51 protein-coding genes (1 of these 51 only partly in view) are annotated in these 57,671 nt (G+C 71.4%); 47 read left to right on the top strand and 4 right to left on the bottom strand.

The window, feature by feature from the left end; genetic code table 11:
• Nucleotides 1-35: 35 nt before the first annotated feature.
• From secD to NR111_RS00770, 4 genes are all read left to right on the top strand, one after another.
• Nucleotides 36-1,736, top strand: coding sequence for a protein translocase subunit SecD (gene secD, locus NR111_RS00785; protein ID WP_256819422.1), 1,701 nt, complete (start codon nucleotides 36-38; stop codon nucleotides 1,734-1,736).
• The gene (secF, locus tag NR111_RS00780) at nucleotides 1,733-2,794 is read left to right on the top strand and encodes a protein translocase subunit SecF (protein ID WP_256819421.1); all 1,062 of its coding nucleotides are present in this window, start codon (nucleotides 1,733-1,735) and stop codon (nucleotides 2,792-2,794) included. The genes secD and secF overlap by 4 nt, the downstream gene beginning before the upstream one ends.
• The gene (locus NR111_RS00775; protein WP_163375819.1) at nucleotides 2,791-3,348 is read left to right on the top strand and encodes an adenine phosphoribosyltransferase; all 558 of its coding nucleotides are present in this window, start codon (nucleotides 2,791-2,793) and stop codon (nucleotides 3,346-3,348) included. The genes secF and NR111_RS00775 overlap by 4 nt, the downstream gene beginning before the upstream one ends.
• Before the next feature lie 103 nt (nucleotides 3,349-3,451).
• Nucleotides 3,452-5,803 (top strand): bifunctional (p)ppGpp synthetase/guanosine-3',5'-bis(diphosphate) 3'-pyrophosphohydrolase, encoded by a 2,352-nt coding sequence (locus NR111_RS00770; protein ID WP_256819578.1) that lies wholly within the window; start codon nucleotides 3,452-3,454, stop codon nucleotides 5,801-5,803.
• A 128-nt stretch (nucleotides 5,804-5,931) separates the two neighbouring features.
• On the opposite strand, the gene NR111_RS00765 is transcribed toward NR111_RS00770, so the two are convergent.
• Nucleotides 5,932-6,855, bottom strand: a complete 924-nt coding sequence (locus tag NR111_RS00765; RefSeq protein WP_120283356.1) for a peptidylprolyl isomerase — start codon at nucleotides 6,853-6,855, stop codon at nucleotides 5,932-5,934.
• 210 nt (nucleotides 6,856-7,065) lie between these two features.
• On the opposite strand from NR111_RS00765, the gene NR111_RS00760 reads away from it, so the two are divergent.
• Both NR111_RS00760 and hisS read left to right on the top strand, forming a co-directional pair.
• Nucleotides 7,066-7,731 carry an MBL fold metallo-hydrolase gene (locus NR111_RS00760; RefSeq protein WP_256819415.1) on the top strand — a complete coding sequence of 222 codons (666 nt, stop codon included), beginning with the start codon at nucleotides 7,066-7,068 and terminating at the stop codon, nucleotides 7,729-7,731.
• A 45-nt stretch (nucleotides 7,732-7,776) separates the two neighbouring features.
• Nucleotides 7,777-9,057, top strand: coding sequence for a histidine--tRNA ligase (gene hisS, locus NR111_RS00755; RefSeq protein WP_132061302.1), 1,281 nt, complete (start codon nucleotides 7,777-7,779; stop codon nucleotides 9,055-9,057).
• A 76-nt stretch (nucleotides 9,058-9,133) separates the two neighbouring features.
• Here the strand turns inward: hisS and NR111_RS00750 are convergent, their stop codons facing one another.
• Complete coding sequence (locus NR111_RS00750) at nucleotides 9,134-10,057, bottom strand: neutral zinc metallopeptidase (RefSeq protein WP_132061304.1); 924 nt, start codon at nucleotides 10,055-10,057, stop codon at nucleotides 9,134-9,136.
• Nucleotides 10,058-10,293: 236 nt separating this feature from the next.
• Here NR111_RS00750 and aspS point away from each other — a divergent pair, with 236 nt between their 5' ends.
• The gene (aspS, locus tag NR111_RS00745; protein WP_132061307.1) at nucleotides 10,294-12,093 is read left to right on the top strand and encodes an aspartate--tRNA ligase; all 1,800 of its coding nucleotides are present in this window, start codon (nucleotides 10,294-10,296) and stop codon (nucleotides 12,091-12,093) included.
• A 27-nt stretch (nucleotides 12,094-12,120) separates the two neighbouring features.
• Here aspS and NR111_RS00740 read toward each other — a convergent pair whose 3' ends face one another.
• Entirely contained in the window at nucleotides 12,121-13,425 is a 1,305-nt protein-coding gene (locus NR111_RS00740) for an alkaline phosphatase family protein (protein WP_132061310.1), read from the bottom strand.
• Nucleotides 13,426-13,554: 129 nt separating this feature from the next.
• Here NR111_RS00740 and NR111_RS00735 point away from each other — a divergent pair, with 129 nt between their 5' ends.
• The 6 genes from NR111_RS00735 to NR111_RS00710 all read left to right on the top strand — a co-directional run bounded on the left by NR111_RS00735 (nucleotide 13,555) and on the right by NR111_RS00710 (nucleotide 20,670).
• Nucleotides 13,555-14,955, top strand: coding sequence for a replication-associated recombination protein A (locus NR111_RS00735; RefSeq protein WP_206472193.1), 1,401 nt, complete (start codon nucleotides 13,555-13,557; stop codon nucleotides 14,953-14,955).
• 82 nt (nucleotides 14,956-15,037) lie between these two features.
• A complete protein-coding gene (locus NR111_RS00730; protein WP_167457804.1) occupies nucleotides 15,038-15,184 on the top strand; it encodes a hypothetical protein in 147 nt (48 codons plus the stop codon).
• Nucleotides 15,185-15,387: 203 nt separating this feature from the next.
• Nucleotides 15,388-18,048 carry an alanine--tRNA ligase gene (gene alaS, locus NR111_RS00725; RefSeq protein ID WP_256819408.1) on the top strand — a complete coding sequence of 887 codons (2,661 nt, stop codon included), beginning with the start codon at nucleotides 15,388-15,390 and terminating at the stop codon, nucleotides 18,046-18,048.
• Nucleotides 18,045-18,575: a Holliday junction resolvase RuvX gene (gene ruvX, locus NR111_RS00720; protein ID WP_119192960.1), complete on the top strand. Its 531-nt coding sequence runs from the start codon at nucleotides 18,045-18,047 to the stop codon at nucleotides 18,573-18,575. The genes alaS and ruvX overlap by 4 nt, the downstream gene beginning before the upstream one ends.
• 93 nt (nucleotides 18,576-18,668) lie before the next feature.
• Nucleotides 18,669-19,841 carry an endolytic transglycosylase MltG gene (gene mltG, locus NR111_RS00715; protein ID WP_132061322.1) on the top strand — a complete coding sequence of 391 codons (1,173 nt, stop codon included), beginning with the start codon at nucleotides 18,669-18,671 and terminating at the stop codon, nucleotides 19,839-19,841.
• A complete protein-coding gene (locus tag NR111_RS00710) occupies nucleotides 19,831-20,670 on the top strand; it encodes a shikimate dehydrogenase (RefSeq protein WP_132061325.1) in 840 nt (279 codons plus the stop codon). Before mltG ends, NR111_RS00710 begins: the two co-directional genes overlap by 11 nt.
• Nucleotides 20,671-20,740: 70 nt before the next feature.
• Here the strand turns inward: NR111_RS00710 and NR111_RS00705 are convergent, their stop codons facing one another.
• Nucleotides 20,741-22,252: an NAD(P)/FAD-dependent oxidoreductase gene (locus NR111_RS00705; protein WP_256819405.1), complete on the bottom strand. Its 1,512-nt coding sequence runs from the start codon at nucleotides 22,250-22,252 to the stop codon at nucleotides 20,741-20,743.
• 70 nt (nucleotides 22,253-22,322) lie between these two features.
• Between NR111_RS00705 and NR111_RS00700 the strand changes: the two genes are divergently transcribed.
• The 34 genes from NR111_RS00700 to whiA all read left to right on the top strand — a co-directional run.
• The gene (locus tag NR111_RS00700; protein ID WP_256819404.1) at nucleotides 22,323-23,396 is read left to right on the top strand and encodes an AraC family transcriptional regulator; all 1,074 of its coding nucleotides are present in this window, start codon (nucleotides 22,323-22,325) and stop codon (nucleotides 23,394-23,396) included.
• A 26-nt stretch (nucleotides 23,397-23,422) separates the two neighbouring features.
• Nucleotides 23,423-24,637, top strand: coding sequence for a chorismate synthase (gene aroC / locus NR111_RS00695; protein ID WP_096905422.1), 1,215 nt, complete (start codon nucleotides 23,423-23,425; stop codon nucleotides 24,635-24,637).
• Complete coding sequence (locus tag NR111_RS00690; RefSeq protein ID WP_163375808.1) at nucleotides 24,634-25,182, top strand: shikimate kinase; 549 nt, start codon at nucleotides 24,634-24,636, stop codon at nucleotides 25,180-25,182. Before aroC ends, NR111_RS00690 begins: the two co-directional genes overlap by 4 nt.
• Before the next feature lie 58 nt (nucleotides 25,183-25,240).
• Nucleotides 25,241-26,368, top strand: a complete 1,128-nt coding sequence (gene aroB, locus NR111_RS00685; protein WP_256819402.1) for a 3-dehydroquinate synthase — start codon at nucleotides 25,241-25,243, stop codon at nucleotides 26,366-26,368.
• The gene (locus NR111_RS18645) at nucleotides 26,365-27,465 is read left to right on the top strand and encodes an aminopeptidase P family protein (protein ID WP_206472178.1); all 1,101 of its coding nucleotides are present in this window, start codon (nucleotides 26,365-26,367) and stop codon (nucleotides 27,463-27,465) included. The genes aroB and NR111_RS18645 overlap by 4 nt, the downstream gene beginning before the upstream one ends.
• Nucleotides 27,466-27,540: 75 nt before the next feature.
• Nucleotides 27,541-28,104, top strand: coding sequence for an elongation factor P (gene efp, locus NR111_RS00675; protein WP_067717936.1), 564 nt, complete (start codon nucleotides 27,541-27,543; stop codon nucleotides 28,102-28,104).
• Between the two features lie 2 nt (nucleotides 28,105-28,106).
• A complete protein-coding gene (nusB, locus tag NR111_RS00670; RefSeq protein WP_132061343.1) occupies nucleotides 28,107-28,685 on the top strand; it encodes a transcription antitermination factor NusB in 579 nt (192 codons plus the stop codon).
• 69 nt (nucleotides 28,686-28,754) lie between these two features.
• Entirely contained in the window at nucleotides 28,755-29,339 is a 585-nt protein-coding gene (gene pyrR, locus NR111_RS00665; RefSeq protein ID WP_067717941.1) for a bifunctional pyr operon transcriptional regulator/uracil phosphoribosyltransferase PyrR, read from the top strand.
• Nucleotides 29,336-30,277 (top strand): aspartate carbamoyltransferase catalytic subunit, encoded by a 942-nt coding sequence (locus NR111_RS00660; RefSeq protein ID WP_256819398.1) that lies wholly within the window; start codon nucleotides 29,336-29,338, stop codon nucleotides 30,275-30,277. The genes pyrR and NR111_RS00660 overlap by 4 nt, the downstream gene beginning before the upstream one ends.
• Nucleotides 30,274-31,599: a dihydroorotase gene (locus tag NR111_RS00655; protein WP_256819396.1), complete on the top strand. Its 1,326-nt coding sequence runs from the start codon at nucleotides 30,274-30,276 to the stop codon at nucleotides 31,597-31,599. Before NR111_RS00660 ends, NR111_RS00655 begins: the two co-directional genes overlap by 4 nt.
• Entirely contained in the window at nucleotides 31,596-32,144 is a 549-nt protein-coding gene (locus NR111_RS00650; RefSeq protein WP_256819394.1) for a hypothetical protein, read from the top strand. The genes NR111_RS00655 and NR111_RS00650 overlap by 4 nt, the downstream gene beginning before the upstream one ends.
• Nucleotides 32,141-33,343, top strand: coding sequence for a glutamine-hydrolyzing carbamoyl-phosphate synthase small subunit (carA, locus tag NR111_RS00645; RefSeq protein ID WP_256819393.1), 1,203 nt, complete (start codon nucleotides 32,141-32,143; stop codon nucleotides 33,341-33,343). The genes NR111_RS00650 and carA overlap by 4 nt, the downstream gene beginning before the upstream one ends.
• Nucleotides 33,343-36,705, top strand: a complete 3,363-nt coding sequence (carB, locus tag NR111_RS00640; protein ID WP_256819391.1) for a carbamoyl-phosphate synthase large subunit — start codon at nucleotides 33,343-33,345, stop codon at nucleotides 36,703-36,705. The genes carA and carB overlap by 1 nt, the downstream gene beginning before the upstream one ends.
• A complete protein-coding gene (pyrF, locus tag NR111_RS00635; protein ID WP_096905427.1) occupies nucleotides 36,702-37,547 on the top strand; it encodes an orotidine-5'-phosphate decarboxylase in 846 nt (281 codons plus the stop codon). Before carB ends, pyrF begins: the two co-directional genes overlap by 4 nt.
• Before the next feature lie 412 nt (nucleotides 37,548-37,959).
• Entirely contained in the window at nucleotides 37,960-38,283 is a 324-nt protein-coding gene (mihF, locus tag NR111_RS00630) for an integration host factor, actinobacterial type (RefSeq protein WP_007631925.1), read from the top strand.
• 7 nt (nucleotides 38,284-38,290) lie between these two features.
• The gene (gene gmk / locus NR111_RS00625; RefSeq protein ID WP_096905428.1) at nucleotides 38,291-38,893 is read left to right on the top strand and encodes a guanylate kinase; all 603 of its coding nucleotides are present in this window, start codon (nucleotides 38,291-38,293) and stop codon (nucleotides 38,891-38,893) included.
• Between the two features lie 72 nt (nucleotides 38,894-38,965).
• Nucleotides 38,966-39,250: a DNA-directed RNA polymerase subunit omega gene (gene rpoZ, locus NR111_RS00620; protein WP_061228655.1), complete on the top strand. Its 285-nt coding sequence runs from the start codon at nucleotides 38,966-38,968 to the stop codon at nucleotides 39,248-39,250.
• Nucleotides 39,247-40,527, top strand: coding sequence for a bifunctional phosphopantothenoylcysteine decarboxylase/phosphopantothenate--cysteine ligase CoaBC (gene coaBC, locus NR111_RS00615; RefSeq protein ID WP_254050457.1), 1,281 nt, complete (start codon nucleotides 39,247-39,249; stop codon nucleotides 40,525-40,527). Before rpoZ ends, coaBC begins: the two co-directional genes overlap by 4 nt.
• A 60-nt stretch (nucleotides 40,528-40,587) precedes the next feature.
• Entirely contained in the window at nucleotides 40,588-41,799 is a 1,212-nt protein-coding gene (gene metK, locus NR111_RS00610; protein ID WP_173674754.1) for a methionine adenosyltransferase, read from the top strand.
• Between the two features lie 44 nt (nucleotides 41,800-41,843).
• Entirely contained in the window at nucleotides 41,844-43,889 is a 2,046-nt protein-coding gene (locus NR111_RS00605; protein WP_096905430.1) for a primosomal protein N', read from the top strand.
• 102 nt (nucleotides 43,890-43,991) lie between these two features.
• Nucleotides 43,992-44,546, top strand: coding sequence for a peptide deformylase (def, locus tag NR111_RS00600; protein WP_096905431.1), 555 nt, complete (start codon nucleotides 43,992-43,994; stop codon nucleotides 44,544-44,546).
• A 3-nt stretch (nucleotides 44,547-44,549) separates the two neighbouring features.
• Nucleotides 44,550-45,482, top strand: a complete 933-nt coding sequence (gene fmt, locus NR111_RS00595) for a methionyl-tRNA formyltransferase (RefSeq protein WP_096905432.1) — start codon at nucleotides 44,550-44,552, stop codon at nucleotides 45,480-45,482.
• Nucleotides 45,479-46,996, top strand: a complete 1,518-nt coding sequence (locus tag NR111_RS00590) for a transcription antitermination factor NusB (protein WP_256819377.1) — start codon at nucleotides 45,479-45,481, stop codon at nucleotides 46,994-46,996. Before fmt ends, NR111_RS00590 begins: the two co-directional genes overlap by 4 nt.
• Nucleotides 46,989-47,933 carry an alpha/beta hydrolase gene (locus NR111_RS00585; RefSeq protein ID WP_096905434.1) on the top strand — a complete coding sequence of 315 codons (945 nt, stop codon included), beginning with the start codon at nucleotides 46,989-46,991 and terminating at the stop codon, nucleotides 47,931-47,933. The genes NR111_RS00590 and NR111_RS00585 overlap by 8 nt, the downstream gene beginning before the upstream one ends.
• Before the next feature lie 66 nt (nucleotides 47,934-47,999).
• Nucleotides 48,000-48,668, top strand: coding sequence for a ribulose-phosphate 3-epimerase (gene rpe / locus NR111_RS00580; protein WP_067716379.1), 669 nt, complete (start codon nucleotides 48,000-48,002; stop codon nucleotides 48,666-48,668).
• Between the two features lie 119 nt (nucleotides 48,669-48,787).
• Nucleotides 48,788-49,834 carry a bifunctional diaminohydroxyphosphoribosylaminopyrimidine deaminase/5-amino-6-(5-phosphoribosylamino)uracil reductase RibD gene (gene ribD, locus NR111_RS00575; protein WP_096907235.1) on the top strand — a complete coding sequence of 349 codons (1,047 nt, stop codon included), beginning with the start codon at nucleotides 48,788-48,790 and terminating at the stop codon, nucleotides 49,832-49,834.
• Nucleotides 49,834-50,475: a riboflavin synthase gene (locus NR111_RS00570; protein ID WP_096905435.1), complete on the top strand. Its 642-nt coding sequence runs from the start codon at nucleotides 49,834-49,836 to the stop codon at nucleotides 50,473-50,475. The genes ribD and NR111_RS00570 overlap by 1 nt, the downstream gene beginning before the upstream one ends.
• Before the next feature lie 54 nt (nucleotides 50,476-50,529).
• Nucleotides 50,530-51,810: a bifunctional 3,4-dihydroxy-2-butanone-4-phosphate synthase/GTP cyclohydrolase II gene (locus NR111_RS00565; RefSeq protein ID WP_256819376.1), complete on the top strand. Its 1,281-nt coding sequence runs from the start codon at nucleotides 50,530-50,532 to the stop codon at nucleotides 51,808-51,810.
• Nucleotides 51,807-52,283 carry a 6,7-dimethyl-8-ribityllumazine synthase gene (gene ribH / locus NR111_RS00560; protein ID WP_154827499.1) on the top strand — a complete coding sequence of 159 codons (477 nt, stop codon included), beginning with the start codon at nucleotides 51,807-51,809 and terminating at the stop codon, nucleotides 52,281-52,283. The genes NR111_RS00565 and ribH overlap by 4 nt, the downstream gene beginning before the upstream one ends.
• Nucleotides 52,280-52,753: a PH domain-containing protein gene (locus NR111_RS00555; RefSeq protein WP_067716366.1), complete on the top strand. Its 474-nt coding sequence runs from the start codon at nucleotides 52,280-52,282 to the stop codon at nucleotides 52,751-52,753. Before ribH ends, NR111_RS00555 begins: the two co-directional genes overlap by 4 nt.
• Nucleotides 52,754-52,759: 6 nt before the next feature.
• Nucleotides 52,760-54,841, top strand: coding sequence for an excinuclease ABC subunit UvrC (uvrC, locus tag NR111_RS00550; protein ID WP_256819375.1), 2,082 nt, complete (start codon nucleotides 52,760-52,762; stop codon nucleotides 54,839-54,841).
• Nucleotides 54,842-54,845: 4 nt separating this feature from the next.
• Nucleotides 54,846-55,736: an RNase adapter RapZ gene (rapZ, locus tag NR111_RS00545; protein ID WP_067716361.1), complete on the top strand. Its 891-nt coding sequence runs from the start codon at nucleotides 54,846-54,848 to the stop codon at nucleotides 55,734-55,736.
• Between the two features lie 8 nt (nucleotides 55,737-55,744).
• Nucleotides 55,745-56,713: a uridine diphosphate-N-acetylglucosamine-binding protein YvcK gene (yvcK, locus tag NR111_RS00540; protein WP_067716358.1), complete on the top strand. Its 969-nt coding sequence runs from the start codon at nucleotides 55,745-55,747 to the stop codon at nucleotides 56,711-56,713.
• A 37-nt stretch (nucleotides 56,714-56,750) separates the two neighbouring features.
• Nucleotides 56,751-57,671, top strand: partial view of a DNA-binding protein WhiA gene (whiA, locus tag NR111_RS00535; RefSeq protein WP_067716356.1) — the 5' portion only. It continues 63 nt past the right edge of the window; the window shows 921 of its 984 coding nt (coding positions 1-921); it begins with the start codon at nucleotides 56,751-56,753; the stop codon falls past the right edge of the window.

Here is a 57,671-nt window from a genome sequence, read left to right as displayed (position 1 = left end):
CGGAGGCCCCAGACGAAGACCGAGAGAGATCACCTGTGTCACCAGCTCGTCCTCGAGGCGCCGACGCCCGCCCCAGACCGTGGGCGCTGCTGTCCGCATTCTTCCTGGTGCTGTTCATCTTCTTCCTCGGCGCCTTCGCCGTCGCCGAGCGAGGCCTGACGCCGAAGCTGGGCATCGACCTCCAGGGCGGTACCCGCGTCACGCTGATCCCCAAGGGGGAGCCCGACGAGGCGGACCTGCGTCTGGCCCAGGACATCATCCGGGACCGGGTCGACGGACTCGGCGTCGCCGGGACCTCGGTCGTCATCGAGGGCAGCAACATCGTCCTCACGGTGCCCGGTGAGGACTCCAGCCAGGCCCGTGACCTCGGCACCACCTCGCAGTTGACGATCCGTCCCGTGCTGCAGGTCCAGCCCGTCGCCGAGGGCGACGTCGAACCCGTGCCCGCCGCCAAGGGGGACCGCGACGCAGTCGCCAGGGAGGTCGAGGAGGCCCGCGAGGTCCGGCAGGGTGACCCCCAGGAGCTCACCCAGAACCTCGCGACGTTCCGCTGTCCGGAACGCGATGTCCTGGCCGGCTTCGACGACCCGTCCCAGGCTCTCATCGCCTGCGGGGAGGGCGCCAAGTACGTCCTCGGCCCGGTCCCGCTGCTGATCGGGGAACCAGAGGACGGCCAGCGGCTCGACGGGCAGCAGATCGTCAAGGACTCCGTCAGTTCGGGATTCAACCAGCAGGCCGCCAAGAACGAGGTGTCCTTCCGGTTCAACGCCGGCCCCGGCGAGCAGGGCAGCGCCACCTGGTCGCGGCTGACCCAGGAGAACCTCCAGCGCCAGATCGCCATCCTCCTCGACGGCGAGGTGATCAGCGCGCCCGTCGTCCAGGGCGTCACGCCGGTCGGCTCGGCGACCTCCATCACCGGCGACTTCAGCACGGACGAGGCGGCCTCTCTCGCCGCGAACCTGCGTTACGGTGCGCTGCCCATCTCGTTCGAGGACCCCAACGTCGACAACGTTCCGGCGTCCCTCGGTCTGGCGTCGCTCGAGGCGGGCCTGCTCGCGGGCGCGATCGGCTTCCTGCTGGTACTCGCGTACTCCGCCTTCTTCTACCGCCTGCTCGGTGTGTTGGCGTTCCTCTCGTTGGCCCTGTCGTTCCTGCTCACCTACATCCTGTTGGTGTTCCTCGGATACACCGTCGACTACAGCCTCGACCTGGCGGGCATCGCGGGCCTCGTCATCGGTATCGGCATGACCGCCGACTCCTACGTCGTGTTCTTCGAGCGCATCAAGGACGAACTGCGAGACGGCCACCGGTTCAGATCCGCGGTGCCGCGGGCCTGGAAGAGCGCCAGCCGCACCATCGTCACCGGCAACATGGTCAGCCTCATCGGAGCCGTCGTGCTCTACCTCCTGGCCAGCGGCGAGGTGCGAGGCTTCGCGTTCACCCTCGGCCTCACCACGATCATGGACGTGTTCGTCGCGTTCACCGTGACCTGGCCGCTCGTCTACCTCGCCTCCACCAAACCCACCTTCGCCAAGACCTGGGCGAACGGGATGGGACGGATGGAGAACCTCCAGGCAGCCGCGGCGGAACAGCGCCGCATCGACCGGAAGACCGAGAGCGATCTCGAGCAGGGCCAGGGCCGCGGGGTCACCGCGACCATCCGCGGCCCGGGCGGCGACACCATCACCGAACCGCGCACCGAGCGTCCCGCCACCGATGAGGAGGAGGGCCGATGAGCACTACCACCACCACCGCGGCCGAGAGTGGCGCCACCGCCCCCGCCGGCCGGTCCGACAGTCTGTTCACGCGGCTCTACACGGGGACCGGGGCGTTCGGCATCGTCCCGAACCGCCGGAGGTTCTACGTCCTCACCACCGTGATCGTCGCCATCTGCCTGGCGAGCATCATCTTCCGTGGCTTCAGCTTCGGCATCGACTTCACCGGCGGCACCAAGCTCACCATGCCCGCCGCCGACCACGACAAGAGCCGCGTGGCCGCGGTGGTCGAGGAGTCCGTGGGCGAGGAACCCCAGACGGTCCAGATCGTCGGAGCCGGGGACGCCCGCATCGTCGAGGTGGAGACGCGGTTCCTCACCAGTGATGAGATCCGCGCGGCCAAAAACGCGCTCTACGAGGAGTTCCAGCCGGTCACGGCCGACGGAGACGCCTCGGTGGAGGCTATCGGCGACTCCGCGCGCTCGGAGAGCTGGGGAGGTCAGGTCACCGAGAACGCACTGATCGCCCTCGGCGTCTTCCTCGTCATCGTCTTCGGCTACATCGCCTTCCGCTTCGAATGGCGGATGGCCACCGCAGCGATCGTCGCCCTGCTGTTCGACGTGCTGACCACCGCCGGCGTCTACTCGCTCGTCGGCTTCGAGGTCACCCCCGCCACCGTGATCGGACTCCTGACCATTCTCGGTTTCTCCCTGTACGACACGGTGATCGTGTTCGACAAGGTCGAGGAGAACACCCGGGGCATCAGACACACCGCGAGCCGCACCTACGCCGAAGAGGCGAACCTGGGTGTCAACCAGACCCTCATGCGCTCGATCCACACCACGATCATCGGCGTGCTGCCCTTGCTGGCGCTGGTCGTGATCGCCGTGTGGATTCTCGGTGTGGGCACCCTGATGGACCTGGCGCTCGTGCAGATGGTCGGCATCATCACCGGCACCTTCTCCTCCGTCTTCCTCGCGACACCCCTGCTGGTGTCCCTCAAGAACCGCGATCCAGAGATCCGCCGCCAGACCGCCAAGGTCCTGGCCCGACGCGAGAAGGCCGAGGCCGCCGCATGACCGAACCTGCCCTCACCCCCGTCTCACCGGCGATCAGCTCTGCCGTGGAGCGGCTGATGCGTCGCGTCGAGGACTTCCCGTCCGCGGGGGTCCAGTTCTGTGACCTCACCCCGGTCCTCGCTGACGCCGACGGCTTCGACGCCGTCGTGGCCGGGCTCATCGCCGGACACGAGATCGGCAGCGTGGACTACGTCGCCGGACTCGACGCCCGCGGGTTCCTGCTGGCCGGCGCAGCGGCCGTACGCCTGCACACCGGCATCCTCGCGATCCGCAAAGCCGGCAAGCTCCCGCCCCCGGTGCACTCGCGTTCCTACGAGCTCGAGTACGGCGCCGCCACGTTGGAACTCCCCGCGGACGGGCTCGACCTCAGCGGGAAGCGCGTCCTCGTCGTCGACGACGTCCTCGCCACAGGGGGGACGCTCACCGCAGCGGTCGGTCTACTCGAGGACTGCGGAGCGATCGTCGTGGGGCTGTCCGTGGTGCTCGAGGTCCCCGGCCTCGGGGGGCGGGATAGACTGGCCGCCACACCGCTGACCTGCCTCACGGTCGCGTGACCGCCGGCCGTTCCTGACGGCCCGGAACTGGAGGGAGGAGCCGGAGATGACGCAACGGCAGGACCCCGCCGGGCAGCCGGACGGGGGCGCGCGACCCGGACAGATGGATCAGCAGCAACCCTCGTCACCCCAACCCTCGTCACCCCAACTCTCGTCACCCCAGCCCTCGACCCAGCCGCTCCCGGTGATCCCGGGCAATCGACCGTCCGCCGGCCGACGGGTGCGCGCGCGGTGGGCTCGCCGCCTCACCTCCGGGCTGACCGTGACCTCCACGCCGGCGGTTCTCGAGCCGCTGGTACGCGTCCACCGCATCCACCACCCCAAGGCCGACGTGGGTCTGCTGGCCCGCGCGTACACCCTCGCCGAGAAGCAACACGAGGGCGTCTACCGCAAGTCCGGCGACCCCTACATCACCCACCCGCTCGCCGTGGCGACCATCTGCGCCGAGATGGGCATGGACACCACCACCCTCGTCGCGGCGCTGCTGCACGACACCGTGGAGGACACCGACTACTCGCTCGCCCGGCTGGAGGCCGATTTCGGCGGCGAGGTCGCCCACCTCGTGGACGGTGTCACCAAGCTGGACAAGGTCGAGTTCGGTGAGGCCGCCGAAGCGGAGACCATCCGCAAGATGATCATCGCCATGGCACACGATCCCCGCGTCCTGGTGATCAAGGTGGCCGACCGCCTGCACAACATGCGGACGATGCGGTTCCTGCCGCCCGAGAAGCAGGTCAAAAAGGCGCGGGAGACCCTCGAGGTGATCGCCCCACTCGCGCACCGGCTCGGGATGGCGACCATCAAGTGGGAACTCGAGGACCTCGCCTTCGCAATCCTCGAGCCGAAGAAGTACCAGGAGATCGTGCGGCTCGTGGCCGACCGGGCCCCCAGCCGCGACGTCTACCTGCAAACGGTGACCAACCGGGTCAGGGCGGACCTCGAGAAAGCGCACATCCAGGCGCGGGTCGAGGGCCGACCCAAGCACTACTGGTCGATCTACCAGAAGATGATCGTGCGCGGTCGGGAGTTCGACGAGATCCACGACCTCGTGGGCATCCGTGTCCTGTGCGAGGACGTGCGCGACTGCTACGCCGCGATCGGGGTGGTCCACTCGACGTGGAAGCCGATGCCGGGGAGGTTCAAGGACTACATCGCCCAGCCCCGATTCGGCGTGTACCGGTCGTTGCACACCACCGTGATCGGACCCGACGGCAAACCCCTCGAGATCCAGATCCGCACCCACGAGATGCACCGCAACGCGGAGTACGGCATCGCGGCGCACTGGCGCTACAAGGAGACCCGCGGCAAGCACAACGGCGACCCCGCCGAGGTCGACGAGATGGCGTGGATGCGGCAACTGCTCAGCTGGCAGCGCGAGGCCGCCGATCCCGGCGAGTTCCTGGATTCCCTGCGTTTCGAGATGACCAGCAAGGAGATCTTCGTCTTCACCCCCAAGGGAGACGTCATCAACCTTCCGGTCGGTGCCACACCCGTGGACTTCGCCTACGCGGTCCACACCGAGGTCGGCCACCGCTGCATCGGGGCGCGGGTCAACGGCAAACTCGTCGCCCTCGAGCGCCCGCTCGAGAACGGCGAGGTGGTGGAGGTCTTCACCTCCAAGGACCTCAATGCCGGCCCCAGCCTGGACTGGCAGAAGTTCGTGGTCTCCGGCCGTGCCAAGAGCTCGATCCGGCAGTGGTTCGCCAAGGAGCGCCGCGAGGAGGCCCTGGAGCGGGGCAAGGACCTCATCACCCGTGAGGTCCGCCGGGGCGGCGTCCCCGTACACCGCATCTTCTCCAACGAGTCGATCGCCGGGGTGTCCCGCGAGCTCGGATTCGCCGACGTCACCGCTCTCTACACGGCGATCGGGGAGAACCACGTCTCCGCCAAGACCGTGGTCGGCCGCCTCATCGCCGCCCACGGCGGCGTGGACGAGGTCACCGAGGAACTCGCCGACCGGTCCCGTGACAAGACCATGACCCCGCCCCGCCCCACCACCTCCGGGGCCGGCGTACTCGTGGGCGGTGTGGAGGACGTCCACGCCAAGCTCGCCCGCTGCTGCACCCCGGTGCCGGGGGACCAGGTCCTGGGTTTCATCACGCGCGGCGGCTCGGTCAGCGTGCACCGAACCGACTGCACCAACGCCTCCGACCTGCACCGGGAGCCGGAGCGACTGGTCAAGGTCGAATGGGCGCCCCAGCCGGGCGCGGTGTTTCTCGTGGCCATCCAGGTGGAGGCCCTCGATCGCCACCGTCTGCTGTCCGACATCACCAAGGTCCTGGCCGACGAGAAGGTCAACATCCTGTCCGCCTCGGTGCAGACCGCGGGCGACGACAGGGTGGCGATCTCCCGGTTCACCTTCGAGATGGCCGACCCCAAACACCTGGGTCACGTCCTCGGTGCGGTCCGCAAGGTCGAAGGCGTCTTCGACGTCTACCGGATGACCTCGAACTGACCGACGCCTCCGCGGCTGACCGACCCTCCGCGGCCAGCGGTCGCGGACCCGGTGGGACGACACCGGCCCCGGCCGGGAGGCCGGGGCCGGGAGGCCGGGGCCGGTGCTCACGGCCGGGTGCTACGGGTTCACGCCTCGGGCAGACCCTCCTGGGCGCCGACCGTGACCTTCTCGATGACCACCGGTCGGCGCGGTGCCTCGTAGTCCGGATCGCTCTGGTCGTCGCTCTTCGTCCCGGCCTCGGCGATCTCGTCGAGGACCTCCAGACCGGACTCGCCGATCGTGCCCATCACGGAGTACTCGGGGGGCAGCATGGAGTCCTCGTACACGAGGAAGAACTGACTCCCGGCGCTGTTCGGGGCCTGCGACTTGGCCATGGCGACCGTGCCGCGCGGGTAGACCGACATACCCGAACCGTCCTCGGCCACGGGAAGATCGGTGGGCGGCTCGTCCACGATCGAGTACCCGGGGCCCGAGAGCCCGGTCCCCGTCGGGTCACCACACTGCAGGACGGAGAGCTGCGAACCCTCACCGCCCTGCGTCAGTCGATGGCACTCGGTGTCGTCGAAGTACTCCTGCTCGGCGAGGTGGACGAAGCTCGCGACGTTGCAGGGGGCGCCCTCACGGTCGAGCGTCAGGGGGATCTCACCGCTACCGGTGGTCACGACGATCTCGGCCGTCCCTCTCCGGGGCTGGTCCCCGGTCGGGGGGTCCATCTCGCGCTTGGACTCCTCGATCTCGTCGACCTGCTCGTTGAAACGACGCGCCTCGGCGACGATCTCGGGCCCCTGGTCCTCGAACTCCGCCGGGTCGACCTTCTCCATGGGACTGGTGTCCTGCGGGTACTCGCAGGACACCCAGTCGGCGGCGTACTGCTCGGCGCGGGACTGTTCCGCCTTGTTCCAGACCACGACGCCCACGATGCCGAGGAGGACCACCACCACGACCGAGGCACCGGCGATCTTCAGCTGCTTCTCGCGGCGCGCCTGCGCCTCCATCTGCTCACGCAGACGTTGGCGCGCCTCGGCTCGGCGTTCCTGGTTTGTGGACACTGACCCTCCTGGGGACCTGGACTAGGCTGGGACTCCACGGGCGGACCCGTACGGTGGGGCTCCGTGAAGAGCCCCACGCGGCGGTCCAGCCCAGGGTCCTTGTCTACCAGGTCGGGTAGTGACGGCCGAACGCCACTCCGGTGTCGGGCGCCGTTGCCCGGCACCGGGCGCCGAACGGCGCCGACAGTGTCGAGAAAGGGAGTACGGGACGTGCAGATCGTCGGTTTCCCCGCCGGGATGTTCCAGACCAACTGCTACATCGTGGCGGACGACGCGGGCGACTGTGTGGTCGTCGACCCGGGGCAGGACGCGGAGGAACAGGTCCGCCGTCAGATCTCCGAGGCCGGGCTCCGGCCCCGCGCGGTGCTGCTCACGCACGGGCACCTCGACCACATCTGGAACGCGCGGCAGGTGGCGGATCACTACGGGGTTCCCGCCTACATCCACCCCGAGGACCGCGAGATGCTCTCCGATCCGGGCAAGGGTCTCTCACTCGACCTGTCGGCGATGCTCAAGGGCGTCACCTTCACGGAGCCGGCCGAGGTCATCGAGGTGTTCGACGGCGACACCCTCACCCTCGGGTCGATGACCTTCGACGTGGACCACGTCCCGGGTCACAGCCCCGGCTCGGTCTCGTTCCGGATCACCGTGCAGACCGAGGACGGACCCCGGCTGGTCGTGCTCGGTGGGGACGTACTGTTCCAGGACGGTGTGGGACGCACCGATCTGCCGGCGGGGGACGCCGAGGTGCTCATGCAGTCCATCGCCAAGAAGTTCCTCGTCCTGGACGACGACGCCGTCGTGTTGCCCGGGCACGGGCCGTCCACGACCATCGGTCGTGAGCGTCGGTCGAATCCGTTCCTACGCGACCTCTAGACCCACCACCCCACCCGCCCCTCGAGACCCAAGGACGCCTCACCAGTGACCGGCAACGTCAAGAAGACCGCACTCAAGGCACCGAAGGGTGTTCCCGACTACGTGCCTCCGGCGTCCGCCGGGTTCGTGACGGTCCGGGACGCCATCACCACCGCCGCCCGTCGCGCCGGGTACGGGCACGTCGAGTTGCCGATCTTCGAGGACACGGCGTTGTTCGCGCGCGGCGTGGGGGAGTCGACGGACGTGGTGTCCAAGGAGATGTACACGTTCTCCGACAGGGGCGGCCGGAGCGTCACCCTGCGCCCCGAGGGCACGGCCGGGGTCATGCGTGCGGTGATCGAACACGGGCTGGACCGGGGCCAGCTCCCGGTCAAGCTCTGCTACGCGGGCCCCTTCTTCCGGTACGAGCGCCCCCAGGCCGGGCGGTACCGCCAGCTCCAGCAGGTGGGCATCGAGGCGATCGGCGTCGACGACCCGGCCCTGGACGCCGAGGTGATCGCCGTGGCGAACGAGGCGTTCCGCTCCCTCGGACTCACCGGGTTCCGCCTCGAGCTCACATCACTCGGGGACGAGACGTGCCGCCCCGACTACCGGGAACGGCTCCAGGATTTCCTCACCGGGCTGGACCTCGACGAGGCGACGCGGGAACGCGCTCGGGTCAATCCGCTGCGCGTCCTGGACGACAAGCGCCCCGAGGTGCGTGCCCAGCTCGAGGGCGCTCCTCTGATGATCGATCACCTGTCGGACGCGAGCGCCGAGCACTTCGCGACCGTTCGGGCGCACCTGGACGCGCTGGGCGTCGCGTACGAGGTCAATCCCCGCATGGTGCGGGGCCTGGACTACTACACCAAGACGACCTTCGAGTTCGTGCACGACGGCCTCGGCGCCCAGTCCGGGATCGGTGGCGGTGGCCGCTACGACGGCCTGATGGAACAGCTCGGCGGCCAGGCGCTGTCCGGCATCGGGTTCGGTATCGGTGTGGACCGCACGGTGTTGGCACTGCAGGCCGAGGGGATCGACCCGGCGGCCGAGGGGCGCGTCGACGTGTACGCGGTGGCTCTCGGCGCGCAGGCCAAGGCGACTCTGGTTCCCGTCCTCGCCGAGTTCCGCCGCAGCGGGCTCCGCGCGGACATGGCGTACGGGGACCGCGGCATGAAAGGCGCTTTCAAGGCCGCGGACCGCTCCGGAGCGGCGGTCACCGTCGTCGTCGGGGAGAACGAACTGGCCACCTCGACGGCCGTCGTCAAGACGATGGCCACCGGCGAGCAGGAGCCGGTGCCGCTGGAGGGTCTCGTCGACCACGTCAGCAGGGCCGTCGCCCGGTGACCCCGGCGGTCCGGCCGCACTGACCGACCGGGGCCCCGCCCACGCGTCAGGGCTACGCGCGCCAGAGCCGGGCGCCTCAGAGCTGTGCGCGGAAGGTGTCGCAGGCCTGCATCGAGCCCTGCTCGTAGCCCGTCAGGAACCACTGTCGGCGCATCTCCGACGACCCGTGGGTCCACGAGCCCGGGTCGACGCGTGCGCCGCCGGAGCGCTGGATGTGGTCGTCGCCGATCGCCTCGGCGGTCTGGATGATCGCGTCGACGTCGCTCCCGGTGAGGCTCTCTAGCAGCGGCGGGCCGCCGTCGGGCGCCGGGGTCGAGGTGGCGTAATGGGCCCACAGCCCGGCGTAGCAGTCGGCCTGGAGTTCGACCCGGACCGCACCCGAGGAGGGGCCCTGCGGGTCCTGCTGCGACCGGCGGATGTCGCCGAGCATGGTCTGCAGGTGGTGGCCGAATTCGTGGGCGACGACGTACATCTGCGCCGCACCGGAGGGTGACCCCCCGAGTTGGCCCACGAGGACCCGGTCGAAGAACGCGGGGTCTATGTACACGTTCTCGTCGGCCGGGCAGTAGAACGGTCCGATGTCGGAGGAGGCGCCACCGCATCCGGTGTCGACGGCACCGGTGAAGATGGTGGTGTGGGGCTGGACCCAGCGCATCCCGATCTGGTCGGGCAACTGTGTGTTCCACACGTCCTCGAGGCTCTCGGTGGTGGCGACGACGCGGCAGATGGTGTCGGTGTTGGCCTGCTGCAGGTCGCACTGGTCGATGTGGGCCTGGAACTGCTGCGCCGAGTCGGAGGTCTGTGCCCGGCCGCCGGTGGCGCCCGGGTCCGTGCCACCGCCGTCGAGTCCGAGCTGGCCGGGGTCGACGCCGAGGAACAACGCGATGACGACGACGACGAGGCCGCCGACACCCCCACCGACCGCCATCCCCCGGCGACCCCCTCGGCCCCCGCCGGAGACCCCGCTGGTGTCCAGTCTCCCGCCCTGCCGGAACGTCATATCGTCACCTCTCGTCCACACCGGCCGCCGGTCCACCCGGGCACGCCGCACCACCACGGTGCTTGTCGGATCACTGTATGGGCCGGCGGTACGCCGTCACAGCCGACACGGGGAACGCCCGCGGGTGGACGTAGACTGTCCCTCGTCCGAACCCGGGGCCGACCGCTCATCCGGCGGTGGGTCCGTTCCGGAGTTCGCCGACCACACGACTTTTTCCCGACGAGAGGACAACCGCAGTGCTGCGCACCCATTCCGCCGGCCAGCTCCGAGCCGCCGACGCAGGGGAGACCATCACCCTGGCCGGCTGGGTCGCGCGCCGCCGGGATCACGGCGGGGTCATCTTCGTCGATCTCCGCGACTCGACCGGCGTCTGCCAGGTGGTGTTCCGCTCGGAGGACGTCGCCGAGCGCGCACACCGCCTCCGCAACGAGTACTGCGTGGCCGTCACCGGTGTGGTGGACCGCCGCCCGGAGGGATCGGAGAACCCGAACCTCGCCTCGGGCGAGGTCGAGATCGACGTGACCTCGTTCGAGGTGCTCGGCGAGGCCGCGGCCCTGCCGTTCCAGCTCGACGACGAGGTCGGCGAGGAGGCGCGCCTGCGTCACCGCTACCTCGACCTGCGGCGTGAAGGCCCGGGGGCGGCGCTGCGTCTGCGGTCCGAAGTGAACGCCGCGGCGCGGAGCGTCATGGCCCGTCACGACTTCGTGGAGATTGAGACGCCCACGTTGACCCGCTCGACGCCCGAGGGGGCCCGCGACTTCCTCGTGCCCGCCCGCCTGCAGCCGGGGACGTTCTACGCCCTCCCGCAGTCTCCGCAGCTGTTCAAGCAGCTGCTCATGGTGGCCGGGATGGAGAAGTACTACCAGCTCGCCCGCTGCTACCGGGACGAGGACTTCCGCGCCGACCGCCAGCCGGAGTTCACGCAGCTGGACGTGGAGATGAGCTTCGTCGACCAGGACGACGTGATCGCCGTGGCCGAGGAGATCCTCACCGAGGTGTGGGCCACCGCCGGGCATCAGATCTCGACCCCCATCCCGCGGATGACCTACGACGAGGCGATGCGTCGCTACGGTTCGGACAAGCCCGACCTGCGGTTCGACATCGAACTGGTCGAGTGCACGGAGTTCTTCGCCGACACCCCGTTCCGGGTGTTCAAGGCGCCGTACGTCGGCGCGGTCGTCATGAAGGGCGGGGCGTCGCAGCCGCGTCGCCAGCTCGACGCCTGGCAGGAGTGGGCCAAGCAGCGCGGCGCCAAGGGGCTGGCCTACATCCTCGTCGGTGAGGACGGCGAGCTGGGCGGCCCCGTCGCCAAGAACCTGTCGGATTCCGAGCGCGCCGGGATCGCCGCGCACGTCGGCGCGGAGCCGGGGGACTGCATCTTCTTCGGCGCGGGAGCGGTCAAGTCCACCCGCGCTCTCCTCGGTGCGGCACGCGGTGAGATCGCCGAGAAGCTCGGACTGATCGACCCCACCAAGTGGGCGTTCACCTGGGTCGTCGATGCCCCGATGTTCGAGCCCGCGGACGACGCCACCGCCGCCGGCGATGTGGCCGTCGGTTCGGGTGCGTGGACCGCCGTGCACCACGCGTTCACCTCGCCCAAGCCCGAGCACCTCGACACGTTCGACACCGATCCGGGATCGGCCCTGGCCTACGCCTACGACATCGTGTGCAACGGCAACGAGATCGGTGGCGGGTCGATCCGTATCCACCGGAAGGACGTCCAGGAGCGGGTCTTCGGCGTCATGGGTATCTCGCAGGAGGAGGCGCAGGAGAAGTTCGGGTTCCTGCTCGACGCCTTCTCCTACGGCGCCCCCCCGCACGGTGGCATCGCCTTCGGCTGGGACCGCATCTGTGCGCTGCTGGCCGGAACCGAGTCCATCCGCGACGTCATCGCCTTCCCCAAGTCCGGCGGCGGGGTCGACCCGCTCACCGACGCTCCCGCGCCGATCACCACCCAGCAGCGCAAGGAGTCCGGCATCGACGCCAAGCCGGTCCAGCGCGGGCAGGCCGCCCAGGACGGGGCCGCAGCCGGGTAGTACCCGGGGCGGACGGCCCCGGGCGTCTCAGAGGTGGAACGCCTCGAGCGCCGGGCGCCCGTCCATCCCGGAATGGTCGAGTCCGAACAGCCGGGCCACCGTCGGCGCCACGTCGAGGGTGCGCACGGGACGGTCGACGACCTGCCCCCGGCGGACGATCCGGTGCCCGCCGGCGATGAAGAACGGGATGCCGAGCGTGACCTCGTGTCCGTGGTTGCCGGGGATGGGGTTGGAGAACGGGGTGGGGTCGGAGAACCGCCATCCCGGATGACAGGTGGCCACGAGGTCGCCACCGCGCTCGCCCAGGTCGAGTTCGGCCGGATCGTAGAGGCGGTTGACGCCCGGGAGCGCGCCGACCACCTCACGCAGGCGCGCCAGGGTCGCCTCGCGTTCTCCGGCGGGGCCGAGGTGGGCGAAGGTGTCGGCGCCCCCGTTCTGGGCGATCCCGACGCGCCCGCGCAGCGCGGGGTCGGCGTCGATCGCGCCGGCGGCACTGATGAGGCGCAGCGGCTCCGACCAGTCCATGCCGTGATCGGCCAGCACGATGAGCACCGACCGTTCCCACCGGCCGGTGGACTGCAGGAACTGCTCGAGGTCCCAGAGTTTGTGGTCCGAGTTGTACACCGCCTGGTTGCGGGCCAGTCGCAGTGAGGTGCCGGACAGGTCCATGTGGCCGAAGCGGTCCATGTCGCCGAGGTTGACGAACGTCATCCGCGGGGCGTGGTCGGTGATGGTCTGCTTGAGGGCCTCGACGGTGAACCAGTCGAGCGAGTGGTCGGTGACCGGCACCAGCGGGAAGGGTGCCCACTGCACGCTCGCGCGGCCACCGAACAGGCCGTGTAGGTAGTCCTTGCTGAGCACGCTCGCGGTGGTCAGACCCGCCTCGGTGCGGATGCGGTCCAGCACGGTGGCCGCCCGCAGGTCGTCGGGCCGGTCGAGGGTCCTCTCGTCCCCGATCGCGTGGTCCCAGATGGCGTTCGCGGGCACCCCGTTGCGCGCGGGCAGCACCCCGGTGACCATGGCGGCGTGGTTGGGCAGGGTCTCGGCGATCATCACGGAGGAGGCGTCGGTGAACCGCGTCCCCTCGGTGGCCCATCGGTGCAAAGTGGGCGCCTGGGCCGGGTTGAGTTCGTCGGGCCGCATGCCGTCGGTGACGATCACGTAGACGTCGAGGTCGTCGGCCACCGGGTGCACCGGGTTCGCCCACACGGGGGCGGGTTCGGCGAGCAGGGTCACCCCGATGGCGCCGGCGGCGGCGACCATGCCGGCGCCGGCGAGCGCCTCACGACGGGTGAGTGTGGGTCCGTGGGTGGGATTGTCGTCGCGGCACATGGGGCGGGGGTCCTGACGGTCGGGTGGTGGCTGGCGGGGCGGTGTGCCCGCCGGGGACGTGGCATACCTGCCCACCAGGGAACCCGACGACGACGAGGGCTGCCCACACTTTCGGTGATCGGACGCCGAATGTTCACCCGGGGGTCGGAGTCCGGGCCCGCCGGTAGCCTGGTCGGCGTGACAGAAGATGCCGGGTTGTTCGCCGCCGGGGACGCGGCCGGACACGCGCCCCCCTCGCCCGCGGCGGGGGACGTGGACCCGTCCGCACCGCTGGCCGTGCGTATGCGGCCACGGACTCTCGACGAGGTGATCGGCCAGGAGCACCTGCTGCGGCCCAACTCCCCGCTGCGGCGGCTGGTGGAGGGGCGCGGCGGCTCCTCGCTGATCCTCTACGGTCCGCCGGGTACCGGGAAGACGACGCTCGCGAACCTCGTCGCGAGTACCTCGGGTCGGCACTTCGTGGCGCTGTCCGCGTTGAGTGCGGGGGTCAAGGACGTCCGCGCGGTCATCGACGACGCCCGCACCCGCCAGGTGCACGGTCAGCGCACGGTCCTGTTCATCGACGAGGTGCACCGGTTCTCGAAGAGTCAGCAGGACGCCCTGCTCGCCGCGGTGGAGAACGGCATCGTCCTCCTGGTCGCCGCGACCACGGAGAACCCCCACTTCTCCGTGATCGCCCCGTTGCTGAGCCGATCCCTCATCGCGGAGCTCCGGGGGCTGGACGACAGTGGTGTGGCCGGCGTGCTGAGGCGCGCGGTGGCCGAGGAGCGGGGCCTGGCCGGCGAGGTCGAGCTGACGGACGAGGCGGTCGAGGACATCGTCAGACTGTCGGGGGGCGACGCGAGGCGCAGCCTCACTATCCTCGAGGCGGCGGCGGGGGCAGCGGAGGACGGGGTGGTGACCCCGGAGATCGTGGAGCTGAGCCTGGACGCCGCGCCGGTGCGCTATGACCGCGACGGGGACCAGCACTACGACGTCACGAGCGCGTTCATCAAGTCCATCCGTGGGTCCGACGTGGACGCCGCGCTGCACTACCTCGCCCGGATGCTGGTCGCGGGGGAGGACCCGCGGTTCATCGCCCGGCGCCTCATGGTCCACGCCAGTGAGGACATCGGGATGGCCGACCCCACCGCGCTGTTGGCCGCCGGCGCCGCCGCCGAGATCGTGCAGAAGGTCGGACTGCCGGAGTGCAGGTTGGCGCTGGCGCAGGCCACCATCCACCTCGCCACGGCCCCCAAGTCCAAGGCGGTCATCGCCGCGATCGACGCCGCGATGGCCGATGTCCGCGCGGGCGGGGTGGGCGAGGTACCCAAGCATCTGCGGGACGGCCACTACGCCGGGGCGAAGGGCCTCGGCAACGGGGTGGGCTACCGCTACGCCCACAACGCGCCCGCCGGGGTCGTGGCGCAGCAGTACCCGCCCGACGAACTGGTGGGGCGTGACTACTACGAGCCGAGCCCCCACGGGCACGAGCGGGACCTGGGTGCGCGGGTGGACAAGCTCCGGAAGATCATACGAACAGAGACGTAGCCAGTTCTTGAGAAATATGTGAGTATCGTTAATAAGTGCTCGACCAGGCACTCTAATCACGCCGCTCACCCTGGAGGAAACCATGGCCTATCTCCTGTCCACGCTCGTCAGTGTCGCGACCTCGATCGGGGTCTGGGGCACGGGGGCACACAGCATGGGGCTCCTGCCCCGGGAGGCGTTCATCACCGCCGCCAACTTCGGCATCGTCCTGCCCCCGATGCCGCGCTGACCTCCCATCAGGCAGGGCCCGCCCTGCACCGGGCGCCCATCCGCCGGTTCGGCCGGGTGGGCGCCCGCAGGCGTTCACGCGGCCGCCCACCTCGTCGTCGTCGTCAGGTCCTCCCGGCCCACCTCGTTCCCGGTCCCACGCGGGCGCGACGGTAGGCTGAGACCTCGCCCGAGACCACCAGTAGACGACCAGTGAGGCCCCCAGTGCAGACCCATGAGATCCGGCGCCGCTTCCTCGAGCACTTCGTCAGGGCCGGCCACGCCGAGGTCCCCAGTGCGTCTCTGGTGTTGGACGATCCCAACCTGCTGTTCGTCAACGCCGGGATGGTGCCCTTCAAGCCGTACTTCCTCGGCCAGGAGACCCCGCCGTACGCCACCGCGACCTCCATCCAGAAGTGTGTGCGCACCCTCGACATCGAGGAGGTGGGCATCACCACCCGCCACAACACCTTCTTCCAGATGGCCGGGAACTTCTCCTTCGGCGACTACTTCAAGGAAGGCGCCATCCGGCACGCGTGGTCCCTGCTGACCACGTCGGTCGACGACGACGGGTTCGGGATCGACCCCGCGCTGCTGTGGGTCACCGTGTACCTCGACGACGACGAGGCCTACGGCATCTGGCGGGACGTGATCGGGGTGCCCGAGGAGCGCATCCAACGCCGCGGTATGGCGGACAACTACTGGTCCATGGGCGTGCCCGGCCCGTGCGGACCGTGCTCGGAGATCTTCTACGACCGCGGGCCCGCCTACGGCGTCGACGGCGGGCCCGAGGCCGACGAGGACCGCTACATCGAGATCTGGAACCTCGTGTTCATGCAGAACGAGCGAGGGGAGGGCACCGGCAAGGACGCCTTCGAGATCCTCGGCCCGCTGCCCAAGCAGAACATCGACACCGGCATGGGCGTCGAGCGCGTCGCGTTCCTGCTCCAGGGCGTGGAGAACGTGTACGAGACGGACCTGCTGCGCCCGGTCATCGAGACCGCCGAGCGACTGTCCGGCGCGAAGTACGGTGCGGACGGCGCCGCCGACGTGCGGTTCCGCGTGATCGCCGACCATGCCCGCACCGCCTACATGCTCATCTCCGACGGCGTGACCCCCGGCAACGAGGGCCGCGGGTACATCCTGCGCCGTCTACTGCGTCGCATCGTCCGCTCCGTGCGCCTGCTCGGGGCGACCGGCGAGACGATGGCCGAGTTCATGGCCACCGTCCGCGACGCGATCGGTCCGTCGTTCCCCGAGACCGTCTCGGGGTACGACCGGATCGAGCGGATCGCGGTGGCCGAGGAGGTCGCGTTCCTCAAGACCCTCGAGTCCGGGACGCAGCTGTTCGAGCGCGCCGCCTCCGACGCCCGGTCGTCGGGCGCCGCGGTGCTCACCGGCCGCCAGGCGTTCGCCCTGCACGACACGCACGGTTTCCCGATCGACCTCACCCTCGAGATGGCGTCCGAGGCAGGGCTGCAGGTGGACGAGGAGGGCTTCCGCTCGCTCATGTCCGAGCAGCGCGCCCGCGCCAAGGCCGACTCCCGGGCCAAGAAGCACGCCCACGCCGACCTGTCCGTCTACCGTGACTTCCTCGACGCCGGCGAGACCGTCTTCACCGGCTTCACCGACCTGACCGACGAGTCGCGGCTGCTGGGCATCGTCTCCGGAGGCGAGGCCGTCCACGTCGCCCGCGAGGGGGACGCGGTGGAGTTCCTGCTCGACCGCACCCCGTTCTACGCCGAGTCCGGCGGCCAGCTGGGCGACCGCGGCATGATCTCCACCGCCGGCTTCCAGATGCGGGTCGACGACGTCCAGAAGATCGGCAAGAAGCTCTGGGTGCACAAGGGCGTCCTCACCGGCGGCGAGGCCGAGGCCGGTCAGCTCGTCACCTCCGCCGTCGACCCCGAGTGGCGCAAGGGCGCCACCCAGGGGCACTCCGCCACCCACCTCGTCCACGCCGCACTGCGGCAGATCCTCGGCCCGGAGGCCGTCCAGGCCGGCTCGCTCAACAAGCCCGGCTACATGCGGTTCGACTTCAACTGGTCCGGCTCGATCCCCTCGGACGTCCTGGCGCAGGTCGAGGAGGTCACCAACACCGCCGTCGACGCCGACTACGGGGTCAACACCGTGGAGACCACCCTCGAGGAGGCCAAGCGCATGGGCGCCATGGCCCTGTTCGGCGAGAACTACGGCTCCCGGGTCCGCGTGGTGGAGATCGGTGGCCCCTTCTCCATGGAACTGTGCGGCGGGACCCACGTGTCCAGCTCCGCGCAGATCGGGCCCGTCAGCCTGCTGGGGGAGGCGTCCGTCGGCTCCGGGATCCGGCGTGTCGAGGCCTATGTGGGCATGGACGCCTACCGCCACCAGGCCCGCGAGCGGGCGCTCGTGTCCGGGCTGGCCGCCTCGCTAAAGGCGCCCACCGACGAGCTGCCCGACCGCGTGGCCGCCCTCACCGCGAAACTGCGCGAGGCCGAGAAGGCGCTCGAATCCCTGCGGGCCTCCCAGCTCGCGGCCCAGGCCGGCGACCTGCTGAACTCGGCCGAGGACCTCGGCGGCATCCGGTTCCTCGCACACAGCACCCCCGGCGGCGCCGCGGGAGACCTGCGCACCCTCGCCTCCGATCTCAAGGGACGGCTCGGCTCGGACGCCGGGGTCGTGTTCCTCACCGCCCCGGCGCAGGACAAGGTCCCGTTCGTCATCGCCGTCAGCCCCGCCGCGCAGGATCGCGGACTCAGGGCCGGCGACCTCGTCAAGGCCATCGCGCCCGCGCTCGGTGCCCGCGGCGGCGGCAAGCCGGACATGGCGCAGGGTGCCGGGTCCGACCCGGCCGGGATCGACACCGCGGTGTCCGCGCTGCGCGACGCCGTCCGGGACGCCGGATGACCGACGCCCCGGGCGCCCCGGGCGCCGCGGCCGGGCCAGCCGGGCCAGCCGGGCCAGCCGGGCCCGCCACGTCCGGCGGCGGATGGACCCGCGGTCGCCGACTCGGACTGGACGTGGGCACCGCCCGTATCGGTGTGGCCTCCTGTGACCCCGACGGGATCCTCGCCACCCCCGTCGAGACCATCAAGGTCACCGACGGCGACCCCGGGTGGGCGAGCGAGCTCCGACGTCTCGCCGAGCTCGTCGAGGAGTACGACACCGTGGGGGTGGTGATCGGCCTGCCCACCTCGCTCAAGGGCCGGGAGACCGCGTCCACCGCGATGGCCCGCTCGTTCGCCACCGCCCTGACGGCCGGGGCGCCGGACCTGCCCGTGGACCTCGTCGACGAGAGGCTGACGACGGTGACCGCGAGTTCGGCACTGCACGGCGCCGGCCGCAACACGCGGAAACAGCGCGACGTGATCGACCAGGCGGCCGCCGTGGTCCTGCTCCAGGCCTGGATCGACTCGCGGCACGCCCGCCGATGAGCGACCCCTCGGCCTGCCCGCCTGGATAAACTGGCCGACGAGCACGATGCTGTCCGCGGGACAGCTCCCCTGACACCATGACCGAGGAGCACGATGTCTGCGGCACGAGGACGCTCACGTACGGGAGCCACCACGAGGTTCATCCTCCTGGCGGCCGTGATCGGGGTGGTCCTCGCCTTCGGCGTGATGGTCTACCGCAACCAGAACACCGAGGTCGCGGCGGCGCCGGACTTCGACGGGCAGGGCAACGGGAACGCGCTGCTGCACGTGGAGCCGGGGGACACCCTGGGGGTCGTCGGGGACCGCCTCTACGACATCGGCACCGTGGCCAGTACCCGCGCCTTCACCGGAGCGGCGGCGGGGACGCCCGTCGAGGGCATCCAGCCCGGCTACTACCAGGTGCGGCAGGAGATGAGCGCCGCCGCCGCGGTGGACGCGCTGGCGGACCCGCAGAACCGCGTCGGGTTCGTCGAGGTCAAGCCGGGCGGCCGGCTGCTCGACACGGTCGTGGTCGGCGGTGGCAGGGAGAAGGGCATCTACACCCTGATCGCCGACGCCACGTGCCTCCGCGATCTGGACGAGCCCGAGGCCGCCCCGATGTGCCGGCAGCCCCAGGAGATCGTCGACGCGGCCGTGCAGGCCGACCCGGCGGAGCTCGCGGTCCCCGACTGGGCCATCAACGAGGTCCGGGGCGCCCCGGACCCGGTCCGTCGCCTCGAGGGGTTGATCGCCCCGGGGGTCCACAACATCAACCCGCAGTCCGAGCCCGTCGAGATCCTGCGTCAGCTCATCGACGCCTCGACCGCCTCCTACGACGAGACCGGACTCGTCCCGGCCGCCGACCGTATCGGTCTCACCCCCTACGAGGTGGTCACCGCCGCGTCGCTGGTGGAGAAGGAGGGCAAGCTCCAGGACTTCGACAAGGTCGCGCGGGTCATCCTCAACCGCCTCGCCGAGCCCATGCGTCTCCAGTTTGACTCCACGGTCAACTACGCTCTCGCCGACCAGGAGATCGCCACCACCGACGCCGACCGGGCCGAGGTGACCCCGTGGAACACCTACGCGATGGACGGACTGCCCTACGGGCCGATCGGTTCACCGGGTCTCGACGCACTGCGCGCGATGGAGAACCCTGCCGACGGGCAGTGGAAGTACTTCGTCACGGTCGACATGGAGGGCACCACCAGATTCGCGGACGAGTACCCGGAGCACGAGCGCTATCAGAGCGAGGCCATCGCCAACGGAGTCCTCGCCAGTGGTCGCTGATCCCACGGGCGCACCGCGCTCGGCGGCCGTCCTGGGGCACCCGGTGGACCACTCGCTGTCCCCGGTCCTGCACGGTGCCGCGTACCGGGCGCTCGGCCTCGACGACTGGACCTACGAACGCATCGACTGCGATGCCGATCGGCTGGCGTCGGTGGTCGACTCGTCGCCCGCCGACCGCATCGGTTACTCGGTCACGATGCCCGGCAAGTTCGCCGCCCTCGCCTACGCCGACGAGGTGAGTGACCGCGCCCGCATCGTCGGCAGCGCCAACACCCTCGTCCGGCGGGCGGGCGGCTGGTTCGCCGACTGCACCGATGTGGACGGGGTGGCCGGGGCGCTCGCCGCCTTCGGAGACCTCCCGGACCATCCGACGGCAGTCGTCCTGGGCGTGGGGGGAACCGCCAGACCGGTTCTCGCCGGGCTCGCCGAGGCCGGCGCCACGCAGGTGGTCCTGGCCTCGAGGCGCGACAACGCCGGGCCGGCGGCCGACTGCGGACGGGCCCTCGGGCTCGGGGTCCGCACCATGGGACTCACCGACCCGGAACTGATCGGGGAGATCACGCGGGCCGATGTTCTGGTCAACACCGTTCCCGAACCCGGCGTGCGGGAGCTCACGGACCTGGTCGCCGGCGCCCGACGGGTGTTCGACGTCCTCTACGACCCCTGGCCCACCGCGGCCGGGGCAGCAGCCCTGGCCGCGGGCATCCCCGTGGTCGGTGGCGACGTGATGTTGCTCCACCAGGCCTTCGGTCAGGTGGAGCTGTTCACCGGGCACCCGGCGCCGCGCGCGGAGATGGCCGCCGCGCTGTCGCAGGCACTAGGTCGCTGACCGCGCGGACACGGAGACGCGGGGACACGGGGACGGCCACCGTGCCGGAGCCGCACGGCCGGATGATCGGTCAGATGCTCGACGGCTCCGTTGCGCGACGGGGGGCGATCGTCTCGAAGTCGGCAGGGTCCGCGGTCCGGGTGCGGCGCTGGTACTCGTGCACCAGTCCCGGCCAGTTCGTCGTGATCCGGCCTGAGTCCGCCTTGTACCAGGAGTCGCAGCCGCTCCATACCGACGCACCGAGACGGCGCATGATCTCGTCGTCGTAGGACTCGTGCACCTCGTGACGGACGTCCACGGCCACCGTCCGATCCGCCCGAGCCAGTTCCTCGACCACCTGGCGGATGTACCTGGCCTGCTGTTCGATCATGAGGATGATCGAGCTGCTCCCGAGATTGGTGTTGGGTCCGTAGATCACGAACATGTTGGGGAAGCCCGGCACTGCCATCCCGAGATACGCGCGCGCACCCTCTCGCCACTGCTCGTGCAGGTCCCGACCGCTGCGGCCACGCACGGTCATCGGCGCCAGGAAGTCGGTGGCCTGGAAACCCGTGCCGTACACCACGACATCGACGGGGCGCACCCGTCCGTCCGCGGTGACGATCCCCTCGGGGACGACCTCGGAGACGGAGTCGGTCACCACGTCGACGTTCGGCTGCGCGAGTGCGGGGTACCACTGGTTGCTGAACAGCATCCGCTTGCACCCGATCGGTTCCGTCGGGGTGAGGGCCTCGCGCAGCCGGGGGTCGCGGACGGTGAGCCGCAGGTTGGCGCGGGCGAGCCCGCTGAGGATCCTGGCGAGCGGCCGCGCGGAGGTCAGTGCCAGGCCGATGAGCTCCGTCGTCTCCCAGATCGTGCCGCGCATCGCGGTCATGAGGCCGGGGACACGGGCGAACGCCGCCCGGTGGGCGTCCGTGTAGGCGCGGTCCGGTTTGGGCACCACCCACGGCGCGGAGCGTTGGTAGACGGTCACGTGCGCGGCCACCTCGCGGATGCGGGGGACGAACTGGATGGCCGAGGCCCCGGTGCCGAGGACCGCGACCCGCTTACCGGTCAGATCGACGTCGTGCCGCCACTCGGCCGAGTGGAACGACGGGCCGGCGAACGTCTCCGACCCGGGGATGTCCGGATAGGCCGGACGGGACAGCTGACCCACCGCGGGCACGAGCACCTCGGCCTCGAACGACTCGCCGGAGGCGGTGTGTACCGTCCACGTGGCGCTGTCGTCGTCGAACTCCGCGGAGGTCACCTCGATGCCGGTGCGCACGAGTTCGCGCAGGCCGTACCTGTCGGCGGTCTCCCGGATGTAGGACAGGATGTCGGGTTGCTCGGCGTAGCGACGGCCCCAGTCCGTCCTGCGGTGGAAGGAGTACGAGTAGAGGTTCGACGGGACGTCGCAGGCCGCTCCGGGGTAGGTGTTGTCCCGCCACACCCCTCCGACGTCGTCGGCCTTCTCCAGGATCGTCACCTCGGCCAGGCCGTCACGGGTGAGCTCGTAGGCGGCGCCGAGGCCACCGAATCCGGCTCCGATGATGATCACGCGCGGTCGTCGACGCCGGGTCCCGGGGGAGGAGGAGGTCATGTCGTGACGGTAGTGCCCCGGCCCCGCGTGGCCGCAGACATTCACGGACGAATAATCCATAATTCCGGACATGACCACCTGGGACGACCCCGCGGTCCCACACTGGGACTTCCCCCGCTCGGCCATCGGGATCGGCGTGCTCGTCGAGGCCGGGGAACGGCTCGGCGTGGAAGCCGGCCGGGTCCTGCAGGGGATCGCGCTCTCCCCGGCCGACCTCGCCACCCCCGATCTACTCGTGACGCCGGGCCAGGAACTGACCGCGATCCGCAACCTCCGCTCCGCCGCGGGCGCCCGGCCCGCCCTCGCCGCCGAGGTGGGCGCCACCTACCGGTTGACCACCTTCGGGATCTTCGGATACGCCCTGCTGTCGAGCCCGACGCTCCGCGACGTGATCGCCGTGACGCTCCGCTTCATCGACTTGAGTTACATCTTCAGCACGATCGGTGTGGAGTCGACGGGGGACAGGATCGTCGTGCGTCTGGAGGACACCGCGCTGCCGGACGACGTCCGCGAGTTCCTCGTGGACCGCGACCTGTTCGCGATCCACTCCGTCCTCGGCGAGCTCGTCCCCGGAGGTGTCCCGTTCACCGGGATCACCTTCGGTGGGGGGCGGTCATCCGGCACCCTGACCGCATACGGGGCACGGCTCGGCCTGGCGCCGTCGGAGTCCGACGACGGCACCGGCGTCACGATGGTCTTCGACGCTGCCCGCCTCGACGAACCGCTCCCGCAGGGGAGCCCCGCGGCGGTGACGGTGGCCGAGGCCATGTGCCGCGACCTGGCCGCCACCCGTCGGACCCGGGGGCCGGTGAGCAGCCGGGTCCGCGTCGAGATCACCGGTCGTCTCACGCAGGGGGCCTCCATGTCCTCGGTGGCCGCCGGCCTGGGGGTCAGTCCCCGGACCCTGCGCAGGCATCTGTCGGACGAGGGCACATCGTTCCAGCGCCTTCTCGACGATGTCCGGCTGGAACTGGCCAGGCGGATGCTGGCGACCGGTCTGCTGTCGGTGGAGGACGTCGCGTTGCGTCTGGGGTATGCCGAGGCCTCGAGCTTCATTCACGCGTTCCGGCGTCTCACCGGTGACACCCCGCACCGGGCCGTCGTCGCCTCGCGGGCACGGCGGTCCGCGACGACCCGGGCCTGATGTGCCGGGCCGTACCCCGACGTGGGATGATCGGCGACGTGCTGAAGTGGACCACTGCCGGAGAATCGCACGGCCAGGCCCTGGTGACGATCGTCGAGGGCGTGATCGCCGGGGTCGAAGTGACGAGCGACGAGATCGCCTCGCAACTCGCCCGCCGTCGCCTGGGCTACGGGCGCGGGGCGCGGATGAAGTTCGAGGCGGACGCCGTCCGGGTCCTCGGCGGCGTCCGCCACGGCCGGACCATGGGATCGCCGGTGGCGATCGAGGTCGGCAACACCGAGTGGCCCAAGTGGGAACAGATCATGTCGGCGGATCCCGTCGACCCGGAGGCGATCGACGACAAGGCCCGCGCCGCCCGCCTGACCCGCCCGCGGCCCGGTCACGCCGACTTCTCCGGGATGCTCAAGTACGACTTCGACGACGCCCGGATGGTCCTCGAGCGCGCGAGCGCCCGTGAGACCGCCGCACGGGTCGCGGCCGGGACTGTCGCCCGTGCGGTGCTGCGGGACGTCCTCGGCGTCGAGGTCCTCTCGCACGTCATCTCCATCGGCGCGTCCGAGCCGTACGTCGGACCCGAGCCCGGGTTCGCGGACCTCGAGGACATCGACGCCAGCCCTGTGCGGGCCTTCGATGCCGCCGCCGCGGAGTCGATGATCGCCGAGATCGAGGCCGCGAAGAAGGCCGGGGACACCCTCGGTGGCGTGGTCGAGGTGGTCGTCCACGGCCTCCCGATCGGTCTCGGCTCCCACGTGTCCGGCGACGATCGTCTCGACGCACAGCTCGCCGGCGCCCTCATGGGCATCCAGGCCATCAAGGGCGTCGAGGTCGGGGACGGCTTCGAGACCGCGCGCCGCCGTGGCAGCGTCGCCCACGACGAGATGGTCCGCGGGGACGACGGCGTCGAGCGCCGCAGCAACCGCGCCGGGGGCCTCGAGGGCGGCATGACCAACGGTCAGCCCCTCCGGGTCCGGGCCGCGATGAAGCCCATCTCCACGGTGCCCCGTGCGCTGAGCACGGTGGACATGGAGGACGGATCCGCGGCCACCGCCATCCACCAGCGCTCGGACGTGTGTGCGGTTCCGGCGGCGGGCGTCGTCGCGGAGTCGATGGTCGCCCTCGTCCTGGCCCGCGCGGTCCTGCAGAAATTCGGTGGCGACTCGCTGGCGGAGACCCGCCGGAACGTCGGGGGATACCTCGACGCGGTCGCCGAGCGGCTGGACTGGGCGACGGACGAGGCATGAGCGAGCCGGCACGGCCGGTCGCCGTGCTCGTGGGACCACCCGGTGCCGGCAAGACGACCATCGGCCGCAAGCTCGCCCGGCGGCTCGACGTGCCGTTCCGCGACGCCGACCACCTCATCGAAGAGGCCGAGGGCCGGTCCATCCCCGAGATCTTCGCCTCCGACGGCGAGCCGCACTTCCGCGAGATCGAGGAGCGGATCATCGGTGACGCGCTCACATCGTTCGACGGGGTCCTGTCCCTGGGGGGCGGGGCGGTCCTGTCGGCGGTGACCCGGCGACGCCTGCGAGGCCACCGGGTCGTCCACCTCACGATCGGGGTGGCCGAGGGGGTGCGCCGGTCCCAGGGTCCGGGTCGCCCGCTCCTGGCCGGGGGCGACGTCACAGCCCGGTACCAGGCACTGCTGACCGAACGCTCGCCGCTGTACCGGGAGGTCGCCTGGACCACCGTGAGCACCGAGCGGCGCAGTTCGGGCAAGGTGGTGACGGACATCGTCGACAGGCTCGACTCCGGCGACCCGCACCTGCGGGGCGGCGTTCGGAGATGAGTGACGACCAGACGCGTAGCGACACGAGTGCGACACGAGCGATGAGCGGGAGCAGCAGATGAACCAGGACGAGAACACCACCGAGCCCGTCGTCGTGGAGGTGCGCGCCGCGGACCCGTACCCCGTGGTCATCGGCCGGGGCCTGCTCCCGGAGATCCTCGAGGCGTGTTCGTCCTCGCGAACCGTGGCGATCTTCTACCAACCGCCGCTGGCCCAGACCGCCGAGGCGCTCCGCGAGAAGCTCGCCGACGCCGGCATCGACGCCCACCGGATCGAGATCCCGGACGCGGAGGCCGGCAAGGACCTCGCCGTCGCCGGGTACTGCTGGGACGTCCTGGGCCAGATCGGGTTGAACCGCAAGGACACCGTCGTGAGCCTCGGCGGGGGCGCGGCCACCGACCTCGCGGGCTTCGTCGCCGCCACCTGGATGCGTGGCGTCCGGGTCGTACACATCCCCACCACCCTGCTGGCGATGGTCGACGCCGCGGTCGGTGGCAAGACCGGAATCAACACCGATGCCGGGAAGAACCTGGTGGGCTGCTTCCACGAGCCCGCCGCCGTGTTCATCGACACCGCGACGCTCGAGACCGTCCCGCACAACGAGTTGGTCTCCGGAATGGCCGAGGTGGTCAAGTGCGGCTTCATCGCCGACCCGGAGATCCTCGACCTCATCGAGGCGGATCCCGCTGCGGCGCTCGATCCGGGCGGCGAGACGATCGTCGAGCTCATCCGCCGCAGCGTGCAGGTCAAGGCCGACGTGGTCGGCCAGGACCTCAAGGAGTCCGGCCTGCGGGAGATCCTCAACTACGGCCACACCCTCGGCCACGCCGTGGAGCGTCGCGAGCAGTACCGGTGGCGTCACGGCGCGGCGATCAGCGTCGGGATGTGCTTCGCCGCCGAGCTCGCCAGGCTGGCGGGCCGACTGGACGACGCGACGGCGGACCGTCACGCCTCCGTCCTCGCGTCCCTCGGACTTCCCACCGGGTACGACGAGGACGCCTTCCCGCGGTTGCTCGAGCTGATGGCCGGCGACAAGAAGAACCACTCGGGCTTCCTGCGGCTGGTCGTGCTGGACGGACTGGCCCGCCCGTCGCGCATGGAGGCCCCGGACCCGTCGCTCATGACGGCGGCGTACGCCACCATCTCGGAGGGCCGCAAGCCCAGCGGTGGAGGGATCCTGCTGTGATCGAGCGTCTCGCCCCACGTCGCCGCGCCGTCGCCGCCGCCCTCGCCGACGTCGGTGCCGACGCCCTGTTGGTGACCGATCCACGGAACATCGCCTACCTGACCGGGTTCTCCGGGTCGGGTGGGGCCGTCCTGGTGGAGGACGACGGCGAGGCGGTCCTCTGCACGGATTCCCGCTACGAACTCCAGGTCGTCGAGCAGGCCCCGGACGTGGGCCACGTGATCTCGCGCGAGTATGTCGCCGGCGTCCTCGGTCGTCGTCGCGGACCCGCCGACGCCCCGCTCGCCGTCGAGGCCGATCAGCTGACCCTGTCCGCGGCCGCCGGCCTGCGCCGTGCGCTCGCGGCGACCGGGGGAGCGGACGCCCGGATAGTGGAGACCAGCGGGCTGGTGGAGACGGTGCGCCGCGCCAAGGATCCCGACGAGCTCGCCCTCATCGCCAGGGCGTGCACGGTGGTCGACGAGGCGTGGACCCACGTGCTGGGCAGCGACCTGGTGGCGGCCGGTCGGACCGAACGAGAGGTCGCGGCGGACCTGGAGCACGCGATGCGGCGGGCCGGTTCGGACGGCGTGGCGTTCGAGACGATCGTGGCCTCCGGACCCAACGGAGCGCACCCGCACCACGTTCCCGGGGACCGGGTCCTGGCGGAGGGCGACCTGGTGGTGGTGGACTTCGGAGCCACGGTCTCGGGGTACGCGTCCGACTGCACCCGCACGGTCGCGTTGGGGACCGCCCCGGACCGTCTGGTGGAGGCCTACGACGTCGTCCGCCGAGCTCAGATCGCGGGGGGCGAGGCCGTCCGCGCCGGCGTCCCGTGCGCCGAGCTCGACGCCGTCAGCCGCGACATCATCACCGACGCCGGGTTCGGCGACCACTTCGGCCACTCGCTGGGGCACGGGGTGGGGTTGGACGTGCACGAAGCGCCCGCGGTGTCGACCCGGTCCACGAGTACACTGTCCGACGGCGATGTGATCACCATCGAGCCGGGGATCTACCTCCCGGGCCTCGGCGGGATCCGAATCGAGGACACCGTGGCCGTCACCGGCGGTGGCGGACGGTCCCTGACCACCACGTCGAAGGACCTCAGGGTGCTCTGAGGATCCGACCCACGATCATGCGCGCGACGCCGCCCCCGGCTGCGGCGCGGACGACTTCCCGAAGGAGTACCGACTATGGCGTCCACCGCCGATTTCAAGAACGGCCTCGTCCTCAAGGAGGAGGGCCAACTCTGGCAGATCACCGAGTTCCAGCACGTCAAGCCCGGCAAGGGCCCCGCGTTCGTGCGGACCAAGATGAAGAACGTGGTCAGCGGCAAGACCATCGACAAGACGTTCAGTGCCGGCGTGAAGGTGGAGACCGCGACCGTCGACCGGCGCGACATGACCTTCCTCTACCGCGACGGCGAGGACTACGTCCTCATGGACGAGAAGGACTTCGAGCAGATCAACGTCACGCCGACCGTGATGGGTGACGGTGCCCGCTTCCTGCTCGAGAACACCTCGGTCCAGGTCTCCATCCACGAGGGTGTCCCGCTGTTCGCCGAGATGCCGGTCGCCGTCGACCTGCTGGTCCAGCACACCGACCCGGGCCTGCAGGGCGACCGTTCGACCGGTGGCACCAAGCCGGCGACCCTCGAGACGGGTGCCGAGGTCCAGGTGCCGCTGTTCATCAACACCGGCGACAAGCTGCGCATCGACACCCGTGACGGCCGCTACCTCAGCCGGGTGAACGACTGATCATGTCGGAAGACGTCGACCACCGCCGTCGCGGATCACGCTACCGGGCGCGCAGGCGCGCGGTCTCGCTGCTGTTCGAGGCGGAGCTACGTGACGCGGACGTGGTGGCGCTCGCCGAGGAGCGTCGGCAGATGGGCGAGGACTCCCAGGAGTTCCACGACGTCGCGCCCTACACGATGGAGATCGTCACCGGCGTCGCCGAGCGGCTCGACCGCCTCGACTCCACCATCACCGAGCACCTGAGGGAGTGGACGCTGGAGCGGCTGCCCGCCGTCGACCGCGCGGTCCTGCGCGCCGGTGCGTGGGAACTGCTCTTCAGCTCGGACGAGGTGGACGCCGCCGTCGTGATCGACCAGGCGGTCCTTCTGGTGTCCGACCTGTCCGCGGAGAAATCGGTTCCGTACGTCAACGCGGTCCTCGACCGCGTGGCCGGCCTGGCCCAGCACATCAGGGCCGCCGAGCGGGCCGTGGCGGGCCTGGACACCCCGCCCGCCGACGCTGCCTCCGAGGCCGCCGGCGACGCGCCCGGAGACGTGTCGGAGGCCACGTCCGCCGATCCCGGAACGGACACCGGGGACTGATAGAGTTCAGGACCGAAAGCTATCCCTTTAACGAGCCGTCCAGCGAGGCGGACAAGGAGGTGGTGATCGGTGAGCGCTGACGGTTCGCAAGAGAACTCGGTGTCACTCTTCACGTCCGACGACGTCGCCAGGACGGTGTCCCGCCTGGCACATCAGATCATCGAACGCACTGCTGCGGACGCGCCCGACTCGGGCCCCGTGGTGCTGCTGGGAATCCCCACCCGCGGGGTGCCGCTCGCGGCCCGACTCGCCGAGAGGATCCGTGAGTTCAGCGGCGCGGACGTCCACGCCGGGGCCCTCGACGTCACGCTCTACCGCGACGACCTCGCCGGAGGCCCGCACCGGCCGATGAACCCCACGCGGGTCCCGTCGGCCGGGATCGACGGCGCGACGGTGATCCTCGTGGATGACGTCCTGTTCTCGGGCCGGACCATCCGCGCGGCGTTCGATGCCCTGCGCGACCTCGGGCGACCGGCGCGGGTCCAGCTCGCCGTGCTGGTCGACCGCGGGCATCGTGAACTGCCGATCCGGGCCGACTACGTGGGCAAGAACGTCCCCACCTCCCGCGACGAGGGAGTGTCCGTCCGGCTCACCGAGGTCGACGGGGTCGACGCCGTGGTCCTGCGGCGTCCGGACGCGGAGAGGACGAGATGAAGCACCTGCTCTCGGCCGCCGACCTCGACCGCGACTCGGCCCTGTCCATCCTCGACGAGGCGGAGCGACTCAAGGAGACGCTCCTCGGTCGCGAGGTCCGCAAGTTGCCGACGCTGCGGGGCAAGACCGTCCTCACCGTGTTCTACGAGAACTCCACCCGCACGCGGGTGTCGTTCGAGACGGCCGGTAAGTGGATGAGCGCGGACGTCATCAACGTCTCCGCCAGCGCCTCCTCGGTCCAGAAGGGCGAGTCGTTGCGCGACACGGCGCTCACCCTGACCGCCATCGGCGCGGACGCCCTCATCGTGCGCCACCCGGCCTCGGGGTCGGCTCAGCAGATCGCCGGGTGGGTCACGCCGGGCGGCGTCGGCCCGTCGGTCATCAACGCCGGTGACGGGATGCACGAGCACCCCACCCAGGCACTGCTCGACGCCATGACCCTGCGTGAACGCCTCGGCGGGATAGACGGGCGCCGGGTGGTGATCGTCGGGGACATCCTGCACTCGCGCGTCGCCCGGTCCAACGCCCTGTTGCTGTCCACGTTGGGCGCGGAGGTGGTCCTCGTCGCCCCGCCGACCCTGCTCCCGGTGGGCGTCGACGGCTGGCCGGTCCGCGCGTCGACCGACCTCGACGCGGTGTTGGACGGTGCGGACGCCGTCATGATGCTGCGCGTCCAGGCCGAGCGGATGAACGGTGGGTTCTTCCCGTCCGCCCGCGAATACGCGGTGCGCTACGGGCTCGGGCCGACGCGCGCCGCCCGGCTCCGCGACGACGTCGTGGTCCTGCACCCGGGTCCGATGGTCCGTGGGATGGAGATCGGCTTCGACACCGCCGACGCGCCGTCCTCCGCGATCCTCCAGCAGGTCACCAACGGCGTGCACGTGCGCATGTCGGTACTGCTCCACACTCTCGTCACGGCGGAAGGAACCCCTGAGTGAGCGCCCCCCACACACCGACCCTGTTGCTACGGCGGGTGCGTCCCTACGGCGAAGGCGACCCGGTCGACGTCCTCGTCCGCGACGGCGTCATCGCCGCGATCGGTCCGGACGCGGGCGAGTCCGTGGACCTGTCCGCGACGGACATCGAGGTCCTCGATCCGGACGGCGCCGTGCTGCTGCCGGGGTTCGTCGACCTGCACACCCACCTCCGCGAACCCGGTCGCGAGGACACCGAGACCATCGCCTCGGGTTCGGCCGCCGCGGCCCGCGGGGGGTACACGGCGGTGTTCGCCATGGCCAACACCCAACCCCCGCAGGACAACCAGACGGTGACCGACTCGGTCTGGCGGATCGGCCTCGAGGTCGGACTGTGCGACGTGCACCCCGTCGGCGCCGTCACCGTGGGTCTCAAGGGTGAGCAGCTCACCGAGATGGGGCAGATGGCCGCGGGGGAGGCCCGCGTCAGGGTGTTCTCCGACGACGGGATGTGCGTCCACGACCCACTGGTGATGCGTCGAGCCCTGGAGTACTCGGCCGGATTGGGCGTCCTCGTCGCCCAGCACGCCGAGGAACCCCGGCTCACCGGCGGCGCCGTGGCCCACGAGGGGCCCCACGCCGCACGCCTGGGACTGACCGGGTGGCCGCGGTCGGCGGAGGAGTCGATCGTCGCCCGGGACGCGATCCTGGCCCGCGACGCCGGCGCCCGCGTGCACATCTGCCACGCCTCCACGACCGGCACCGTCGAACTGCTGCGGTGGGCCAAGGACCAGGGGATCTCGATCACCGCCGAGGTCACCCCGCACCACCTGCTCCTCGACGACTCCCGTCTCGAGACCTACGACGGCGTCTACCGGGTCAACCCGCCCCTGCGCGAGGCACACGACACCCTCGCGCTGCGCGAGGCGCTGAGGTCCGGCGTGATCGACTGCGTCGCCACCGACCACGCCCCACACGCCGCGCAGGAGAAGTGCTGCGAGTTCGCCGCCGCCCGGCCGGGCATGCTCGGACTCGAGACCGCCCTGCCGATCGTCGCCGCCCTGCTGGTCGAGACCGGGGACATGACCTGGCGGGACCTCGCCCGTGTCATGAGCACCCGGCCCGCCGAGATCGCCGGCCTGTCGGACCAGGGGCGACCGATCGCCGTAGGGGAGCCCGCGAACCTCGTCGTCGTCGACCCCGACTCCCCGTGGACCGTCGTCGGCGACGCGCTCGCAAGTCTGTCCGCCAACACCCCCTACGAGGGAATGACATTCGCGGCCAGGGTCGTCGGCACCGTGTACCGGGGCCGCCTGACCACCCGCGACGGAGAGGTACTCGCATGACCCAGGACTACTGGACCGTCATCATCGTCATCGCCGTGCTGCTCACGCTCATCGGCCTGATGACGCTGGGATGGCGGAACCGTAGCCGGTCCCAGGCCGGGCTCTTCGACGAGCTCCCCACCCCGCCCGCCGACCCGGGCGAGATCGTCCTGGGACCGCTGACCGGTGTCTACATCGGCAGCACCATCGCGGGGGACTGGCAGGCCCGGATCGCCCGGCCGCCCCTCGGCCACCGCTCGGCCGGCACCCTGACCGCCCACACCGGCGGCATACGCCTCGAGTTGGCCGACGCCGTCGTGTGGATCCCCCGCACCGACCTCCTCGACGTGCGCCGCGCCTCGGCGCTGGCCAACAAGACCGTGCCCGGCGGCGGCATCCTCGTCGCGCGATGGCAGGTGACGGGCACCGACGGCCGAACGCTCGTCGACTCCGGTTTCCGGGCCGACGACAAGGACACCTACCCCCGCTGGGAGGCGCTGCGCGGAGACGCCGACCCCTCCGACACGCCCACCGACTCCAGCTCCACCACCGAGGAGAACCAGTGACACCGCACAGCCACACGCCCGCGCCGCAGGCGGGCCCGCAACCCGCCGCGCTCGTCCTCGAGGACGGTCGGATCCACCGCGGCACCTCCTTCGGCGCGACCGGTACCACCCTCGGGGAGGCCGTGTTCACCACCGGCATGTCCGGCTACCAGGAGACCCTCACCGACCCCTCCTACTGCCGGCAGATCGTCGTGGCCACCGCCCCCCAGATCGGCAACACCGGCTGGAACGACGAGGACGGTGAGTCCCGCCTCGACGGCGAATCCCGCGGGGGGCGGATCTGGGTCTCCGGGTTCGTGATCCGCGACCTGTCGCGACAGCCCTCCAACTACCGGTCCACCCGCAGCCTCGAAGACGAGATGGTCGCCCAGGGCGTGGTCGGCATCGCCGGTATCGACACGCGCGCCGTGGTCCGCCACATCCGGGAGCTCGGGGCCATGAAGGCCGGGATCTTCTCGGGCGACGACCTGACCGACGACGAGACCATGCTCGCCGCGGTCCGGGCCCAGGAGTCCATGGCCGGTGCGTCGCTGTCCGACGAGGTCTCCACGCGCGAGGCGTACGTGGTGGAGCCGGAGGGCGAGGCGTCCCACACGATCGCCGCGCTGGACCTGGGTATCAAGTCCAACACCCCCCGGATGCTCGCCGCGCGCGGCATCCGGGTCCACGTCATCCCGGCGGGATCGACGCTGCAGGACATCCTCGACCTCGACGTCGACGGGGTGTTCCTGTCCAACGGTCCCGGCGACCCGGCGACGGCCGATCACGCGGTGCACCTCACCAAGGAGGTGCTGGGCCAGGGGATCCCCTTCTTCGGCATCTGCTTCGGGAACCAGATCCTCGGCCGGGCTCTGGGGCTGGAGACCTACAAGATGCAGTTCGGGCACCGCGGCATCAACATCCCGGTGATCGAGAAGGCCACCGGCGCCGTGTCCATCACCTCCCAGAACCACGGGTTCGCGCTGCGCGCCCCGGAGGGTGACACCTGGCAGACCCCGTGGGGCACGGCCGCCGTGACCCACGTGTGCGCCAACGACGGCACCGTCGAGGGCGTCGCCCTGGTCGACGGCAGCGCCTTCTCCGTCCAGTACCACCCCGAATCCGCGGCAGGTCCCCGGGACGCCGCCGACCTCTTCGACCGCTTCGTCTCCATGCTCGCCGCCAACGGGTCCGCCGACTCGGGAAAGGGCTCGAACTGATGCCCCGCCGCACAGATATCGACCACGTCCTCGTGATCGGCTCCGGTCCGATCGTCATCGGACAGGCCTGCGAGTTCGACTACTCGGGCACCCAGGCCTGCCGCGTGCTCAAGTCCGAAGGACTGCGCGTCACCCTCGTCAACTCCAACCCGGCCACGATCATGACCGACCCGGAGTTCGCCGACGCCACCTACGTCGAGCCCATCACGCCCGAGTTCATCGACAAGATCCTGACCAAGGAGGCCGCCGACGGCCACCCCGTGGACGCGGTCCTCGCGACCCTCGGTGGGCAGACCGCGCTGAACGCCGCCATGCAGCTGGACGCCCAGGGGCTCCTCGACAAGCACGGGGTCGAGCTCATCGGCGCGGACATCCCCGCCATCAACCGCGGCGAGGACCGGCAGACCTTCAAGGACATCGTCGCCAGCGTGGGCGGCGAGTCGGCCCGCAGCGCCGTCTGCCACACCATGGAGGAGGTCCACGCCACCGTCGCCGAGCTGGGGCTGCCGGTCGTGGTCCGGCCCTCCTTCACCATGGGCGGCCTGGGCTCGGGTCTGGCCTACACCACCGAGGACCTCGAGCGCATCGCCGGCGGCGGGCTTTCCGCCTCGCCGACCGCGAACGTCCTCATCGAGGAGTCCATCCTCGGGTGGAAGGAGTACGAACTCGAGCTGATGCGCGACAACAAGGACAACGTCGTGGTGATCTGCTCGATCGAGAACGTGGACGCCCTGGGCGTGCACACCGGCGACTCCGTCACCGTCGCGCCGTCCATGACGCTGACCGACCGCGAGTTCCAGAACATGCGCGACCTGGGCATCGCGATCATCCGCGCCGTGGGCGTGGACACCGGCGGCTGCAACATCCAGTTCGCCATCAACCCCGTCGACGGCCGCCTGGTCGTGATCGAGATGAACCCCCGGGTCTCGCGGTCCTCCGCGCTGGCCTCCAAGGCCACCGGCTTCCCGATCGCCAAGATCGCAGCACGGCTGGCCATCGGGTACTCGCTCGACGAGATCACCAACGACATCACCGGCGAGACCCCCGCGTGCTTCGAGCCGACCCTCGACTACGTGGTGGTCAAGGCGCCCCGGTTCGCCTTCGAGAAGTTCCCGGGTGCCGACGACACCCTCACCACCACCATGAAGTCGGTGGGTGAGGCCATGAGCCTGGGGCGCAACTACCGGGAGGCCCTCGGTAAGGTCATGCGGTCGCTGGAGACCAAGGCCTCGGGGTTCTGGACCCTGCCCGACGAGACCATCGCACCCGGGCGCTCCACGGACGTCGACGCGGTGCTCGCCGACCTGGTCCGTCCGACCGAGGGCCGGATGTACGACGTCGAGCTGGCGCTGCGCCTGGGGGCGACGGTCCAGCAGGTCCACGAGGCCTCCGGCATCGACCCGTGGTTCCTCGAGGAGGTGGCCGAGCTCGTGGACCTGCGCCGCGAGATCGTCGACGCCGCCGTGCTGGGCGCGGACCTGCTGCGTCGGGCCAAGCACAACGGTCTGTCGGACGCGCAGATCGCCGCCCTCCGACCCGAGTTCGCCGGTGCCGAGGGCGTGCAGCGCCTGCGCCACCGGCTGGGGATCCGGCCCGTCTACAAGACGGTCGACACGTGCGCCGCGGAGTTCGAGGCCAAGACCCCGTACCACTACTCGACCTACGAGCTCGACCCCGCCGCCGAGTCCGAGGTCGCCCCGCAGACCGAGCGCGAGAAGGTGATCATCCTCGGTTCCGGGCCCAACCGCATCGGCCAGGGCATCGAGTTCGACTACTCCTGCGTGCACGCCGCCCTGACGCTGTCCGAGGCCGGGTACGAGACGGTCATGGTCAACTGCAACCCGGAGACGGTCTCGACCGACTACGACACGGCCGACCGGCTGTACTTCGAGCCCCTGACGTTCGAGGACGTCATGGAGGTCTTCCACGCCGAGTCCGAGTCCGGCACGGTCGCCGGTGTGCTGGTGCAGCTCGGTGGCCAGACCCCGCTGGGGCTGGCCGCGCAGCTCGAGGCCGCCGGCGTGCCCATCGTGGGCACCAGCCCGTCCGCGATCGACCTGGCCGAGGACCGCCGCGAGTTCGGTGAGGTGCTGGTCCGGGCGGGGCTGCCGGCCCCGGCGTTCGGCACCGCGATCAACGCCGACGAGGCCACCGCCATCGCCGCCGACATCGGGTACCCGGTCCTGGTGCGCCCGTCCTACGTGCTGGGCGGCCGGGGCATGGAGATCGTCTACGACGAGGGCTCCCTGCGCTCGTACATCGACCGCGCCACCGAGATCAGCCCGGACCGACCGGTGCTGGTGGACCGCTTCCTCGACGACGCCGTGGAGATCGACGTCGACGTCCTGTGCGACGGCACCGAGGTGTACCTGGGCGGCGTCATGGAGCACATCGAGGAGGCCGGCATCCACTCCGGCGACTCCGCCTGCACGCTGCCGCCGATCACCCTCGGGCAGGACGACATCGACAGGGTCCGCCGCTCCAGCGAGGCGCTGGCCATGGGCATCGGCGTCAAGGGCCTGATGAACGTGCAGTACGCCCTCAAGGACGACGTGCTCTACGTCCTCGAGGCCAACCCCCGGGCCAGCCGGACGGTGCCCTTCGTGTCCAAGGCGACCGGTGTGCACCTTGCCAAGGCGTGTGCCCGCATCATGCTGGGCGAGTCGATCGCCGACCTGCGCGCGGAGGGGCTGCTCCCGTCCGACCGGGACGGCGGCTCCCTGCCCGCGGACGCCCCCGTCGCCGTCAAGGAGGCGGTGCTGCCGTTCAACCGGTTCCGCACCCCGGAGGGCGACACCGTGGAGTCCCTGCTCAGCCCGGAGATGAAGTCCACGGGTGAGGTCATGGGCATCGGCCCGGACTTCGCCGTGGCCTTCGCCAAGGGCCAGCTGTCCGCCGACGGCGTGCTACCGCTGTCGGGCACGGTGTTCGTCTCGGTGGCCAACCGGGACAAGCGGTCGATGGTGTTCCCGGCCCAGCGGCTGGCGGCGCTCGGGTTCACGGTGCTGGCCACCGAGGGCACCGCGCTCATGCTCCGCCGGTACGGCATCGCCTGCGAGACCGTGGCCAAGCTGACCGAGTCCGGCACCGGCCCGGTCGACGAGGACGGCCGGCCGATCCGCACGATCGTCGACCGAATCAACGCCGACGAGGTGGACCTCATCCTCAACATCGCCTCGTCGACCGGGGGCACCCGTGCCGACGGCCACGAGATCCGCTCCGCGGCGATCTCCCGCCGCGTGCCCTGCGTGACCACCGTCCAGGGCGCCACCGCGGCGGTCCACGGGATCGAGGCCATGCTGCGCGGCGACGTCAGCGTCAGCCCCCTGCAGGAGCTGCACGCCGGGTACGCGGCGCGGTGACGACTACCGCGGCCCCGTTCGGCGCCCGCCTGCGCAGGGCGGTCGCCGAGCGGGGCAACCTCTGCGTGGGCATCGACCCCCACCCGGCGCTGCTGGAGGCGTGGGGCCTGGGCGTCGACGCGGCCGGTGTGGCGGAGTTCTCGCGGCGGTCGCTCGAGGCATTCGGGGACCTGGTCCCCGCGGTCAAACCCCAGGTGGCGTTCTTCGAGGAGTACGGGTCCGCCGGGTTCCGGGTCCTGGAGGAGCTGCTGGGCGCGATCGGCGAGCGCGGGGCGCTGTCGGTGGCCGACGCCAAACGCGGCGACATCGGCTCCACCATGGCCGGGTACGCCCGCGCGTGGCTGCGGGACGGGTCCCCGCTGGCCTGCGACGCGCTCACGGTGTCCCCGTACCTCGGGGTGGGCGCACTGGACGCGGCGTTCGAGACGGCGGCCTCCTCCGGCCGGGGCCTGTTCGTCCTCGCCCGGACCTCCAACCCGGAGGCCTCCGCGCTGCAGGCGTCCGTGGGCGGCTCCGGGACCGTCGCGCAGACGGTCGTGGACGAGGTGTCCCGCCGGAACGCGGGCGCCGGAGCGGACGCGCCCGGGTCCTTCGGGGTGGTCGTGGGTGCCACGGTCGCCGACCCGCCGGACCTCGGCGGCCTCCGCGGGCCCGTCCTGATGCCGGGGGTGGGGGAGCAGGGGGGCACCCTCGACGACGTGGTGCGCATCGCCGGTCCCGCGCTTCCGGACACGCTCGTGAACGTCTCCCGGCACGTGCTGCGGGCGGGCCCCGACGTGGGGGCGATGCGCGCGACGGTCGTCGAACTGGCCGCACGGTACAGGTTCGCCGACGACTCGTGAGTGGCCAGGTCCCACTCGGGTGTACCGGCGTCCCACCGGACACGGCCACCGACCTCCGGACTCGCGGGAATCGGGCGGTTCACGTCGCGCCCCGGGACGGGCGGCGCTAGGGTGCGATACAACCTCGAACCGTCAATTCGCAGATCAGACGGGGTGCCACAGCGGGACCCCGTCTGGTACCCGGCCGGTCGGCCGCGTACTGTTGCTGAGGTCATCAGGCCCGGAGCCGTGGAAGTCCCCCTCGGGGGCGGCGGAACCGCCCGGGTACGGTGAGCACGAGGGAGCGCCCGCTCCCGGAGGTGTTCCGCAGCCCGCGGACGCGCCGGGGCCGGTCACCGCACACCAGGCGGGGGTGTCCTACGGTGGACATCCGCGTGAGTCATGAGACACACACGAACGAGACGGAGGAATTGTGGCCCTTCCCCAGTTGACCGATGAGCAGCGCGCTGCTGCTCTGGAGAAGGCGGCTGCCGCCCGTCGCGCCCGGGCTGAGCTCAAGGAGCGCCTGAAGCGTGGCGGCACCGACCTCAAGCAGGTGCTCAAGGATGCCGAGAGCGACGAGATCCTCGGCAAGATGAAGGTCTCGGCGCTGCTCGAGGCCCTGCCCAAGGTCGGCAAGGTCAAGGCTCAGGAGATCATGACCGAGCTCGAGATCGCGCCGACGCGTCGTCTGCGTGGTCTCGGTGACCGCCAGCGTCGCGCACTGCTCGAGCGGTTCGACTTCACGGTCGACTGATCGACGCATGAACACACCGTCATCCGGGGCCACCCCGGAGACGACGGCGAAGAGGGGCCGGCTGATCGTCTTGGCCGGCCCCTCCGCCGTCGGGAAATCAACCGTCGTCGCCCGTCTCCGCGAGTGCGTCCCCGACCTCTACTTCAGCGTGTCGATGACCACACGGGACCCGCGGCCCGGGGAGGTCGACGGCCGCGACTACTACTTCGTGTCCACCGAGGACTTCCGGAAAGCGGTATCCGAGGGTCGGATGTTGGAGTGGGCGGAGATCCACCGCGGACTGCAGCTCTCCGGGACCCCCGCCGATCCGGTGCACCGCGCGCTCGAGGCGGGACGACCGGTCCTCATCGAGGTGGACCTCGCCGGGGTGCGCCAGATCCGCGAGTCGATCCCGGAGGGCAGGACCGTGTTCCTCGCCCCGCCGTCGTGGGAGGAACTCGAGGTCCGGCTGCGTGGCCGGGGCACCGAACCGCAGGACGTGGTGGGCCGCCGACTCGAGACCGCGAAGGTCGAGATGGAGGCCCGCGGAGAGTTCGACGAGGTCGTCGTCAACGACGAACTCGAAAAGGCCGTGGACGAGTTGGTATCATTGCTGGTCGGCCGCGACTAGCGGCGAGCCAAGCGTCACCAGGGTGTCATCGACGACACCGACCCCAGGCAGTACCCCAGAGGAGAACCCATAGTGGCCACCACCGAAGCCGCAGCGGCCACCCCGCTGTACGACACCCCGATCGGCATCACGAATCCCCCGATCGATGAGCTGCTCGAGCGGGCGTCCTCGAAGTACGCACTCGTGATCTTCGCCGCCAAGCGCGCGCGCCAGATCAACTCGTACTACAACCAGATCGAGGAGGGAATCCTCGAGTACGTCGGCCCGCTGGTCGACCCGGGGCTGCACGAGAAGCCCCTCACCATCGCGCTGCGTGAGCTGCACTCCGACCTGCTCGATTGCGCCGAGGGCGAGTGAGCCCCTCCGGGGACGACATGCGCAGCCCGCGCGTCGTCGTCGGAGTCGGCGGCGGGATCGCCGCCTACAAAGCATGTGGCCTCATCCGGTTGCTCACCGAGTCCGGATGCCACGTCGACGTCGTCCCCACAGAGGCGGCCCTGCGATTCGTCGGGTCCGCCACCTTCGAGGCGCTGTCCGGGAACCCGGTGTCCACCGGGGTGTTCTCGGACGTGCCCTCGGTCCGCCACGTCGCCCTCGGGCAACGGGCGGACCTCGTCGTCGTCGCTCCCGCTACCGCGGACCTGCTGGCCCGCGCGGCGAGCGGGCGCGCCGACGATCTCCTCACCTCCACACTCCTCACCGCGCGGTGTCCGGTGCTCCTCGCCCCGGCCATGCACACCGAGATGTGGGAGCACCCCGCGACGCGTCGCAACGTCGACACCCTCCGAGGCGACGGCATCCACGTCATGCCGCCGGCGTCCGGCCGGCTCACCGGCGCCGACACCGGCGCGGGGCGACTACCGGAGCCCCCCGACATCGCGCGGTTGGCCCGGCTCCTCCTCGACGGCGGATCACTGCCGTGGGACCTCGCCGACACGCGCATCGTCGTCACCTCCGGAGGTACCCGCGAAGAAATCGATCCCGTGCGCTTCCTCGGTAACCGCAGCTCGGGCAAGCAGGGCCACTCGATCGCGGCGGTCGCTGCCGCCCGGGGAGCCAGGGTGACCCTGGTGACATCCTCCGATCTGCCCACCCCGCCCGCGGTCGAGGTCGTCCACATCGAGTCCGCCCTCGAACTGCGGGAGCAGACGCTGCGCGCAGCCGCGCGGGCGGACGTGGTCGTCAAGGCCGCCGCCGTCGCCGACTTCCGGCCGTCCGACGTCTCCGATTCCAAGCTCAAGAAGGGCAGCGGATCGGAGCCCGCGGTAATCCGCCTCCGGCGGAACCCAGACATCCTCGCCGACCTGGTCTCCGCGCGTGCGGCGGGGGACGTCCCGGCCGACTGCGTGCTCGTGGGTTTCGCCGCCGAGACCGGGGACGCGTCGGGCACGGTCCTCGAGCACGGCCGCGCCAAGCTCGCCCGGAAGGGGTGCGACCTCCTCGTCGTCAACGAGGTGGGACGGGACACCACCTTCGGACAGGACGTCAACGGCGGCTGGATCCTCGACTCGGGCGGCGGCGAGACGGCCCTCGAGCGCGCCAGCAAGGACCTCCTGGCCGACCGTCTACTCGACGCGATCGTGGGGATCGCTCGCGGGCGGACCGGGCGGAGTGACGCAGACCGCACCGACTAGTCTGTCCCCACGCGATCGGCAACGATCACACGCGATCCCACCATGGAAGAGAGAACCACTGTGACGCAGGCACGTCGGCTGTTCACCAGCGAGTCCGTGACCGAGGGGCATCCGGACAAGATCTGTGACGCGATCTCAGATTCGATCCTGGACGCGATGCTGGAGCAGGACCCGGCGGCCCGGGTGGCCGTGGAGACGATGGTCACCACCGGCATGGTCCACGTGGCCGGCGAGGTCAAGACCACCGGTTACGTGGAGATCCCGCAGCTCATCCGCGACAAGATCGTCGAGATCGGATACGACTCCTCGGACAAGGGCTTCGACGGCGTCTCCTGTGGCGTCTCGATCTCCATCGGGCAGCAGTCGCCGGAGATCGCCCAGGGCGTGGACACCTCCCACGAGGCCCGCACCTCCACGGACTCGGTTGAGGACGCCATCGCCCGCCAGGGCGCCGGCGACCAGGGCCTGATGTTCGGCTACGCCTGCTCGGACACCCCCGAGCTCATGCCGCTGCCCATCGCGCTGGCCCACCGCCTCTCGCGGCGGCTGACCGAGGTCCGCAAGGACGGCACGCTGGCCTACCTGCGCCCGGACGGCAAGACCCAGGTCACCATCGAGTACGACGGCGACCGCGCGGTCCGGCTGGACACCATCGTCATCTCCACCCAGCACGCCGACGGCATCGACCTGGAGACCACCCTGCGCGACGACCTCACGCAGCACGTGATCGACCCGGTCCTGGCCGAGGCCGCCGGTGGGATCGACACCGCCGACTTCCGGCTGCTGGTCAACCCGACCGGCCGGTTCGTCCTCGGCGGCCCGATGGGCGACGCCGGCCTGACCGGACGCAAGATCATCGTCGACACCTACGGCGGCATGGCCCGCCACGGTGGCGGCGCCTTCTCCGGCAAGGACCCGTCCAAGGTGGACCGCTCCGCCGCCTACGCCATGCGCTGGGTCGCCAAGAACATCGTCGCCGCCGGCCTGGCCGAGCGCGTCGAGGTCCAGGTCGCCTACGCCATCGGCAAGGCCGCCCCGGTCGGACTGTTCGTCGAGGCGTTCGGCACCGAGAAGGTCGACATCGACCGACTCCAGCAGGCGGTGACCGAGGTGTTCGACCTGCGGCCCGGTGCGATCATCCGCGACCTGGACCTCAAGCGCCCGATCTACGCCCCCACGGCCGCCTACGGACACTTCGGCCGCACCGACATCGACCTGCCCTGGGAGCGCACCGACCGCGTCGACGAACTCAAGCAGGCCGCCGGACTCTGACGCTGCCGCCCCGTGTGTCGTAGCGGGGTGCGAGTATTTCGGACGTGACCACCACGCGCCCAGCGACCCGGGTCGCGGCGGCAGATTCCCCCGTGGCCCGGGTCCTGCCGTTGCTCGGGGTCTTCCATCTCGACCGGGAGTTCGACTACCTGGTCCCCGAGTCACTCTCCGCCGAGGCGGCCCCGGGCGTGCGGGTGCGGGTGAGGTTCGCCGGCCGGTTGGTCGACGGTTTCCTCGTCGAGCGGCGCGCGCAGACCGATCACCAGGGGGAACTCGCCTGGCTCGAGCGGGTCGTGTCACCCGAGCCCGTCCTCACCCCGGACCTGCTCCGGTTGGTCGACCTGGTCGCACGGCGGTGGGTGGGTATGCGCTCGGACGTGATCCGGTTGGCGATCCCGCCGCGCCATGCCGCCGCCGAGAAGTCCGTTCCCGAACCGGGGCCGCCTCTGGGGGTGTCGGTGGGGCCGGTAGAGATGCCGGAGGGGTGGGGCGACCACCCGATGGTCGCGAGGTTCCTCGAGGCAGCGACCGGCGCCGTCCCCGCCCGCGGGGTGTGGACGGTCCCACCGGGCCGGGACTGGGCCGGTGCCCTGGCGACCCTCGCCGACTCACTGCGTCGTCGTGGGCTCCAGGTCCTCCTGGTCGTCCCGGACCAGCGGGACGTCGACCGCCTCACCGCGGCCTGTCGGGAGGTCGTCGGCGGCGGCGCGGCCGGTCGGGACCTCGTCACGGATCTGTCCGCCGGGGTCGGGCCGTCCGCCCGGTACCGACGCTGGTTGCGGGCGATCCGCGGCCACGCCCGGATCGTCGTGGGCACCCGGAGCGCGGTCTTCGCCCCCCTGCCCGAACTCGGGCTCATCGTGCTGCACGACGACGGGGACGACTCGTTCGTCGAGCCGCGTGCCCCGTATCCCCACACGCGTGACGTCGCCGCACAGCGATCGGCCCTCGAGGGCGTACCCCTGCTGCTGTCGTCGGTGGACCGGACCCCCGAGGTCGCCGAGTACGTCCGCTCCGGGTGGGCGCACGAGATCCGCCCGCGCCCCGGACTGACCCGCGAGCTCGCGCCCCGCGTGGTCGCCGTGACCGACGCCGACCCTGTGCAGGCCCGCGACGTCGCGGGGGGCCGCACGCGGCTGCCCGCCGTGGCGTTGACGATGGCCCGGGAGGCGATCGACGTGGACGCCCCGGTCCTCGTACAGGTGCCCCGCAAGGGGTACATCCCCACGCTGCTCTGTGGGTCGTGCCGGACCCCGGCGCGGTGTCGCCGGTGCAACGGCCCGCTCCGCGCCGGGCGGATGGACGAGGTCCACGGGCCGGTGGAGCTGGCGTGCGGGTGGTGCGGGGCCCCCGAGCCGAGCTTCCGCTGCGTGGCCTGCGGATCGCGGGCGCTGCGGGCCGGCGTCGTGGGGGCCGGCCGTACGGCGGAGGAACTGGGGAGGATGTTCCCCGGTGTCCGGATCCGCACGAGCGGGGGAGGGGAGATCCTGGACACCGTGCCCGCGAGCCCGGCGATCATCGTGACCACCCCGGGAGCGGAACCGGTCGCCGAGGGCGGGTACGGGGCCGCACTGCTCCTGGACTCGTGGGCGCTCCTCGGCCGACCCGACCTGCGCGCCGTCCAGCACGCCCTGCGCCTGTGGATCGGGGCAGCCGGTCTCGTCCGTCCCGCCGACGAGGGGGGCAGGGTGTTCCTGTCCGCCGAGTCCGAGTCCGCGGTCGCCCAGGCGCTGGTCCGGTGGGATCCCCAGGGCTGGGCGGAGCGCGAACTCGCGGACCGCGCCGAGGTCGGGTTCCCGCCGGCGGTGCACATGATCGCGGTCGACGGGCCGGCCGCTGCGCTCGCCGAGGTCCTCGAGGACTTCCGCCTCACGGACAGTGTCGAGGTCCTGGGTCCGGTGGATCTGCCCGCCGGGGAGGAGCTCCCCGGTCATGACGAGGTGGAGGACCCGGAGCGGGTGCTGTTCCGGGTGCCCCCGCCCGTCCTCGCCGAGGTCGCGGCAGAGCTCCGGGCACTGGTCCTCCGACGCTCCGGACGCCGCCACACCCACCCCGTCCGGGTGCGGCTGGACCCGGTCCACATCGGTTGACCGGTCTGCCGAAGGTCCGGCCGACCGCCGACGACGGCGCACGCCGACGGAGCGCCTAGAATGGCCGTTCAGCACCGACGCCTGCCAGGAGACCCGATACGCATGCCCGTCCATCCCGTCCGGCTCTTCGGGGACCCGGTCCTCCGGACCCCCGCCGACCCCGTCACCTCCTTCGACGACAGGCTGGCACGCACCGTGGCGGACCTCATGGACACCGTCGCGCGCGAGGAGGGTGCCGGGCTCGCGGCGCCCCAGATCGGGTTGTCCACCCGTGTGTTCGTCTACAGCTGCGGCGGGCGGGAGGGTCACCTGGTCAATCCCGAGTGGGAGCCGATCGGCGAGGAGAAGACCCACGTCAACGAGGGCTGCCTGTCCATCCCCGGGGTCTCCCTGCCCACCGAGCGGTTCGCCCGCGTCCGGGCGCGCGGTGTCGACGTGCACGGCGCGCCCGTCAGCTTCGAGGCCGAGGGCATTCTCGCCCGCGCCGTCCAGCATGAGACCGACCACCTGGACGGGGTGCTGTTCCTGCAGCGCCTCACCCCGGAGCGCCGACGCGAGGCGATGGCCGAGGTCCGCTCGGCCAGCTGGTTCGGCAGCGCGGCGGTCAGCGGCGGCGTCATCTACGACACGCTCTCCGACGCGATGGCGGTGAGGTGAGAAGTGCGTCTCGTCTTCGCCGGCACCCCGGAGGTCGCCGTCCCGTCCCTGCAGGCGCTGCTCGACAGTGACCGTCACGAGGTCGTCGCCGTCGTCTCGCGTCCCGACGCCCGCACCGGCCGCGGTCGGGGACTGTCCCGCAGCCCCGTGGCTACCGCGGCCGACTCTGCGGGCATCGAGGTCCTCACCCCGCCGAACGCCCGCGACCCCGAGTTCGAGGAGCGACTGCGCGCGCTGGCACCCGACGCGGTGCCGGTGGTCGCCTACGGCCACCTCGTTCCGCGCCCCGTCCTCGACATCCCCACCCACGGGTGGATCAACCTGCACTTCTCCCTGCTCCCCGCATGGCGGGGGGCCGCCCCGGTCAACGCCGCCGTCGCCGCCGGTGACGAGGTCACCGGCGCGACCACCTTCCTGCTGGACGAGGGCATGGACACCGGCCCGGTCCTGGGGACGATGACCGAGACCGTCCGGCCCCGCGACACGGCCGGGGACCTCCTCGGCCGACTCGCGGTGTCCGGCGCCGGGCTGCTCGCGGCGACCCTGGACGGGATCGAAACGGGAGAGCTCCGCGCGGTTCCCCAACCGGCCGACGGCGCCTCCCATGCACCGAAGCTCACGGTCGACGACGCGCGGGTGCGGTGGAGCGATCCCGCCCTGGCCGTCGACCGGCACATCCGGTCGGTCACCCCGGCGCCGGGCGCCTGGACGACGCTCGGCGGCGAACGGGTGAAGATCGGCTCGGCCCGCCCCGCCGAGGACGCGCCCACGGACCTCGGGCCCGGCCGCATCTCGTGGGACAAGCGGTCGTTCCTCGTGGGCACCGCGACGGTACCGATGGCGATAGAGACCATCCAGCCCCCCGGCAAGAAGATGATGAACGCACTGGATTGGGTGCGCGGCGCCCGCCTCGACGAGGCCGCGGTGTTCGAGTGAGCGCCGACGACCGGAAGAGCCGCGGGCAGGGTCCCGATCCCCGCCGCGGTGGCGGCCGGGGACGCCCGAAGAGCGGAGGAGGCAACCGCCCGCAGTCGGACCGCCGGCGACGTCCGGACTCCCGGCCGCAGAAGCAGCAGGAACAACAGAAGCAGCCCCGTCCCGACGCCAGGACCGTCGCGCTGGCGGTCATGGCGGCCGTGCGAGAACGCGCCGCCTACGCCAACCTGGCCCTGCCGGCGGAACTGCGCCGCGCCAAGCTGGACACACGCGACGCGGCGCTGGCCACGGAGTTGACCTACGGCACGCTCCGTGCACAGGGACTGCTCGACCGGGTGATCGTGCTCGCGGCGTCCCGGCCCGTCGAGGAGATCGACCCGCCGGTCCTCGATCTCGTGCGGCTGGGCGCCTACCAACTGCTGTTAACCCGAATCGGTGCGCACGCCGCCGTCGACACCGCCGTCGAGGCCGCGCGCACCGCCGGCCTGGGCCGGGCGGGCGGGTTCGTCAACGCGGTCCTCCGCAAGGTCGCCGCCCGCGACCTCGACTCCTGGGTCGACGCGCTGCGCGACGGTGTGACCGACCCCGTGGCCCGGATCGCCATCGGCACCGCGCACCCGGAGTGGATCGCCCGCGCGTTCGCGGACTCGCTCGGCGCCGCCGCCGGGGAGCTTCCCGAGTTGCTCGCCGCCGACGACGCCCGGCCGAAGGTCCACCTGGCCGCCCGCCCCGGTGCCATCACGGGCGAGGAACTGGCACTGATCACCGGCGGTACGGAGGGTGAGCTGTCCCCGTACGCGGTGCACCTGGACTCCGGGGACCCCGGGACGCTCGACGCCGTACGGGAGGGGCTCGCGGCGGTCCAGGACGAGGGCAGCCAGCTCGTGGCGCTGGCCGCCGCCCGCGCCCCCCTGAGCGGTCCGGACTCCGGGAGGTGGCTCGATCTGGCCGCCGGGCCCGGCGGGAAGGCGGTCCTGCTGGGCGCGCTGGCGGAGATAGAGCAGGCGACGCTCACCGGGGTGGAGATCTCCGAGCACCGCGCCGACCTGGTCCGCGGCGCGACCAAAGACTTGCCGGTGACCGTGCACACGGCCGACGGACGCGACCCGGGTCTGGAGCCGGGGTTCGACCGGGTATTACTCGACGCCCCGTGTTCCGGCCTCGGCGCGCTCCGCCGTCGTCCCGAGGCGCGGTGGCGCAAGACCGCCGCCGACATCCCGGGCCTGGTCACGCTCCAGCGCGAACTCCTCGAGTCGGCCCTACGTCTGGTCCGACCGGGCGGGGTGGTGCTGTACGCGACCTGCTCGCCCCACCTCTCGGAGACAGTGTCGGTCATCCGCGAAGCCGCCCGGCGTGACGACGTCGAACTCCTCGACGTGCGTGACATCCTCGCGGAGGTGGTCGGCCGTCCGGTCGACGGACTGGGCGACGGCCCGTGGGTGCAACTGTGGCCGCACCGGCACAGCACAGACGCGATGTTCATGGCGGCACTTCGACGGGGTCACGATGCGTGAGGACGCGCAGTTCAGCTCGCACGGGGTACGGTGCTCGGCCTGGGTCTACCGCCCGGACGCGCCGTCGGGCGAACCTGCGGGCCCGGCACCAGCCACCCCCGCACCAGCCACCCCCGCGCCGGCCATCGTCATGGCACACGGCTTCGGGTGCATCCGGGACCTGCGCCTACCCGCGTACGCCGAGCGCTTCCGGGACGCCGGCTTCGTCGTGGTGGTCTTCGACTACCGGCATTTCGGCGCCAGCGACGGACAACCCCGGCAACTCCTCGACATCGGCCGCCAACTCGACGACTGGCGGTCAGCCCTGGCCTTCACCCGGTCGCTGCCCGGCGTCGATCCGGACCGCGTCATCGCGTGGGGCACGTCGTTCTCGGGAGGTCACGTCCTCACCCTCGCCGGCACGGGGGAGCGGCTGGCGGGAGTCATCGCCCAGGTCCCGCATGTGAGCGGTCCGGCCGCGGTCAGGGCGACGGGGCTCGCGGCGGCGCTCCGACTCGGCCCGGCCATCGTCGACGACCTGTGGCGCTCGCTCCGGCGTCGCGAGCCCCGGTACGTGCGTCTCGTCGGACGACCGGGGGACACGGCGGTCATGACGAGTCCGGACGCCGATCCCGCGGTGAATCGGCTCGCGGCCGACTCGGGACTGCGCCGCAGTGAATTCCGCGACGACGTCGCAGCACGGATCCTGGCACGGATCGGCTTCTACTCGCCGATGCGGCACACGCGGCGGATCACCTGCCCGACGCTGGTGCAGATCGCGACGGAGGACGCCATCACCCCCGCGGCGACCGCGCGTCGGGCGGCGCAGCGGATCCCGCGCGGCCGCTACCTGGAGTACCCGTGCGAGCACTTCGACCCCTACGTCGACCCGCACTTCGAGCGCATCATCGCCGACCAGCTCGAGTTCCTGACCTCGGTCACCGGCTCCGTCGACTGACCGGTCCGCGGGCCGCCGTCCCATGTCGGCGGAGCAGCCCGGACGGGCCCGCCTAGACTGGTCGTCATGTCGTACCAGCCGCTCATCGCGCCGTCGATCCTGTCCGCCGACTTCGCCCGTCTGGACCGCGAGATCGAGCGCATCCCGTCCGCCGACTGGATCCACGTGGACGTCATGGACGGTCACTTCGTGCCCAACCTGTCCTTCGGTGCGCCGGTCGCGAAGGCGGTCGGGAGGGTCACGGACAAGCCGATGGACTGCCATCTCATGATCACCGACCCGGCGCGCTGGGTCGGTGACTACGTGGACGCCGGCGCGTTCAACGTCACCTTCCACGTGGAGGCCACCGACGACCCGAAGGCCGTCGCCGACCTGCTGCACGCCAGGGGGTGCAAGGCGGGTATCTCCATCAAGCCCGGGACCGCCGTCGAGCCGTACCTCGACCTGCTCGACCACGTGGACCTGGTCCTGGTGATGAGCGTCGAGCCCGGCTTCGGCGGCCAGAAGTTCATGCCCGGGGTGTTGGACAAGGTCCGCACGCTGCGCGCCGAGATCGACCGCCGTGGCCTCGACGTGCACATCCAGATCGACGGTGGCATCGACGCGGGGACGATCGCCGAGTGCGCGGCGGCGGGGTGCGACGTGTTCGTGGCCGGTTCGGCCGTCTACGGTGCCCCGGATCCCGACGCGATGATCGGGACCCTGCGCTCCGGGGCCCTCGCCGCGCGGGCGTGACGGTGCCGGACGTGCCGGACGTGCCACAGGGCCCGAACGGGCCCGGGGTGCCGAGCGGGCCCGGGGTATCAGCGACGGGCGGGGCCGACCCCGCCGACCGTCGTCGCGAGCGGGACGCCCTGGCCCGGGCTATCGCCGTGTCCGCCTCCGCGTTGGGGGTGTGCACCCCCAACCCGCCGGTCGGTGCGGTGGTGCTCGACGCCGCCGGAGAGGTCGTGGGCATCGGCGCGACCGAGGCCCCGGGCGGACGGCACGCCGAGGTGGTGGCGCTGGACTCCGCCGGGGACCGCGCGCGCGGTGGGACGATCGTGGTCACCCTCGAGCCGTGTGACCACCACGGGCGCACCGGTCCGTGCACCTCCCGCATCGTCGCCGCCGGGCTCGCCCGCGTGGTCTACGCGGTGTCCGACCCCAATCCGGTGGCGTCCGGCGGAGCCGGGACCCTGCGGCGCGAGGGGGTCGAGGTGGCACGAGCCGACGACGACGAGGTGAGCGCCGCCCGCAGCGGCCCGCTGAGGGCGTGGCTCCACCGTCAGGACCACGGCCGCCCCCTCGTCACCTGGAAGTACGCGGCGAGTCTGGACGGCAGGGTAGCGGCTGCGGACGGGTCGAGCAAGTGGATCACCGGGCCGGTTTCGCGCCGCCACGCCCACGCCAGACGACAGGAGATCGACGCCCTCGTCGTCGGTACCGGAACGCTGCGCGCCGACGACCCCGCGCTGACCGCCCGCACCGACGACGGCCGGCCCGCCCCCCGCCAGCCCCTCCGGGCGGTGATGGGGCTGAGCCCCGTGCCCGCGGACGCGACGATGCGCGGCACCGACGGCCGGTTCCGACACCTGGCCACCCGCGATCCCGCCGAGGCGCTGGGACTTCTCGGCGAGGTCTCCCACGTCCTCGTCGAGGGCGGCCCCAGGCTGGCGGGGGCGTTCCTCGCCGCCGGACTCGTCGACGAGATCGACGCGTACCTCGCGCCCCTGGTGCTCGGCGCCGGGCGGTCGGCGGTCTCCGGAGCCGGGGTGGACACGCTCGCGGCCGCCCACGGTTTCCGGATCCGCGGGACCACCGTCCTGGGCGACGACGTCCACCTGCGCTTGACACGACCCGGCCTGACACGATCCGCCACCGCGACCACGCCGACCGCACCGACGAGAGGACCCCGCTGATGTTCACCGGAATCGTGGAGGAGCTCGGAACCCTCGACTCGGTCGAGACGACCGGCGACTCCGCGCGCCTGCGCATACGGGGGCCCCTGGTCACCTCGGACGCCCACCACGGTGACTCGATCGCCGTCAACGGGGTGTGCCTGACCGTCACCGGCTGGGAGCCGGGGGAGTACTTCGAGGTGGACGTGATGGCCGAGTCGCTCGACCGGACCGCGCTCGGTGCACTGTCACCGGGCGACCCCGTCAACCTGGAACGCGCCATGCGCGCGGACGCCCGGTTCGGCGGTCACATCGTCCAGGGCCACGTCGACGGCACAGGCCACGTGATCAGCCGCGACGAGCACGAGCACTGGCACGTCGTGCGCATCTCGCTGCCGGGTGACCTCGCGCGGTACGTGGTCGAAAAGGGGTCGATCACCGTCTCCGGAACCTCGCTGACGGTCTCGGCGGTCAGTGCCGCGGACGAGCCGGAGCCGTGGTTCGAGGTGTCCCTCATCCCCACGACGCTCGCCGACACGATCCTCGGGGGACTGAGCGCGGGCGACCCCGTCAACCTGGAGGTCGACGTGCTGGCCAAGTACGTCGAGCGGCTGCTGGGCGGACGCGGTGGGGGTCCCACTGACCCGATGCGCCATACTTGAACCCGCGCCCGCGGCCTCCGCCCGGGCCCGCCAGACCTAGGAGAACCCGCAGCAGTGACCACCTTTGACGGCATCGAGCGAGCCATCGCCGACATCGCGGCGGGACGGGCCGTCGTGGTGGTGGACAGTGAGGACCGCGAGAACGAGGGCGACCTGATCTTCGCCGCCGAACTCGCGACGCCCGAGCTGATGGGCTTCCTCGTGCGGTACTCCTCCGGTTACGTGTGCGTCGCGCTCGAGGCGGAGGACTGCCTTCGGCTGGACCTGCCGCCCATGCGCGCCATTAACGAGGACCGCCACGACACCGCGTACACCGTGACGGTCGACGCGCGCACGGGGGTCTACACCGGCATCTCGGCCGCCGACCGCGCCCGCACCGCGAGGCTGCTCGCCGCCGACGACACCGTGCCCGGCGACTTCACCCGGCCCGGCCACGTGGTGCCCCTGCGCGCCCGGCCCGGCGGCGTGCTCACCCGGCCCGGCCACACCGAGTCCGCCGTCGACCTCGCCCGGTTGGCCGGTCTGCGCCCGGCGGGCGTCATCTGCGAGATCGTGTCCGAGGACGACCCCACGACCATGGCGCGCACCCCCGAACTCCGGCGGTTCGCCGACGAGCACGGGCTGGCGATGATCACCATCGAGGCGCTCCAGGCGTGGCGCCGCGCGAACGAGGTCCAGGTGGTGCGCGAGGTCGCCGCCCGGATCCCCACGCCGGCCGGGACCATGACCGCCCACGGGTACCGCGACACCCTCCAGGGAGTCGAACACGTGGCCATGGTGGCCGGCGACATCTCGGGGGACGACCCGGTCTCCGTCCGCATCCACTCCGAGTGCCTGACCGGCGACGTGTTCCACTCGCTGCGCTGTGACTGCGGCCCGCAACTCGACGCTGCCGTCGCCGCGGTGTGCGAGGAGGGGCGCGGGGTCGTGCTGTACATGCGTGGGCACGAGGGCCGGGGGATCGGCCTGGTGCAGAAACTGCGCGCCTACCAACTGCAGGACTCCGGACGCGACACCGTCGACGCCAATCTCGACCTGGGCCTGCCCGCCGACGCCCGCGACTTCAGCCTGGCCGCACAGATGCTGCGCGACCTCGGAGTGACCCGCGTACGACTGATGACCAACAACCCAGCCAAGGCCGACGCCCTGCGCGCCGGTGGCGTGGAGGTGGTGGCCCGGGTGCCCATGCCGACGGCGGTCACGCCCGAGAACCTGCGGTACCTGCGCACCAAGCGCGACCGGATGGGCCACCTGCTCGAGGGGCTCGACGAGGGACCCGCCGGCCCGGCCGGCGCCGACGTGGACGTGGACGTGGACGGAGAGGATCAGCCATGAGCGGCAGCGGTAGACCGGAACTGGTGATCCCCGACGCCCGCGGGCTGCGGCTCGGAGTGGTGGCCTCCACCTGGCACCAGGAGATCTGCGCCCAACTGCTGGACCGGGCCCTGGCCGTCGCCGACGCCTCCGGCGCGGTGGCGACCCTGGCCCGCGTGACCGGAGCCGTGGAGCTACCGGTGGTGGCCCAGGAGCTCGCACGGACCCATGACGCCGTCGTGGCGCTCGGCGTGGTGATCCGGGGTGCGACCCCGCACTTCGACTACGTCTGTCGCTCGGTGACCGACGGGCTCACCCGGATCGCCCTCGACGAGGCCACCCCTGTCGCCCACGGGGTGCTCACCACCGAGAACGAGGGCCAGGCCCGAGACCGCGACGGCCACGAGGGTGCCTCCGAGGACAAGGGGGGAGAGGCCGTCGCCGCCGTGCTCGGCGCCGCCATCGCCCTGCGCGACCTGAGGACCGGTCGATGAACGAGAACTGGGAGTTCGAGCACCGGCCCCGTCGGATGCGCACCACCGCGATCGCCGTGGCGGTGCTCATCGTCATCGTCCACGTGGTGTGGGCGGTGATCCTCGTCCGCGGTGACACCGGGGTGACGATCGGGATCGCCGATCAGTTCGCCTTCGTGGTGATCGGGTTCATCTTCGCCGGGGTGCTGCTGACCCTCCTGCGGATCCGCGTCCGGGTCGGGCAGCAGGGCGTCGAGCTCCGCGGGCCGCTGCGCGTCCGGACCTGGGGCTGGGACGACGTCGTCGGGCTGACGTTCCCGCGCTCCAGCTACTGGCCCCGGCTCGAACTCCCGGCCTACGAGCACGCGGGGATCTGGGCTATCCAGTCCATCGACGGCCAGCACGGGATCGACGGCATGGCGCGCCTGCGCGAGGCCGTCCGCACCCACAAGCCCTCGGCCGCCGATCCCGAGACCGTCGCCGACCGCTGACCCGCCGTGGCCGATCCGCGAACCTACCGCCCGGCCCCCGGCTCGATCCCGACGGAGCCGGGGGTCTACCGCTTCCGTGACGAGCACGGGCGCGTCATCTACGTCGGCAAGGCGAAGAACCTGCGGAGCCGGCTGAGCTCGTACTTCGCGGACCTGTCCCTCCTCCACCCCCGTACCCGGCGGATGGTTCTCGCCGCGGCCGGCGTGCAGTGGACGGTCGTGTCCACCGAGGTCGAGGCGCTCCAGCTCGAGTACACGTGGATCAAGAAGTACGACCCCCGGTTCAACGTCCGGTACCGCGACGACAAGACGTATCCGATGCTGGCGGTCACCGTGGGGGAGGAGTTCCCCCGTGCCTTCGTCTACCGGGGACCCCGGCGCCCGGGGACCCGCTACTTCGGGCCCTACTCACACGCGTGGGCCATCCGCGACACCCTCGACACTCTGCAGCGGGTGTTCCCCGTCCGCTCGTGCTCCGCCGGGGTGTTCAAGCGGCAGGCGCAGCTCGGCAGGCCCTGTCTGCTGGGATACATCGACAAGTGCGCCGCCCCCTGCATCGGACGGGTGACCCCGGACGAGCACCGCGCGATTGTCAACGAGCTCATCGACTTCCTGGCCGGACGTACCGATGCGATCATGCGCCGCATCGAGAAGCGGATGCTCGAGGCCTCCGCGGACCTCGACTTCGAACGGGCCGCGCGGCTGCGTGACGACCTCGGCGCCATGCGGCGTGCGATGGAGAAGCAGGCCGTCGTGCTGGGTGACGGCACCGACGCCGACGTGGTGGGCGTCGAGGTCGACGAACTGCAGGTCTCCGTCCAGGTGTTCCACGTGCGCGGGGGCCGCATCCGCGGTCAGCGCGGCTGGGTGGTCGAACACGCCCACGGCGTCGACGCCGACGGCGAGTTCGACGCGGCCCGTGCCGTGCCCGGGGTCGTCTCCGACTATCTCGCGCAGTTCTACGGGGGAGAGGCCGACCTCGCCGAGGCGGCCGAATCCGGCGACATCTCGGCTGCCGTACCCCGCGAGGTGCTGGTGCCCGCCCTTCCCGAGGACGCGGACGAGCTCGCGGACTGGCTCTCGGCGCTGCGCGGCTCCCGTGTGTCGCTCCGGGTGCCCCAGCGGGGTGACAAGCGGGCCCTGGCGGAGACGGTCCACCGCAACGCCGTCGAGGCCCTGACGCAGCACAAACTCCGGCGCAGCGGTGACCTCACCGCCCGCTCCGCGGCGCTCCAGGAGATCCAGGAGACCCTCGAGCTGGACTCGGCGCCCCTGCGCATCGAGTGCGTGGACATCTCCCACACCCAGGGCACCGACGTCATGGCCTCCCTCGTCGTCTTCGAGGACGGCATCCCGCGCAAGAGCGACTACCGGCTCTACCGCATCCGCGACGCCGCGGGTGACGGCCACTCCGACGACGTCGGCAGCATCGCCGAGGTCACGCGTCGTCGCTTCCGGCGTCACCACGAGGACCCCTCCGTCACCCCGGACGAGGTCGACGGGCCGGTCGACGACGACGCGGGCACGGGGGGCACCGCCCCCGCGGCACGCCGGTTCGCCTACCCACCGCAGCTCTTCGTCGTCGACGGTGGTCGGCCCCAGGTCGAGGCGGCCGCCGAGGTCCTCTCCGAGCTGGGGGTCACCGACGTACCCGTGGTCGGGATCGCCAAGCGACTCGAGGAGATCTGGCTCCCGGGAGAGGAGTACCCCGTGATCTTCCCGCGCCACGGGGAGGGGCTGTTCCTGCTCCAGCGGCTCCGCGACGAGGCCCACCGGTTCGCCATCCGTGCCCACCGGAGCGCGCGGTCCAGGCGGATGACGGCCTCCGTGCTCGACGACGTCCCCGGCCTCGGGCCCACCCGTCGGGCGGCGTTGGTGGAGACGTTCCCGACCGTGTCCGCACTGCGCGCCGCGAGCGCGGACGAGCTGTGCGCCGTGCCGGGGATCGGTCCGGGGGTCGCCGCCGCGATCCGGGCGACTCTCGGTGGTGCCGAGCCCGCGGACGCGGCCGCCGCCGACGTGGGAGACTCGGGCGGGCAGCCCGACCGGGGACAGACCGACCCGGGACTGACCGATGACACGAGGTGAGACGATGGACGCAGGTGACGACGACGGCCACGCCGCGCGGGGGCGCGAGCTCCTCCTGATCAGCGGCATGTCCGGGGCGGGCAAGGGGACCGCGTCCAAGGTCCTCGAGGAATTCGGCTGGTATGTCGTCGACAACCTCCCGTTGACCTTCGTTGGCGACCTGCTCGCCCGGTTCGAGGAGTCCGACGACGAGCCCCTCCGCCTGGCGATCGTCGCCGACACCCGCAGCCTCGGGTTCGACGAACACCTCGGCGACCTCCTCGACCTGTTCGATCGGCGCCCGCAGGCTCGGATCCTGTTCCTCGAGGCCTCGGACGAGGCGCTGGTCAGCAGGTTCAACAACGTCCGTCGCTCCCATCCGCTGCAGTCGGGTGGCGGCCTGATCGACGGCATCACCCGGGAGCGCAGGATCCTCGAGGGGCTGCGGGGGCGTGCCGACGTCGTCGTGGACACCTCGGCGCTCAGTGTCCACGACCTCCGCCACCGGCTGGAGACCCCCTTCGGTGACCTCGGGTTCGACTTCCACCTCACCGTCGAGTCGTTCGGGTTCAAGTACGGCGTCCCCGTGGACGTCGACATGCTGATGGACATGCGGTTCCTGCCCAACCCGCACTGGATCCCCGAGCTCCAGCCGCACACGGGGCGCGACAAGCCCGTCCAGGACTACGTCCTCGCCGACGAATCCATCGAGGAGTACCTGCGCGCGGCGGTGTCCATGATCCGCCTGGCCATGACCGGCTACCGGCGCGAGGGCAAGCGCTACATGACGATCGCGGTCGGCTGCACCGGGGGCAAGCACCGGAGCGTGGCCATCTCCGAGTCGCTCGCCGGCAGACTGTCCGGCCTCGACTCGGTCGAGGTCCACGTACGCCACCGCGACCTCGGGCGGGAATGAGGCCGGCCATGACACACGACAGCGGTATCCCGTCCCTCGTCGCCCTCGGCGGCGGCCACGGCCTGTCGGCGACCCTCCGGGCCGCACGCCTCGTCGCCGACCACGTCACCGCGGTGGTGACGGTCGCCGACGACGGCGGCTCCTCGGGGCGACTGCGGCGCGAGCTGGGCATCCTCCCACCGGGCGACCTACGGATGGCCCTGTGCGCCCTCGCCGCCGAAGACGACGAGAAGGCGCTGCTCACCCGACTCTTCCAGCACCGCTACGGCGGCACCGGGGCGCTGGCCGGACACGCGGTGGGCAACCTCGTCTTCGCCGGCCTGTGGGAGCTGCTCGGAGACCCGGTCGACGCACTCGACGCGGTCGGGTCGATCCTCGGTGTCACCGGCCGTGTCCTGCCGATGTCCCCGGTCGCCCTCGACATCGCCGCAGAGGTCGTCGGTCTGGAAGCGGACCCCCGCGTCGTGCGGACCATCATCGGACAGGTCGCCGTCGCGACCACACCGGGCAGCGTTCGCCGGGTCACCCTCATCCCGGCCGCTCCGCCCGCCGCGGAGGGCGTGGTGGAGGCGATCACCGGAGCCGACCTCGTGGTCCTCGGACCCGGATCGTGGTTCACCAGCGTGATCCCCAACGTGCTCGTGCCCGAGATCGCGACGGCGCTCAAGAGGACGGCCGCGACCAAGGCCCTCGTGCTCAACCTCGCACCCCAGCCGGGGGAGACCGCCGGGTTCTCCGCCGAGCAACACCTCCACGTGTTGCGTCAACACGCTCCCGAGGTCGACATCGACGTCCTGCTCGTCGACCCGAGGATGCCGCTGAGCGCTACCGAACGCGAGCATCTCGAACGGGCCGCGGCGGGACTGGGGGCACGCGTGATGACCGCGGAGATAGCGAAGACCGCCGAAGATGGGACGATGAGGCCTGTCCACGACCCCGCACTGCTGGCCTCGGCGCTCGCCGACTCGGTGCGATGAGGGCCGGGTCGATGAGCCGAGAACGAAGGAGCAGGGCGTGTCGCTGACCGCACAGGTCAAGTCCGAACTGGTGAGGGTCCCCGTGGGGAACTCCGAGACCAGGAGGGCCGAGGTGTCCGCCCTGCTGAGGTTCGCCGGCACCCTCCAGGTCCTGTCCAACCGACTCGTGATCGAAGCGGAGGTGGACTCCGGCGAGATCGCGGACCGTCTCGCCGGCGAACTCGACGCCCTGTTCTCCGTCCCCTGTGAGATCCACCCGATCGGGGGTTCGGGCGGACGTCCCGCCCGCAAGTTCGTCCTGCGGGTCATCGACCGGGGTGCGGACCTGGCCCGTCAGCTCGGGCTGGTCGACAACGCCGGCCGGACGGTCCGAGGACTGCCGGCCGCGGTCGTCGGCGGCTCGGTCGCCGCCTCCGAGGCGGCGTGGCGGGGCGCGTTCCTCGCCCACGGTTCGCTCACCAAGCCCGGCCGCTCCTCGGCGTTGGAGGTCACCGCCCCGGGGGCGGAGGCGGCGATGGCGCTCGTGGGCGCGGCCCGCAGGTTGGGCGTGACGGCCAAGGCCCGCGAGGTCCGGGGAGGGGACCGCGTGGTGATCCGCGACGCCGAGGCGATCGGGGTCCTCCTCGCTCGACTGGGCGCGTCGTCCACCAGGGACATCTGGGAGGAACGCCGCTCCCGAGGCGAGGTCCGCGCCACTGCCAACCGGCTGGCCAACTTCGACGACGCGAACCTGCGGCGCTCGGCCCGGGCCGCCGTGGCCGCGGCCGCCCGTGTCCAGCGCGCCCTGGAGATCCTCGCCGAGGACGTGCCGGACCATCTGCTCGCCGCCGGTGAACTGCGTGTCCAGCACCGTCAGTCGTCGCTGGAGGAGCTCGGCCAGCTCGCCGACCCGCCCATGACCAAGGACGCGGTCGCGGGGCGCATCCGGAGACTGCTGTCCATGGCGGACCGCAAAGCC

The organism is Dietzia sp. Die43, assembly GCF_024519835.1.
Classification (GTDB): domain Bacteria; phylum Actinomycetota; class Actinomycetes; order Mycobacteriales; family Mycobacteriaceae; genus Dietzia; species Dietzia kunjamensis.
Note: the sequence above shows the minus strand (reverse complement) of the source record. Positions and strands in the feature narration are given on the sequence as shown.

Coding starts and splice junctions, on each gene's coding strand:
- secF (WP_256819421.1), top strand. CDS start 1,733: ATGAGCACTACCACCACCACCGCGGCCGAGAGTGGCGCCACCGCCCCC.
- NR111_RS00775 (WP_163375819.1), top strand. CDS start 2,791: ATGACCGAACCTGCCCTCACCCCCGTCTCACCGGCGATCAGCTCTGCC.
- NR111_RS00770 (WP_256819578.1), top strand. CDS start 3,452: ATGGATCAGCAGCAACCCTCGTCACCCCAACCCTCGTCACCCCAACTC.
- NR111_RS00750 (WP_132061304.1), bottom strand. CDS start 10,057: ATGACGTTCCGGCAGGGCGGGAGACTGGACACCAGCGGGGTCTCCGGC.
- NR111_RS00740 (WP_132061310.1), bottom strand. CDS start 13,425: ATGTGCCGCGACGACAATCCCACCCACGGACCCACACTCACCCGTCGT.
- NR111_RS00735 (WP_206472193.1), top strand. CDS start 13,555: ATGTTCACCCGGGGGTCGGAGTCCGGGCCCGCCGGTAGCCTGGTCGGC.
- NR111_RS00730 (WP_167457804.1), top strand. CDS start 15,038: ATGGCCTATCTCCTGTCCACGCTCGTCAGTGTCGCGACCTCGATCGGG.
- ruvX (WP_119192960.1), top strand. CDS start 18,045: ATGACCGACGCCCCGGGCGCCCCGGGCGCCGCGGCCGGGCCAGCCGGG.
- mltG (WP_132061322.1), top strand. CDS start 18,669: ATGTCTGCGGCACGAGGACGCTCACGTACGGGAGCCACCACGAGGTTC.
- NR111_RS00705 (WP_256819405.1), bottom strand. CDS start 22,252: ATGACCTCCTCCTCCCCCGGGACCCGGCGTCGACGACCGCGCGTGATC.
- NR111_RS00700 (WP_256819404.1), top strand. CDS start 22,323: ATGACCACCTGGGACGACCCCGCGGTCCCACACTGGGACTTCCCCCGC.
- aroC (WP_096905422.1), top strand. CDS start 23,423: ATGATCGGCGACGTGCTGAAGTGGACCACTGCCGGAGAATCGCACGGC.
- NR111_RS00690 (WP_163375808.1), top strand. CDS start 24,634: ATGAGCGAGCCGGCACGGCCGGTCGCCGTGCTCGTGGGACCACCCGGT.
- aroB (WP_256819402.1), top strand. CDS start 25,241: ATGAACCAGGACGAGAACACCACCGAGCCCGTCGTCGTGGAGGTGCGC.
- efp (WP_067717936.1), top strand. CDS start 27,541: ATGGCGTCCACCGCCGATTTCAAGAACGGCCTCGTCCTCAAGGAGGAG.
- nusB (WP_132061343.1), top strand. CDS start 28,107: ATGTCGGAAGACGTCGACCACCGCCGTCGCGGATCACGCTACCGGGCG.
- NR111_RS00660 (WP_256819398.1), top strand. CDS start 29,336: ATGAAGCACCTGCTCTCGGCCGCCGACCTCGACCGCGACTCGGCCCTG.
- NR111_RS00650 (WP_256819394.1), top strand. CDS start 31,596: ATGACCCAGGACTACTGGACCGTCATCATCGTCATCGCCGTGCTGCTC.
- carB (WP_256819391.1), top strand. CDS start 33,343: ATGCCCCGCCGCACAGATATCGACCACGTCCTCGTGATCGGCTCCGGT.
- gmk (WP_096905428.1), top strand. CDS start 38,291: ATGAACACACCGTCATCCGGGGCCACCCCGGAGACGACGGCGAAGAGG.
- def (WP_096905431.1), top strand. CDS start 43,992: ATGCCCGTCCATCCCGTCCGGCTCTTCGGGGACCCGGTCCTCCGGACC.
- NR111_RS00585 (WP_096905434.1), top strand. CDS start 46,989: ATGCGTGAGGACGCGCAGTTCAGCTCGCACGGGGTACGGTGCTCGGCC.
- rpe (WP_067716379.1), top strand. CDS start 48,000: ATGTCGTACCAGCCGCTCATCGCGCCGTCGATCCTGTCCGCCGACTTC.
- NR111_RS00570 (WP_096905435.1), top strand. CDS start 49,834: ATGTTCACCGGAATCGTGGAGGAGCTCGGAACCCTCGACTCGGTCGAG.
- ribH (WP_154827499.1), top strand. CDS start 51,807: ATGAGCGGCAGCGGTAGACCGGAACTGGTGATCCCCGACGCCCGCGGG.
- NR111_RS00555 (WP_067716366.1), top strand. CDS start 52,280: ATGAACGAGAACTGGGAGTTCGAGCACCGGCCCCGTCGGATGCGCACC.
- rapZ (WP_067716361.1), top strand. CDS start 54,846: ATGGACGCAGGTGACGACGACGGCCACGCCGCGCGGGGGCGCGAGCTC.
- yvcK (WP_067716358.1), top strand. CDS start 55,745: ATGACACACGACAGCGGTATCCCGTCCCTCGTCGCCCTCGGCGGCGGC.